This is a genomic window from Methyloparacoccus murrellii (genome assembly GCF_054657115.1).
On the sequence record NZ_BAAHXD010000028.1, the window covers coordinates 1 to 43,949 of the forward strand.

37 protein-coding genes and 1 pseudogene are annotated in these 43,949 nt (G+C 66.9%); 10 read left to right on the forward strand and 28 right to left on the reverse strand.

Annotation, left to right across the window (positions count from 1 at the left end):
* Window positions 1-263: 263 nt before the first annotated feature.
* The 18 genes and pseudogenes from rbp to asd all read right to left on the reverse strand — a co-directional run bounded on the left by rbp (window position 264) and on the right by asd (window position 22,353).
* Window positions 264-587, reverse strand: coding sequence for an RNA-binding regulator (gene rbp, locus ACYQ1H_RS09380; RefSeq protein WP_460027785.1), 324 nt, complete (start codon window positions 585-587; stop codon window positions 264-266).
* Window positions 588-745: 158 nt separating this feature from the next.
* A complete protein-coding gene (locus ACYQ1H_RS09385) occupies window positions 746-1,012 on the reverse strand; it encodes an RNA recognition motif domain-containing protein (protein ID WP_460027786.1) in 267 nt (88 codons plus the stop codon).
* A gap of 83 nt (window positions 1,013-1,095) precedes the next feature.
* The gene (locus ACYQ1H_RS09390; protein WP_460027787.1) at window positions 1,096-2,370 is read right to left on the reverse strand and encodes a DEAD/DEAH box helicase; all 1,275 of its coding nucleotides are present in this window, start codon (window positions 2,368-2,370) and stop codon (window positions 1,096-1,098) included.
* Between the two features lie 310 nt (window positions 2,371-2,680).
* Window positions 2,681-3,166: a hypothetical protein gene (locus ACYQ1H_RS09395; RefSeq protein WP_460027788.1), complete on the reverse strand. Its 486-nt coding sequence runs from the start codon at window positions 3,164-3,166 to the stop codon at window positions 2,681-2,683.
* A 56-nt stretch (window positions 3,167-3,222) separates the two neighbouring features.
* A complete protein-coding gene (locus ACYQ1H_RS09400) occupies window positions 3,223-3,732 on the reverse strand; it encodes a DUF302 domain-containing protein (RefSeq protein WP_460027789.1) in 510 nt (169 codons plus the stop codon).
* 137 nt (window positions 3,733-3,869) lie between these two features.
* Window positions 3,870-5,192: a TolC family protein gene (locus ACYQ1H_RS09405; protein ID WP_460027790.1), complete on the reverse strand. Its 1,323-nt coding sequence runs from the start codon at window positions 5,190-5,192 to the stop codon at window positions 3,870-3,872.
* Complete coding sequence (locus tag ACYQ1H_RS09410) at window positions 5,189-8,296, reverse strand: efflux RND transporter permease subunit (protein WP_460027791.1); 3,108 nt, start codon at window positions 8,294-8,296, stop codon at window positions 5,189-5,191. The genes ACYQ1H_RS09405 and ACYQ1H_RS09410 overlap by 4 nt, the downstream gene beginning before the upstream one ends.
* 8 nt (window positions 8,297-8,304) lie before the next feature.
* On the reverse strand, window positions 8,305-9,378 hold the full coding sequence (locus ACYQ1H_RS09415) for an efflux RND transporter periplasmic adaptor subunit (protein ID WP_460027792.1): 1,074 nt from the start codon (window positions 9,376-9,378) through the stop codon (window positions 8,305-8,307).
* A gap of 141 nt (window positions 9,379-9,519) precedes the next feature.
* Entirely contained in the window at window positions 9,520-10,683 is a 1,164-nt protein-coding gene (locus tag ACYQ1H_RS09420; RefSeq protein WP_460027793.1) for a transporter, read from the reverse strand.
* A 14-nt stretch (window positions 10,684-10,697) separates the two neighbouring features.
* Complete coding sequence (locus ACYQ1H_RS09425) at window positions 10,698-11,060, reverse strand: hypothetical protein (protein ID WP_460027794.1); 363 nt, start codon at window positions 11,058-11,060, stop codon at window positions 10,698-10,700.
* 772 nt (window positions 11,061-11,832) lie between these two features.
* Window positions 11,833-14,553: pseudogene (gene ppdK / locus ACYQ1H_RS09430) on the reverse strand (pyruvate, phosphate dikinase); the annotation flags it as partial.
* Window positions 14,554-14,625: 72 nt separating this feature from the next.
* Entirely contained in the window at window positions 14,626-15,072 is a 447-nt protein-coding gene (gene atpC / locus ACYQ1H_RS09435) for an ATP synthase F1 subunit epsilon (protein WP_460027795.1), read from the reverse strand.
* 10 nt (window positions 15,073-15,082) lie between these two features.
* Window positions 15,083-15,808, reverse strand: a complete 726-nt coding sequence (locus tag ACYQ1H_RS09440; RefSeq protein ID WP_460027796.1) for a cytidylate kinase-like family protein — start codon at window positions 15,806-15,808, stop codon at window positions 15,083-15,085.
* 97 nt (window positions 15,809-15,905) lie between these two features.
* Window positions 15,906-18,743: an RNA polymerase-associated protein RapA gene (rapA, locus tag ACYQ1H_RS09445; RefSeq protein WP_460027797.1), complete on the reverse strand. Its 2,838-nt coding sequence runs from the start codon at window positions 18,741-18,743 to the stop codon at window positions 15,906-15,908.
* A 136-nt stretch (window positions 18,744-18,879) separates the two neighbouring features.
* Window positions 18,880-19,677, reverse strand: coding sequence for an ABC transporter permease (locus ACYQ1H_RS09450; RefSeq protein ID WP_460027798.1), 798 nt, complete (start codon window positions 19,675-19,677; stop codon window positions 18,880-18,882).
* Window positions 19,674-20,417 (reverse strand): ABC transporter ATP-binding protein, encoded by a 744-nt coding sequence (locus tag ACYQ1H_RS09455; protein ID WP_460027799.1) that lies wholly within the window; start codon window positions 20,415-20,417, stop codon window positions 19,674-19,676. Before ACYQ1H_RS09455 ends, ACYQ1H_RS09450 begins: the two co-directional genes overlap by 4 nt.
* Window positions 20,414-21,379 (reverse strand): PQQ-dependent catabolism-associated beta-propeller protein, encoded by a 966-nt coding sequence (locus ACYQ1H_RS09460; RefSeq protein WP_460027800.1) that lies wholly within the window; start codon window positions 21,377-21,379, stop codon window positions 20,414-20,416. The genes ACYQ1H_RS09455 and ACYQ1H_RS09460 overlap by 4 nt, the downstream gene beginning before the upstream one ends.
* A gap of 104 nt (window positions 21,380-21,483) precedes the next feature.
* Entirely contained in the window at window positions 21,484-22,353 is an 870-nt protein-coding gene (asd, locus tag ACYQ1H_RS09465) for an archaetidylserine decarboxylase (protein WP_460027821.1), read from the reverse strand.
* A 169-nt stretch (window positions 22,354-22,522) separates the two neighbouring features.
* On the opposite strand from asd, the gene galE reads away from it, so the two are divergent.
* Complete coding sequence (gene galE / locus ACYQ1H_RS09470; protein WP_460027801.1) at window positions 22,523-23,548, forward strand: UDP-glucose 4-epimerase GalE; 1,026 nt, start codon at window positions 22,523-22,525, stop codon at window positions 23,546-23,548.
* 24 nt (window positions 23,549-23,572) lie between these two features.
* Here the strand turns inward: galE and ACYQ1H_RS09475 are convergent, their stop codons facing one another.
* The 3 genes from ACYQ1H_RS09475 to ACYQ1H_RS09485 all read right to left on the reverse strand — a co-directional run bounded on the left by ACYQ1H_RS09475 (window position 23,573) and on the right by ACYQ1H_RS09485 (window position 26,715).
* Window positions 23,573-24,199 (reverse strand): DUF2062 domain-containing protein, encoded by a 627-nt coding sequence (locus ACYQ1H_RS09475; RefSeq protein ID WP_460027802.1) that lies wholly within the window; start codon window positions 24,197-24,199, stop codon window positions 23,573-23,575.
* Window positions 24,200-24,310: 111 nt separating this feature from the next.
* The gene (locus ACYQ1H_RS09480) at window positions 24,311-25,399 is read right to left on the reverse strand and encodes a mandelate racemase/muconate lactonizing enzyme family protein (protein ID WP_460027803.1); all 1,089 of its coding nucleotides are present in this window, start codon (window positions 25,397-25,399) and stop codon (window positions 24,311-24,313) included.
* Between the two features lie 11 nt (window positions 25,400-25,410).
* Window positions 25,411-26,715, reverse strand: a complete 1,305-nt coding sequence (locus ACYQ1H_RS09485) for an MFS transporter (protein WP_460027804.1) — start codon at window positions 26,713-26,715, stop codon at window positions 25,411-25,413.
* Window positions 26,716-26,837: 122 nt separating this feature from the next.
* Here ACYQ1H_RS09485 and ACYQ1H_RS09490 point away from each other — a divergent pair, with 122 nt between their 5' ends.
* Both ACYQ1H_RS09490 and ACYQ1H_RS09495 read left to right on the forward strand, forming a co-directional pair.
* Complete coding sequence (locus ACYQ1H_RS09490) at window positions 26,838-28,253, forward strand: aldehyde dehydrogenase family protein (RefSeq protein WP_460027805.1); 1,416 nt, start codon at window positions 26,838-26,840, stop codon at window positions 28,251-28,253.
* Window positions 28,246-28,569 (forward strand): STAS domain-containing protein, encoded by a 324-nt coding sequence (locus tag ACYQ1H_RS09495; protein WP_460027806.1) that lies wholly within the window; start codon window positions 28,246-28,248, stop codon window positions 28,567-28,569. The genes ACYQ1H_RS09490 and ACYQ1H_RS09495 overlap by 8 nt, the downstream gene beginning before the upstream one ends.
* Window positions 28,570-28,598: 29 nt before the next feature.
* Here the strand turns inward: ACYQ1H_RS09495 and ACYQ1H_RS09500 are convergent, their stop codons facing one another.
* The 4 genes from ACYQ1H_RS09500 to ACYQ1H_RS09515 form a co-directional block, all read right to left on the reverse strand.
* Window positions 28,599-29,603, reverse strand: coding sequence for an NAD(P)H-dependent glycerol-3-phosphate dehydrogenase (locus ACYQ1H_RS09500; protein ID WP_460027807.1), 1,005 nt, complete (start codon window positions 29,601-29,603; stop codon window positions 28,599-28,601).
* A gap of 64 nt (window positions 29,604-29,667) precedes the next feature.
* The gene (secB, locus tag ACYQ1H_RS09505) at window positions 29,668-30,144 is read right to left on the reverse strand and encodes a protein-export chaperone SecB (RefSeq protein ID WP_460027808.1); all 477 of its coding nucleotides are present in this window, start codon (window positions 30,142-30,144) and stop codon (window positions 29,668-29,670) included.
* A 102-nt stretch (window positions 30,145-30,246) separates the two neighbouring features.
* A complete protein-coding gene (locus ACYQ1H_RS09510; RefSeq protein WP_460027809.1) occupies window positions 30,247-30,690 on the reverse strand; it encodes a rhodanese-like domain-containing protein in 444 nt (147 codons plus the stop codon).
* A 3-nt stretch (window positions 30,691-30,693) separates the two neighbouring features.
* Entirely contained in the window at window positions 30,694-31,026 is a 333-nt protein-coding gene (locus ACYQ1H_RS09515) for an ArsR/SmtB family transcription factor (protein ID WP_460027810.1), read from the reverse strand.
* 203 nt (window positions 31,027-31,229) lie between these two features.
* Between ACYQ1H_RS09515 and gpmI the strand changes: the two genes are divergently transcribed.
* From gpmI to ACYQ1H_RS09530, 3 genes are all read left to right on the forward strand, one after another.
* On the forward strand, window positions 31,230-32,747 hold the full coding sequence (gene gpmI, locus ACYQ1H_RS09520) for a 2,3-bisphosphoglycerate-independent phosphoglycerate mutase (RefSeq protein WP_460027811.1): 1,518 nt from the start codon (window positions 31,230-31,232) through the stop codon (window positions 32,745-32,747).
* Between the two features lie 68 nt (window positions 32,748-32,815).
* Window positions 32,816-33,970, forward strand: a complete 1,155-nt coding sequence (locus ACYQ1H_RS09525; protein WP_460027812.1) for a murein hydrolase activator EnvC family protein — start codon at window positions 32,816-32,818, stop codon at window positions 33,968-33,970.
* A gap of 40 nt (window positions 33,971-34,010) precedes the next feature.
* Window positions 34,011-35,417: a S41 family peptidase gene (locus ACYQ1H_RS09530; RefSeq protein WP_460027813.1), complete on the forward strand. Its 1,407-nt coding sequence runs from the start codon at window positions 34,011-34,013 to the stop codon at window positions 35,415-35,417.
* A gap of 288 nt (window positions 35,418-35,705) precedes the next feature.
* Here the strand turns inward: ACYQ1H_RS09530 and ACYQ1H_RS09535 are convergent, their stop codons facing one another.
* Both ACYQ1H_RS09535 and ACYQ1H_RS09540 read right to left on the reverse strand, forming a co-directional pair.
* The gene (locus ACYQ1H_RS09535) at window positions 35,706-37,247 is read right to left on the reverse strand and encodes a PAS domain-containing sensor histidine kinase (protein WP_460027814.1); all 1,542 of its coding nucleotides are present in this window, start codon (window positions 37,245-37,247) and stop codon (window positions 35,706-35,708) included.
* Window positions 37,184-38,815: an ABC transporter substrate-binding protein gene (locus ACYQ1H_RS09540; RefSeq protein WP_460027815.1), complete on the reverse strand. Its 1,632-nt coding sequence runs from the start codon at window positions 38,813-38,815 to the stop codon at window positions 37,184-37,186. The genes ACYQ1H_RS09535 and ACYQ1H_RS09540 overlap by 64 nt, the downstream gene beginning before the upstream one ends.
* 210 nt (window positions 38,816-39,025) lie before the next feature.
* Here ACYQ1H_RS09540 and ACYQ1H_RS09545 point away from each other — a divergent pair, with 210 nt between their 5' ends.
* Both ACYQ1H_RS09545 and ACYQ1H_RS09550 read left to right on the forward strand, forming a co-directional pair.
* Entirely contained in the window at window positions 39,026-40,144 is a 1,119-nt protein-coding gene (locus tag ACYQ1H_RS09545; RefSeq protein ID WP_460027816.1) for a GGDEF domain-containing protein, read from the forward strand.
* Between the two features lie 77 nt (window positions 40,145-40,221).
* Window positions 40,222-41,406, forward strand: coding sequence for an EAL domain-containing protein (locus ACYQ1H_RS09550; RefSeq protein WP_460027817.1), 1,185 nt, complete (start codon window positions 40,222-40,224; stop codon window positions 41,404-41,406).
* On the opposite strand, the gene ACYQ1H_RS09555 is transcribed toward ACYQ1H_RS09550, so the two are convergent.
* Window positions 41,403-41,915, reverse strand: coding sequence for a hypothetical protein (locus ACYQ1H_RS09555; RefSeq protein WP_460027818.1), 513 nt, complete (start codon window positions 41,913-41,915; stop codon window positions 41,403-41,405). The genes ACYQ1H_RS09550 and ACYQ1H_RS09555 overlap by 4 nt on opposite strands.
* A 131-nt stretch (window positions 41,916-42,046) precedes the next feature.
* Between ACYQ1H_RS09555 and ACYQ1H_RS09560 the strand changes: the two genes are divergently transcribed.
* Both ACYQ1H_RS09560 and ACYQ1H_RS09565 read left to right on the forward strand, forming a co-directional pair.
* Entirely contained in the window at window positions 42,047-42,757 is a 711-nt protein-coding gene (locus ACYQ1H_RS09560) for a M15 family metallopeptidase (protein WP_460027819.1), read from the forward strand.
* 74 nt (window positions 42,758-42,831) lie between these two features.
* Window positions 42,832-43,949: HAMP domain-containing protein (locus ACYQ1H_RS09565; protein ID WP_460027820.1), on the forward strand; the 1,118-nt coding region annotated here is incomplete at its 3' end.

The following is a 43,949-nucleotide window of genomic DNA, read 5'->3' on the forward strand; positions in this document are numbered from 1 at the left end:
CTCTGCGGAAGATGAGTCCATATGTTTTCTTTTAACCAATCGGATCAAGATGCTTCGAATGGTGCCATAAAATACATTATTTGGGTGTGTAGGCCGGATTGGCCACGGTGACGGATGCATCAGTTGCCCCGGCCTTTGGTTCTGACTGCCGGGCGGGCAGGTGTTCCGCCCCGGGAACGGGATCCCGTTTGCCACCAGCGCCTCTGAATGGCGGGCAAAAAAAGCCCGGCGCAAGGCCGGGCCCTTTGTGCCGGGTTGACGGCTTAGAAACGGCGTCCGCCGCCGAAGCCGCCCTCGCGGCGACCACCGCCACCACCACCGAAGCTGCCGCCACGGTCTTCGCGCGGCCGTGCCTCGTTGACGGTCAGATTGCGACCATTGACGTCCTTGCCGTGCAGGGCGTCGATGGCGGCCTGGGCCTGCTGGTCAGTGCCCATTTCGACAAAACCGAAACCCTTCGAACGACCGGTTTCGCGGTCAGTGATGATGCTGGCGGAGCTGACGCTGCCGTGCGGCGCGAACATTTCTTCCAGATCGCTGTTGCTGACGTTGTAGCTCAGGTTGCCGACGTATAACTTCTTGCCCATGAAAACAAAACCTCGAATGAAAAATGAGAGACGCGATGCCGGCCCATTCCCTTGGACGCGGATCGATGACTGACGACGAATGATTCGGTGGCCTGGCGTCCGGGCCCACTGCCGGAATCATGAGAGCCGGCTCTTGAGCCGGCACATTCTGCGAATGCCTAGCGGCGACCGCCACGCCCCCGCGCCTTCGGCCGCTCCTCGTTGACGCGCAGGCTGCTGCCGCGCAGGCTGCGGCCGTTGAGGCCGGTGATGGCGGCGCGAGCCTCGTGGCCTTCCATCTCGATGAAGCCGAAGCCGCGGCAGCGCCCGGAGAAGATGTCACGGGCCAGTTCGTAATTGAAGACGCGGCCGAATTCCGCGAACAGTTCGGTGAATTCCTTTTCGGTGATGTCGGCGGGCAGGTTGCCGGCGTAGAGTCTGATCATGGTTGTCCTCCATAGACGCGAGAGAGAAAGTGACAGCCGGCAGGGGCAAAGCGGGGCGTTGTCCCTGCCGGGACAAGCGGGGCTCAGAGGGCGCCGCGGCGTGGACCCTGGCTGGGGCGTCGGCTGCGCTGCTGGCCGCCACGGCCGGCCGGCGGCTGGCCCCGGCGCGGCGGTGGCCGATGGGCGGGCGCCGGTTCCGCACTGCGCGGTAACGGCTGGATGCCCGCGGGGGTTTCCCGCACCGGCAGCTTGCGCTTCAGCAGGCGTTCGATGTCGCGCAGCTGGGTGGCTTCCTCGCCGGATACCAAGGAGATGGCCTCGCCACCGGCGCCGGCACGGCCGGTGCGACCGATGCGGTGGACATAGTCCGCCGGGACGTCGGGTAGCTCGTAGTTGACGACGTGCGGCAGCTCGCGGATATCCAGGCCGCGCGCGGCGATGTCGGTCGCCACCAGCACCTGGATCCGGTATTCCTTGAAGTCGGCCAGCGCCCGGGTGCGGGCGCTCTGGCTCTTGTTGCCATGGATCACGCCGACCGTGAAGCCGCCGCGCTCCAGCTGCTGCGCCAGCTTGTTGGCACCGTGCTTGGTGCGGGTGAACACCAGCGTCTGGCCCCAGCCGCCGGTTTCGATGAGATGGGCCAGCAGCGGCTGCTTGCAGTCCTTGGCCACCTGGTAGATGCACTGCTGCACCCGGTCGGCGGTGGTGTTCGGTGGCGCCACCTCGACGCTCAGGGGGTTGCGCAGGATACCTGCTGCCAGTTCGCGGATTTCCCTGGAGAAGGTGGCCGAGAACAGCAGGTTCTGGCGGACCTTGGGCAGCAGCGGCAGTATCCGCTTGATGTCGCGAATGAAGCCCATGTCCAGCATGCGATCGGCCTCGTCGAGCACCAGCACGTCGACTTCCTTGAGCCTGGCGTGACCTTGGCCGACCAGGTCGAGCAGGCGGCCGGGGGTCGCGATCAGGAGGTCGATACCGCGCCGCAGCGCGTCGATCTGCGGTTGCAGACCAACCCCGCCGAAGACGACGGCGGCGCGCAGATCCGTGAACTGGCCATAGGCGCGGACGCTGTCGTTGACCTGTGCGGCCAGTTCGCGGGTGGGCACCAGCACCAGCACCCGCGGGGCCCGGCCGGGCCGGGTGCGTTCGCCGGTGCGGCTGAATTCAAGCAGGCGTTGCAGCAGGGGCAGGGTGAAGGCGGCGGTCTTGCCGGTGCCGGTCTGGGCGGCAGCCAGAAGATCGCGACCGGCGAGTACCGCCGGGATGGCCTGCGACTGGATCGGCGTCGGTGCCGAATAGCCCTGCTCCGCGATGGCACGCAGGAGGGGCTTGTCGAGGCCCAGGTGAGAAAAAGGCATGAGTAGAGTTCCTGTGCGCCGGTCCGTTGAGTCGTCCTTGGACGACCTGGGCGCGTTGATGGGGTGATCAAGGCCGGAGCGAACGCAGGAAACGGACTTCCATGGCGTCGCTGGGTTTGCAGGAGGAATCGAAGCGGGGAATCGCCAGGGGCGATAGCTCAGACGAGGGATGGCCGGACGTATCCTCGGGGCCGGTCAGGGACCGTGCCGCGACAAACTGGCGACTAGCATAACCCCATTGTCAGACAATAGCGAATTTATTTTTTTGCCGCCGGGCCAGCGGTCGGGACGACGGGACCGGCGGCGGGCATCAGGGCTGGACCGGGGCTGCGGGTGTGGCGGGTGTGGCGGGTGTGGCGGGTGTGGCCGCCAGCTTCGGGAAGCAGGATTCGGCCTGCTGCCGGGCATCCTTCAGCCGGTCGCGGAAAATCTTGGATTTGGGCGGATCGCGGAACTCGCCGCCCTTCTCGCCGGGTGTATCGAACATGTAGGTGAAGGTGAGGGCCTCGGAATAGTCCTGGAAGCTCATCAGGCTGGCGATTTTGTCGACCGCACAGACACAGTGGTACATGTTGTCGAGATTGGCGCCGCCCCGTTCCGCCATGCATTGCATGACGTATTCGACGCGGGCCTGGGTGGGAAAGTCGTTCGCCAAGGGCCTGGCGGGCGCGGCCTGTTTCGCCCGGGGATTGCTGGCGGCCGGCGGGTGCCCTTTGGCAGCCTCCGCGGTACCGCTGACGGTGGTTCCCAGCAGCGAGGACAGTACGGCGACGGAGCAAGCAAGTTTCGGATTCATCGGCATGACGGGGCGGTTGGCAATGGCGGGCATGATAGTGGAGTGACGGCGCCGGCTCAATCTTCGACCGCGAAGCGGACGATGTCCTTGAGCCGGTCGTTCATCCGGCGGGCGAAGGCGTTCAGGCGCGGATCGGCGGCGTCGGTCGGCAGCAGGTGCGTGGTGACGATCACCTTGCCGTTTTCCGCGCGGACCGCCACATTGCACGGCATCCAGGCCACCGTCGCCGGGGACAATTCCAGCATGACACGGGCCTCGCTGAGGTTGCAGAACTGGATCGTGTCGTAGTCGGGAAAGGCGATCCGTTCACGCTCGCGGATGACGCTGCCGATGTGGTTGTGACCGGTGATGCGGAAGTTGCGTTCGGTGATCGCGACTTCGAGTTCCTGCAGCACGTCCGCATAGGGCTTGGTTGCGGTTTCGGCGGAGAAATAGGCGGGTTCCGGCGGCGCGGCGGGCTGGCAGGCCAGCAACGACAGGCTCAGCAACGAAACCAGGCCGCTGCGGCGCTGGCCCGGCGGGGACTGACGGGCGGCGGGCGGGAATGGCTGGTGGAAGCGTGGCATGGGCGGATGGACCTTGTGGTCTGCGGCGGGAATGCGGTTCGCGAGTATCGGTCAGTCGGCGGCCAGCGGTCACGCCCGCTGCGGCGGTTGCCCTGGCGGAAGGGCGTCCCGCGCTCAAGCCGGCCGGGGTTTTCGACTCAGGGCGGTGGCCGTGACGCGATGGTCCTGATCAGCAATCCCGAGGCCTTGAGCGCATCCAGTTCGGCCTCGGTCTCGGCCCGGCACAGGTCGACGTAGGTCAGTCGCACCTCGGTGCGGGAGCGGGTCGCGTCGAGCAGTTCCAGCAGCGTACCCTTGCCGTACTGGTAGGCGGCTTCCCCCATGGCCTTCAGGTCGGGCAGCCTGGCGAGCACATCGCGTTCGAATTTGCCCCGGGTATCCTGCCGGCGGGCCAGCAGGGCGGTCGCGCGGTCGATGGCGACGCGGGTCTGGGAGGCAATCGCCTGCCGTTCCACGGCCGCCTTTTCCTTTTCCGAGGCCGCCCTGGCCATGCCGCCCTGGCCGTAGTCGAAAACCGGCAACTCCATGGAAAAGCCGCCGAACAGCGCATGGCCATAGGGGCTCTCGGTAAAGGCCGAGCCGAACATGATGGTCGGTACCGGCCAGCGCTCGCTGCGGGCCTTTTCGAGTCCGGCGTCGGCCGCCACCTCGCCGCGCCGGGCTGTTTCGAGCTCGGGGTTGGAATGCTCGGCTTCTTCCCACAGCTTCTCGGCGTTGGCGGGGACGCCCAGGGGCTTCAGGTTTCCCAGCGCTTCCGGGTTCCAGTCCGGCAGGCCCAGCACGACACCCAGTTCGCCGGCCGTACCCAGCTGTTCGTTACGTTCGTTTTCCAGTTGCGCCTCGATGTCGCGGGTCTCCAGGCTGATGCGGAGCACATCGAAATGGCTGGCGGTGCCGGCTTGCTCGCGGCCGGTCACCAGGTCGGTCAGGTGCTGCATCTCGCGGTGGGTTTCCTCGAGAATGGCGATGCGCTCCCGGTCCGCCAGCAGTTTCACGAATAGGCGCCAGATATCGTAGGCAAGCCCGGAAAAATCCGCCTCGACGCCGGCTTCCGTGGCTTCCACCTGCTTTTCGGCGGCTTCGATGCGGGCGCCGCGCTGGCCCGAGATCAGCACCGGAACCTCAAGCACCACCTCGCGTTGCACCTTGCCGTCATACATCGTGTTGGTCTGGCTGATCAGGCCATAGTTGCCGAAGTTGATGCGCGGGTTGGGCATGACGCCGGCCGCCACCACATCGGCCCGCACCAGTTCCACCCGCTGCCGCAGCGCCGCGTAGCGCGGGCTTTTCTCCCGCGCGATGTCGAGCAGTTGCTGGATGGTGACCGCCCTGGGCAACGGGCTGGTCTCCGGCCGGGCAGCCGCCACGGCATGGCCGCTGGTGGCCAGCAGCAGGATCGCGCCGGCGAGGATCGCCCGCCGGCCAGGCCGGCCAGCCGGCCGGAGGAGCGACCGGTTCATGGGATGATCTCCCTCGGCAGGGATTCTTCCGCCGCCGTCCTGATCGAGCGCGGTGCCAGATAGGAATAGATCACCGGCAGGACCAGCATCGCCACCAGGAACGTGGTGAACATGCCGCCGACGATGACCAGCGCGAAGGGCTGCTGGGTTTCGCTGCCGATGCCCGTCGACACCGCCATCGGCAACAGACCCAGCAGTGCCAGCATCGAGGCCATGAGCACCGGGCGCAGGCGTTCGCTGGCGCCGGCCCGGATGGCCTCGCGCAACGGCATGCCGGCCCGCCGGCGCTGGTTGGCGGCGCTGAGCACCAGCAGGCCCATCAGCGAGACCTGGCCGAGGAGGGCGATGAAGCCGATGGCGGCGCTCACCGACAGCGGAATGTGCCGGAGCAGCAGCACGAAGATGCCGCCCGTCATGGCGAAAGGCGCGCACAGGAGGATGGCAATGGCGCTCGCACCCGATTGCAGGGCGGTGTACAGCAGGCCGAAGACGATGAGGACGGCGATCGGCACCACGACGCCCAGCCGGCCCATGGCGCGTTGCTGGTTCTCGAACTCTCCGCCCCAGACGAAGAAATGGCCCTCGGGCGCCTTCACCTCGCGTTCGACGATGGCCATCGCATCGTGCACCACCGAGCCCAGGTCGCGGTTCTCGACATTGAACTTGAGCGCCAGGTAGCGGCTGTTGGCCTCGCGCTCGATCGAGGTGCGGCCGCTCTCGATGCCGATATTGGCGATTTCCCGCAGCGGGATGCGCCCACCGACCGGCGTCGGGACCATGAGCTTGCCGATCCGGTCGATTTCGCCGTGCTCGTGCCGTGGCACGATGGTCCGCACCGGTACCGGCCGCTCGCCCTGCCAGACGTCGGTCAGGATCCGCCCGGCGAGGGCGGTCTCGATGGTGTCCTGGGCGGCATCGACCGTGATTCCCTCGCGCGCCAGGGCATCGCGATCCAGGCGTATCTGAAGCTGCGGGACGCGCGATTCCCGGTAGAGATCGAGGTCGATGACGCCGGGAACCGCCTTGAGGGCGCTCTTGGCCCGTTCGAGCGTGGCCCGCATGCTTTCCAGGTCGGGGCCGTAGATTTTCAGCACCACCTTGCCGCGGACGCCGCTGACCGATTCCTCGACGTTGTCCTTGATCGGCTGGGAAAAGTTGAAGCGTACCCCGGGAATGGCGAGCAGCGATTGCCGCATGCCTTCCACCAGATGTTCCTTGTCGACGCCGGGGCGCCATTGCTCGCGGGGCTTCAGGTGCACGAAGGTTTCGCTCATGTTGACGCCCTCGTTGTCGGTGCCGTCCTCGGAACGGCCCTGCTGGCTGAGAATGCCTGCCACTTCGGGAAAGGCGCCCAGGCGCCGGCGCATGTCGAGGAGGATGTCCTGCCCCTTGCCCAGGGAAATGCTGGACGGCATCTCGACGAAGACGTGGATGTCCCCTTCGTCCAGTTCGGGCAGAAACTCGGTGCCCACGTGGGGCAGGGCGAGCGCGGCGGTGACCAGCAGCAACAGGGTCGCCGCCAGGGTCATCAGACGCCCCCGCAGGGCGATGCCGAGGAGCCTGTCGTAAAGGCCGCGCAGCAGGCGCAGGAAGCGCGGTTCCTGGTCCTGGAAATCACGTTGGCGCATGATGGTGGCGCAGAGCGCCGGCACTAGTGTCAGCGCGAAGCAAAGCCCCCCGACCAGGGCAAAGCTGTAGGTCAGTGCCAGCGGCCGGAAAATGCGGCCCTCGACGCGCTCCAGCGTGAACACCGGCAGCAGGGCCGCGATGATGATCAGCATGGCGAAGAAGGTCGGCTGCGCGACTTCCAGCGCCGCCTGGGCGATCAGCTGGTTGAGGGCGCGGTGGGATGCCGGTCGCTCATGACTGGCGCGGTGTATGACATTCTCGACCACCACCACCGCGCCATCCAGGATGATGCCGAAATCGATGGCGCCCATGGAGATCAGGTTCGCGGGCAGGCCCAGCTGGTAGAGTCCGAGGAACGCCACCAGCAGCGAGAGCGGTATCACCGCGGCGACGATCAGCGAGGCGCGCAGGCTGCGCAGGAACAGCCAGACCACCCCCACGACCAGCAGGAAGCCGTGCAGCAGGTTGTCGTAGACCGTGTGCAGGGTCCGGTGCACCAGTTCGGTTCGATCGAGAAACGCCACCACCCGCATGCCGCTCGGCAGCATGCCGCGATTCAGGGCGGTGACGCGCTCGTGCAGGGCTTCCAGTACCCGGGAAGGGTTCTGTCCCCGCCGCAGCAGCACCATTCCTTCGACCACCTCCCGCTGATCGTCCAGACCCACCGCACCCTGCCGCGGCGTTGCCGCCTGCACCGGCCGCGACACATCGCCCACGGTCACCGGCGTTCCCCCGATGCTTTTCAGGACGATCTTGCGGACATCCTCGGGCGAGCTGAGATAGCCGACGCCGCGGATGACCATCTGCTGATCGCCGTGGACGAAAAAGCCGGCGCCGACGTTGCGGTTCGACTGGGTGATGGCCTGGTTGATGTCCTCCAGCGTCAGCCCGAAGGACTCCATGCGCACCGGATCGATCTCGACGTGGATCTCCTTGAAGAAGCCGCCGAAGGTCAGCACGTCGGCAACGCCCTGCACCTGCTTCAGCACGCGCGACACGTTCCACTCCATTTCCGAACGCAGCTCGTACAGCGAGTGCCTGTCGCTGGTGAGGATGAACTTGTAGATTTCGCCCAGGGGGGTGTAATCGGGTGCCAGCGCGGGACGCACCTCGGCCGGGAGGTCGGCGCTGGACAGACGTTCCGTGACCAGGGTGCGGGAGTGGAAACTGTCGACTCCATCGTTGAATGTCAGGGTGACCAGCGACAGCCCGAACAGGCTCTGGCTGCGCATCTGCAGCATGCCCGGCGTGCCGTTGAGCGCGCGCTCCAGCGGCACGGTGACCTGACGCTCCACCTCCTCCGGCGCGTATCCCGGCATCAGCGAAATCACCGTCACCTGGGTGTTGGTGACATCGGGGTAGGCTTCGATGGGCGTCTCGAGGTAGGCGTAGCAACCGAAGAGCGCGACGACGACGGTCATGACGAGGGTGGCCAGCCGCCGGCTGACGCAGGCTTCGACGAGGGACTTGAGCATGTCGGCGCCTAGAGCAGCAGGGCGGCCTCGCCATCCACCAGCAGGGCGCCGCGGACCACGACCGCTTCGCCGGGCGAGAGGCCCTGCAGGATCGGCGTTTTGCCTTCGCGGGCCTGACCGATGGTGACCGGGCGGGCTTCGAAGGTTCCCGCATCCGTCTCGACATAGACCAGGGTTTCGCGACCGTTGCGGATCAGAATGGCTTCGCTGGGCAGCACGATCTGGCTGGGCGCGGAAACCTTGATGGTGACGCGGGCGTACATGCCCGGTCGCAGGGGCAATCTGGCGTTGTTGGGTTCGATGAACACCGAGGCGCGCCGCAGGTCGGTCTGGATGGCGGCGCTTTCGCCGACGACATGGCCGGCGATCGGATTGGGCAGGGAGGCCAGTTCGATGCTGGCGCTGGCTCCCAGCTCGACCAGCAGCAAGTCCCGCTCGAAGACATCGGCCACGATCCAGGCCGCGGAGGGCTTGCCCAGGTCGAACAGCGGCGAATCCGAGCTCACGGTGGCGCCCACCGCCACATGGGATTTCAGGATGACGCTGTCCATCGGCGCCCGCACCGTGACTTCATTGGCGATGCCGCCACCCAGCAGGTTGAGCATTTCCCGGCTTCGTTGCAGCTCGGTCCTGGCCTGCTTGAGCTGGGTTTCGGCGGCGACGCGCTCGATTTCGAGTCCCACCCCGGCCTGCATCATTTCGACCTGGCGGCGGTACTGGTCCTCGGCGCGGGCCAGTTCGGTCTGGTCGCGGGCATACTCCGCCCGCAGCTGGGAGGCCTCGGCGCTGGCCAGGGTCGCCAGCGGATCGCCGGCCCGGACATGATCACCGATCTGTACGTGGATGCGGGTCACCCGGCCACTGACCAGCGTGCCCGCGGTCGAAATGCCCTGGGAGCGGAACTCGACCCGCGCCGGCGCCGAAATCGTGCTGGCCAGGGTTTCCGGCTGAATGCGCTGTACCGTGATGTAGGGCAGGGATTCCGGCCTGACAGTGACCTTCCGCGGGGACAGGGCCTGCTCTTCCGCCCGGGGCTGAATCACGGGCGGCAGGGCTTGCCGGGCGTCAGTCGCGTCCGCCATGCCGAGCGGGACACCTGCGGGCAGGAGGGCGGCAAGGAGAAGCAGGCAACGATGCGGGGAGTTCATGGGACAGGGTTTTGGAGACGGAATGCTCCATCCCGCCGCATTATAGGTTCGCCAGCTTTCACCAACCTTTCAGTTTCAGAAGGCGACGGCAAAACCGACAAAGCTGATGAGCGCGGGTGTGTACTTGTTGAGGCCGGCGCTGGTCTGGCCATACATGGCCACGCGCGTGTCGATGGTCCAGACGAAGCCGCCACCGATGGCATCCTGCTTGAGGCTGGATACATCCTCGAAGGCACGGTCAGCGGGCGGAATCTCGACGTTGGGAAGGCGGGGCAAGGTCATGGCATTCAGGAATCCATGCACGAACAGGGCAATGTCGCCGTCGAAGAAATCGCGTTGCAAGGCCCACTGGAAACTGAGGCTCCATTCGTTCTCGCGCAGGTAGTTCTGTGATCGTATCGCACCGATATTGTATTCGAGGTCGATATCCAGCGGTAACGACTGGTCGAAGTTGAAGGTGAAGCCGGGTTGGGTGCCACTGTTGGTTGCCGAGTTGCCAAGCCATTGGGTCTGGATGTAGGCCTCGAATCCCGCCGCCGGCACGTAGATGTCGGGCTTTTCCGTCCAGAGCTGGATCTTGGTGTCGAACGCGAGAGGGGAGAAGGACCAGTCCGAGTAGGGCCTGCCGGTCCAGGCAGGCCCGTTGCCGAATACGCGCAGTTCGATGTTGTCGGTCGCGCCGTAGCGCAGCAGGAATTCCATGTTGTACTGCTCCGGACTGCCTTGGGCCAGGCCGTAATAGGTGAATGGCGAGAATTCCAGGTATACCCGGCCCTGCGGCAGGGTGAAGGCGCTGTTGGGGAAATTCGCCAAGTCCGGGCCGGGGTTGGCGATATCGGGATTCAGGCGCCAGGCTTCGATGTTTTCCGGCAGTCGGGCGCGCGAGCGGTTGTAACGGCCCTTGAGAAAATAATCGCTGTCGATGTTGGCGGATGGATTGGTGTAATGCTTGAACCGGCCGTATTCGTCGAAACGCGGTACGGATTCGGGCGGCGTCCCGTCGCGGGCCAGGCCCCTGTGCCAGGTGTTCCGGGCGTACTGCCGCCCGTATTGCCGGAAGGCATCGAACTGGGTGTCGCGGTAGGGTTCGATGATCAGCGGCTGGGCGGGGGCGTCGGGGAGCTCCGGCGACGAGAGGGGCTCCGGTTCGAAGGGGGCGGCGAGGGTCGCGCGGGCGGGCCAGAACAGGGCGAGGCCGAACATCAGCCCGGTGAAAACCGACGACAGGCCGCGCGTCATGGAGCCAGTGCGGGTCAGTGGATCAGAGGAATCTCTTCCTCGATGCCGGCATCGATGAACGCCTTGATTTTCTCCTCGATCTGGACGAAGCGCGCCAGTTCCAGCGGCGGCAATAGTTTCTCCAGTTCCGCCACCATGCGCTGGAGCAGCCGCAGGCGGTCCTCCTCCATGGCCAGCTTCCGGGCGACATAGTCGCGGGCGTCCTCGTCGGACATGTTGTCGTAGTTCTCGCCGAGATCGCCGAGGATCTCGTGGTGGCGGTCGCGGATGCTGTTCAGCGCGGCCAGGTAGCGCTCGTAGCGTGGCCAGAACTGCCCGGCGACCTCCGGTTTCAGCCGCAGCGACTGGCGCATCAGCTGTTTCCGGAGTTCGACCATGCGTGCATCGCCGGCCGCCATCTCCTGATCGATGGCGGGCGCAGCATGGGCAAGGGGACGGGTCGCGGCCGCGACCGTCGCCAGGATCGCGGCCGCGGCCAGCCGGGTGGAGCGGCGGATCAGGGGCTTACTCCTTCGGTGGCTTGTCCACGTAGTCGATGAAGCGGCGCATGTTCCGGCGCAGCTTCCTCCAGCCCGACAGCGGCGGCTCTTCCGCCGTGGGCCGGGGGGTGGTGGCTGCCGGCGCCGGCACCGGCACCTCCGGCGCGGATACGCTGGCGGCTGCTGGTGCTGGTGCTGGTGCTGGTGCTGGTGCTGGTGCTGGTGCTGGTGCTGGTGCTGGTGCTGGTGCTGGTGCTGGTGCTGGTGCTGGTTCGGGCCGGAGCGGCTCGGGTTCGACGATCGGTACGACGGGCGCCGGCGGCATTTCTGGTTCTGCCGCGATGGCGGCCGGCGGTACCGGCGCCGGCGCGACAGTCGCAGCGGCCGCCAGGGAGTCGATATAGGACTGGACGCTGGTCCTGGGGGCCGGCTGGGGAGCCGGGGCGGCGGTCGTGGTCGGCGGTACGGCTGACGCCGCGACGGGTTCGGGGGTCTGCGCCGGAGCTACAGCCGGAGCCGGCATTGACACGGCTGGCCTGACGGGCGGGGGTGCGGCGGCCGGCGTCGTGGCTGGCTCGGCGGCCGGCGCGGCAGCGGGCGCCTGGCCGGCATTCATGACCACCAGCCCGGCCCGCAGGGTTGGCGCTGCCGCCGGAATGCCGCGCGCCTGCAGCATGGCCTGTGCCGCCGCCAGCCGTGCCACCGGTACCCGATGCGGGGAACAGGACACGTAGTTGATGCCGATTTCGTGGCAGAAACGGATGGAGTCGGGATCGCCGCCCTGCTCGCCGCAGATGCCAACCTTGAGGTCCGGGTTGGTGGCCCGGCCGGAGGTCACGCTCATCTGCATCAGCACGCCCACGCCCTTGACGTCCAGGGTCTCGAACGGATTGTCATGCAGGATGCCGGTGTCGGTATACAGGGGCAGGAACTTGTTTTCGGCATCCTCGCGCGAGAAGGAATAGGCCGCCTGAGTGAGGTCGTTGGTGCCGAAGGAGAAGAACTCCGCCAGCTGTGCCAGGTCGGCCGCGCGGGTACAGGCCCGTACCGTCTCGATCATGCTGCCGAACCTGAAGCTCAGCGGGATGCCGTAGCGCGCCTCGACCTCGGCGCGCACCTTGTCGGCGCTGGCACGGACGCGCTTGAGTTCCTGCACCGTGATGACCTGCGGCACCATGATTTCCGGACATACGGCAATCCCGGCCCGGAGGCAGCCGGCCTCGGCCTCCAGGATGGCGCGGATCTGCATCTCGTAGATTTCCGGGTAGGTGATGCCGAGACGGACACCACGATGCCCGAGCATCGGGTTGACCTCGTGCAGGTCGCGGACCTTCTTCAGCATCAGTTCCTTGCGGGCGATGATGCTGTTGACGAGGTCCTCGTTGATGCCGGCATCGGCTTCCTGGGCCAGGTTCAGCGCGTTGACGGCGGCCAGGGCGGTGGTGCGGCCCTTGACCACCAGCCGGTATTCCCTGAGGGCCTCGATCTCGTCCAGCAGCTGCGCTTCGCTGGGCAGGAACTCGTGCATGGGCGGGTCAAGCAGCCGTACCGTGACCGGGTTCGGCGCGACGATGCGGAACATTTCCTCGAAATCCTGGCGCTGCATCGGCAGCAGCTTGTCCAGGGCGGCCTGGCGCTCCTCCAGGGTGCGGGCCATGATCATCTCGACCACCACCGGCAGCCGCTCGCTGGCGTTGAACATGCGCTCCGTGCGGCACAGGCCGACGCCCCTGGCGCCGTACTTGACGGCCACCCTGGCCATCTCGGGGGTGTCGCCGTTGGCCATGACCTTGAGCCGGGCCTTTTCGTCGGCCCAGCCGAGCAGGGTGTTCAGTTCGTCCGAGAACTCCGGCGGCAGGGTCGGAATCTCGCCCAGATAGACGTAGCCGTTGGAGCCGTCGATGGTGATGACGTCGCCCTCGCGCAGGACGATGTCGCCGATCCTGGCCAGCCGCGCCCGGCTGTCGACGGCGATGCCCTCGGCGCCGGCGACGCAGGCCTTGCCCATGCCGCGGGCGACCACGGCGGCGTGCGAGGTCTTGCCGCCGCGGCTGGTCAGGATGCCCTGGGCGGCGAAGAAGCCGTGGATGTCCTCCGGCTTGGTCTCCTCGCGTACCAGGATCACCTTCTCGCCGGCACGGCCGAGCATCTCGGCCTGGTCGGCGTCGAACACGCAGCGGCCGCTGGCGGCGCCGGGCGAGGCCGGCAGGCCCTGGGCCAGCGGCGTCTGGCTGTGGTGCGGGTCGAGGCGCGGATGCAGGAGCTGCTCCAGCAGGGCGGGATTGACCCGCAGCAGCGCCTGGTCCTTGCTGATCAGCCCCTCGGCGTACATTTCGACCGAGGTGCGCACCATGGCGGTGGCGTTCATCTTGCCGTTGCGGGTCTGCAGGCAGTAGAGCACGCCTTTCTCGATGGTGTACTCGTAGTCCTGCACCTCGCGGTAATGCGCTTCCAGCTTGTTGCGCAGTTCGACCAGCTGGTGGTACATCTCCGGCATTTCGTGCGCCATCTCGGCAACCGGCTTGGGCGTGCGGATACCGGCGACGACGTCCTCGCCCTGGGCATTGACCAGGTACTCGCCGTACATCTCGTTCTCGCCGGTGCCGGGATTGCGGGTGAAGCCGACGCCGGTGGCGCAGTCGTTGCCCATGTTGCCGAACACCATGGTGACGACGTTGACCGCCGTGCCGTTGGCCATCTCCGGGGTGATGTTGAACTCGCGCCGATAGTCCACCGCGCGCTTGCCCGTCCAGGAATTGAAGACCGCCTGGATGGCCAGCTCGAGCTGCTGGTAGGGGTCCTGCGGGAACGGGCGCCCGGTCTGTTCCTGCACCACCTGCAGGAACAGCTGGCCGATCTCGCGCAGGTCGGCGGCGCTCAGGCCCACGTCGACCTTGACCCCGGCGCGGCGCTTGACGGCCTCGAAATGCTCGTCGAAACAGTGCTCGTCGATGCCCAGCGCGATCTTGCCGAACAGCTGGATGAAGCGGCGGTAGGCGTCGTAGCCGAAGCGCTCGTTGCCGGTCAGGCGGATCAGTCCCTGCAGGGTGGTCTCGTTGAGGCCCAGGTTGAGGATGGTATCCATCATGCCGGGCATGGACAGGGCCGAGCCCGAGCGCACCGAGACCAGCAGCGGATTGCTGTCCCCGCCGAACTGCTTGCCGGTCTGCTGCTCCAGCAGCTGGATGTTGCGCAGCACCTGCTCCATCAGCTCCTGCGGCAGGACTTTCCGCTCCAGATATTCGAGGCAGGCCTCCGTGGTGATGACGAAACCCGGCGGTACGTTCAGGCCAATCTGGGTCATCTCGCAGAGATTGGCGCCCTTGCCGCCGAGGAGCCGCTTGTTCTTGCCGTCTCCCTCGCTGAATGCGTAAACGTATCGCTTGTGCATGATGGTTCCTTGGTGCGGAGAAGTGGATGGAGGCTGGTTCGGTGATGGGGAAGCCGGGTGTCCTGCGCTATTTTAGCGTCGGTCTCTTTTCAGTCGATGAATTTCGGCGTGTTGCAGGACCTGAAGCTGGGCGAGGGCGCGGGCCAGGTTGAGCCTGGCGAGGTCGCGGTCCTCGAGGGCATGACTCTGGCGCAGCGCCTGCTCGGCCTCGTCCCGGGCCGCCTGCGCCTGCGTCCGGTCGATCTCGCTGCTGCGCAGCGCCGCGTCGGCAAGGATGCTGACGGCACTGTGCCGGACTTCCATGAATCCGCCCGAGACGAAGTAGAAGTGGTCGTCGCCGGACGCGGTATGCACGCGCACGGTGCCCGGGCGCAGGTGGGTCAGCAGCGCCGCATGGCGCGGCAGGATGCAGACCTCGCCGCCGGCCGCGGGTGCGGTCACGTGCTGGCAGCGGCCGGAGAAGATCAGCCGGCCGACGTCGACGATGTCGACTTGCAGCAGTGGGGGGTGGTTGTCCATCGGGTCGGGTTCAGTGGGACGGCGCCCTGGCCGCCGGCTTGCTGAGGTCGAAGCCGGTCTGCTGGAGCGCCAGAAGAATGATGGGTACGGCCTTCTCCGCCGCGATGCGGTCGGTGTTCAGGATCAGATCAAAATTCTTGGCGTAATTCAGCGAGCAGTGCTCGTAGCTGTCCTTGAACAGATTCTCGATCGATTTGTGGCGTTTGTTGTTGATCTCGTAGACCTTGCGCTCGGCCGCCTCCAGCGGCAGGCCATTCTCCTGGGCGACCCGCTTGGCGCAGATAAGGCGCGAACCGACGATGCGCAGACGGAAGGTCCGCTTGCCGGACAGGATCAGGTGGGCGCCGCGCCCGACCAGCACACAATCCCGCTGGGCCAGTTCGAGCACCGACTCGAACAGCGCCCGCCGGTAGATTTCGAGGTTGCCGGCGCTGCCGGTCAGCAGGCTGAAGATGAAGTTGGAGACGCTGGAGGAGCGGCAGTCGCCGATCTCGGCAAAGTGCAGCGGATCCACCTTGGCCTTGCGCGCCGCCAGCTCGAGGATTTCCCGGTCGTAGAGCGGTACCGAGAGCTTCTCCGCCAGCTGGTGGGCGATCTCGTCGCCACCGGCGCCATAGTCGCGCGAGACGGTGACGATCAGGGGCGGTCGGGACGGCTTGCCGGGGCGCGCCTGGGCGTGGGCCTCTTCCGTCGCGATCAGGGTCTTGAGGAAGGTGTAGGGATCGTTGCCGGACATGAGGCCTCCTCCTGGATCGGTGATGTGCGCGGCCATTATGGCAGCTCCCGCGTCGATCCCGCAGGCAGGGATCGCCGCCTTCCGCCGGGGTCGGATCTCAGGCGGTGACGATCACCCGGACCGCATCGAGCCGCTGCCGGCCGGCCTGGATGCTGGCATGCATGTCCAGCGCATGGGCCTTCAGCTGGTCCAGTTCTTCCTGGCGGACGTTCGGGTTGACCTTGCGCAGGGCGGCCAGCCGCTTCAGTTCCCCGGTCATGGCGCCCAGCATGCGGCTGATGGCCGCTTCGAGGATGCCGGGTACCTGTTTCCTGGCCCGCGCCTCGGCGCGCTTGATGGCGGCTTCGATGGGCTTGCGCTGGGCCCGCAGCAGTTCCAGGGCATGCTCGCGGTCGAACTGTCGCGGGACCCGTTCTAGGCTTTCGAAGGGCAGGTGGCTGAGATCGTTGCCCTCATGGTCCAGCAGGGTGCGGATCAGCACCGGCGGGAAGAAACGGGCGATGTGCAGGTGTTTCGGCGCACTGCAATCGACCACATGGAAGCATTCCACCAGCAGCTGCCCCGGGTCGAGATCGGGATGCCGCAGGATGCTCAGGGCGGCGTTGCCGTGCTCGCTGTTGAGGATGATGTCCATGGCGCCGCGCACCATCGGGTGCTCGAAGCTGAGGAACAGGATGTCCTCCCGCGACAATCCGGTGTCGCGGTCCAGCGTCACCGTCACGCCCTCGTCGGGCAGTTCCGGGAACTGCATGCGCATGTGCTCGCCGGGTCTCAGGATCAGGCAACGCTCGGAGTGTTCCTCGACGCTGATGCCGTAGGCGTCGAAGACCCGCTCCAGCCATGGCCACAGGGTCGGGTCGGCGTCCTGCGCGTGCAGGGCCTCGACCAGCCGCCGGGCCTCCGCCTCGCGGCAGGAATTGAGTTCCAGCAGGCGGTCGCGGCCCTGCTGCAGGGCGGCCTGGGTTGCCCGCGACAGGACGCCGGCCTCCGCCAGAAGCGCCGCCTCGCCGGCCGGATCGGGGTTGGCCAGCAGGTCCAGCAACCGCGCCTGCAGTCGGGCATGGACGGTCGGCGCAGCCGGGTTGAGCTGCTCGAAGGCGCCCAGGCCATCCTGGTACCAGTGGTAGAGCGTCTCCTGGGCGCTGTTCTCCAGGTAGCCGAGATGGATCTGGATGGTCTCGCTCTGGCCGATGCGGTCCAGCCGCCCGATGCGCTGTTCCAGCAGGTCGGGGTTGAGCGGCAGGTCGAACAGGACCAGATGGTGGGCAAACTGGAAATTGCGGCCCTCGCTGCCGATTTCCGAGCAGACCAGCACCTGCGCGCCGTCCTCCCGGTCGGCGAACCAGGCCGCGGCCCGGTCGCGGGCGACGATGCTGAGCCCTTCGTGGAACGCGGCGGCGCGGATGCCGGCGATGCGCAGGGTTTCCTCCAGGTCCATGGCCGTCTCGCGCTGCGCACAGATGACCAGCGTCTTGGCCTGGCGCAGGGATTTGAGGGTCGCCGTCAGCCAGGCCACGCGCGGGTCCTGCCGCCACCATTGGCCATCGGCTGTCACCCAGCGCTCCGGCCACAGCCGCTGTTCGGGCGACAGGCCGGGGCTGGCCAGCGCCACCCCGTAATGGGCGGGCAGCGGCAGCGCCGTGGGCAACAGCCGGCGTCCCGGAAAACCCTTGACCGTGGCGCGGGTGTTGCGGAACAGGATGCGGCCGGTGCCGTGGCGGTCCAGCAGCAGCTGGGTCAGCGCCTGCCGCGCGGCCTGGCTGGATGCGGGATCGTCCAGGCGCTCCAGCAGGTCATCGGCCAGATCCTCGGCCAGCAGCTCGCGCAGACGGCCGAGCTGAGTCCGGTCCAGCACCGCATCGTCGAGCAGATGCTGGATGACATCGGCCAGGCCCGCGTAGTCGCGCTCCTCGGCAAGAAACGGCTCGTAGCTGTGGAAGCGGTCCGGATCCAGTAGCCGCAGACGGGCGAAATGGCTTTCCTTGCCCAGCTGTTCCGGCGTGGCGGTCAGCAGCAGCAGCCCAGGGACCTGCTTGCCGAGGCTCTCGACGAAGCGATATTCGGGGCTGGGCGCTGCCTGCGACCAGCCGAGGTGATGGGCCTCGTCGATCACGCAGAGATCCCAGCCGGCGGCGATGGCGTCGCTCTGGTGCTGGGGCGAGGCCATCAGGAAGTCCAGGCTGCACAGCACCAGCTGCTCGCTCTGGAAGGGATTCGGCTCGCCGGCCTCGCGGTAGCGCTCGGCGTCGAAGAGGCTGAAGCGCAGGTTGAAGCGGCGCCGCATTTCTACCAGCCACTGGTGCAGCAGCGGTTCGGGCACGACGATGAGCACGCGCTCGGCCCGGCCGGTGATCAGCTGGTGGTGGAGGATCAGGCCGGCCTCGATGGTCTTGCCCAGGCCGACTTCGTCGGCCAGCAGCACGCGCGGCGATGGGCGGTTGGAGACCTCGTGGGCGATGAACAGCTGATGCGGAATCGGACTGGCGCGCCCGCCGCAGAGTCCGCGCACCGGCGACTGCTCCAGCCGGCCGATCAGCCGCACCGTGTCGTGGCGCAGGTTGAACAGCTCGGCGCTGTCCAGCTGGCCGGTGAACAGCCGTTCCTGCGGCTTGTTGAATTGCAGATGGGGGTTGAGGTCCACTTCCTCCAGTGCGAGCGGTTCGCCATCCTCGTCGCGGCCCCGGTAGGTGAGAAGCCCGTCCTGCTCATCCACGGCGGTCACCGTCATGCTCCAGCCGTCCTGGCTCTGCACCTGGTCGCCCGGGGCGAAGCGGACGCGTGCCAGCGGGGCATTCCGCGTCGCGTAGATCCTGCGGTCGCCGGCGGCCATGAACAGCAGGGTCACACGGTTGCCCTCCTCCGACAGCACGATGCCGAGGCCGAGTTCGGGTTCTGTCTCGCTGATCCAGCGTTGTCCGGGGACGAAGTCAGGCAAGGGATGAATCTCCGTGGGTCAGGTTGGGACGGGACATGTCAGGCCGGCGATTATAGCCAAGGCCAGCCTCGGGCCGGCCGGGCGGGTGGCCGCGATGCCGGCAGCGGCGGCCGGTCGCGGCGTTGGCAAGCGGTGCTCAGCCCTTGCGGCGCATGGCGCCACGGGCCGGGTTGTAGCCGAGGATGGCGATGGCCATGAAGACCAGCAGGGCGCCCGCCGTGACCCAGCAGGCCTCCGCGTTGAACTGCCCGTAGAGGGCGAACCGGATCAGTTCCACGGCATGGGTGAAGGGGTTGAGCTGCGCCAGCCGGTAGAGCAGCAGGCTGGATTCCTGGATCTTCCACAGGGGGTACAGGGCGGAGGAGAGGAAGAACATCGGGAAGATGACGAAATTCATCACGCCGGCGAAATTCTCCAGCTGCCGGATGAAGGACGACAGCAGCAGTCCCAGCGCGCCCAGCATCAGCCCCGACAGCAGCAATGCCGGCAGTACCGTGAGATAGCCCAGCGGCGGTGCCTCGATGCCGTACAGCCAGGCGACCAGCAGGAACACATAGGCCTGCAGCACCGACACCAGCACGCCGGCCAGCAGCTTGCAGGTGAGCAGGTAGCCGCGCGGCAGCGGGCTGACCAGCAGTGTCTTCATGCTGCCCATCTCGCGGTCGTAGACCATCGACAGCGAGCTCTGCATGCCGTTGAACAGCTGCACCATGCCGAGCAGCCCCGGCGTGATGTAGACCTCGTAGAGGATGTAGGTCTCGTAGGGCGGAATGATGGCCACGCCCAGGGTGGAGCGGAAGCCGGCGGCGAAGATGAACAGCCACATCAGGGGGCGCACCAGCGCCGAGACGAAGCGCTCGCGCTGATGCACGAAGCGCAGCAGCTCCCGTCCCGTGATGCCGCGCAGGGCGCGCAGGTAATGCCAGGGACTCATGCGGCCTCCGGACGGTGGGTCAGCCGTTCGAAGGCGGCGCCGATGCTGTCGGCGCCGGTTTGCGCCAGGACCTCGGCGACGTCCCCGATGGCGCGGATGCGGCCGGCGTGCAGGACGATCAGGCGGTCGCTGTCGCGGATTTCGTCGATCAGGTGCGTGGCCCACAGCACCGACAGGCGTCCGCTCCGGGTCAGCTCATGCACATGATCGACGATGGCCTTGCGGCTGGGGACATCCAGGCCCACCGTCGGCTCGTCGAGCAGCAGCAGCCGCGGCCGGTGCAGCAGGGCGCGGGCGATCTCGACGCGGCGCCGGTGGCCGCCGTTGAGCTGGCGGACCTTCTCGCCGGCACGCTCGTACATGCCCTGCCGCCGCAGTTCCTCCTCGATGCGCTGCATGGCCTCCCGGCGGCCGATGCCGTGCAGGGCGGCGTGGTACAGCAGGTTCTGGGTGACGGTGAGATCGAGGTCCAGTGTCGGTTGCTGGAACACCACGCCCAGCTTGGCCAGCGCCCGGCCGGTATCGCGGTGCAGGTCGAAACCGGCGATGCGGACATGGCCTTCGCGGCTGTCGTAGAGGCGGGTGATCAGCGAGAACAGGGTAGTCTTGCCGGCACCGTTCGGCCCGAGCAGGATCGCGCACTGGCCGGAATCGACGGTGAAGCTGACCTGGTCCAGCGCCTGCTTACGCCCGTAGGCATGGCCGAGGCGCTCGACGGCGAGGGCGGGCGTGGCGCTCACCGCTTCACCGCCACGCCCCAGGGATACTGCCCCACGGCAACCGAGCGGACCACCTTGCGCGACGCCAGATCGATGATGGAAATGTCGTTGCTGACGCCGTTGGTGGTGTAGAGCCGCTGCTGGTCCGGCGAGAACGCCAGGTTCCAGACCCGCTGGCCGACCAGCCAGTAGTCGACCACCTCGTAGGTCCGGGCATCGATCACCGCCACCCGGTTGGCCGGCCCCAGGGCGACGTAGGCATAGCGGCGGTCCTTGTCGATGCGGATGCCGACCGGCTGGATTTTCTCCTGGGTCACGCCGGGTATCCGGAAGCCGATCTTGTGGGTTTCCCTGCGGGTGCCGCTGTCGAGCACGGTCACGGTGCCGGCGATCTCGGAGCTGACCCATAGCTCTTGGCTGTCGTCGCTGAAGGCGCAGGCGCGGGGGCGCGGGTCGACCAGGGTGTTGTCGACGATTTCCAGGGTCTGGCGATCGATCCAGTGCGCCATGTTGGTCGTCTCGCTGGTGCTGACGATCCACCTGCCGTCGGGGCTGGCGGCGATGCCCTCGGGTTCGACGCCGACCGCTATCGTCTTGACGGTCTTGCGGGTGGCGAGGTCGATGACGGTCACCTGGTTGTCGTCCTCGTTGGAGGCGAACAGCAGCTTGCCGGCCGGATCGATGGCGAAGGTTTCCGGATCCTCGCCCGACGGCAGCTTGCCGGTGATCTTCAGGGTTTCGGTATCGATCACCTTGATGGTGTCCTCGTCGCTGACGGCCACGTACAGCGATCGTCCGTCCGGACTCAGGCCCAGCCCTCGCGGGCGCTTGCCGATCTTGAGGGTCTTCTCCCGCTTGCCGTCCGGCCCCGAGAGGACGGCGATGGCATTGTCCTTCTCCAGCGAGACATAGAGCGTTTCGGCCCGGGCCGTGGCGGCCATCGTGGCGGTCAGCAGGGCAATCGGCAGGGTGATCGATTTCATGGCGGATATCCGTCTTGCGATCCCGCTATTATCCGGCCGAAGCCGTGTCGAGGAAACTCCAGGACGCTGCCGGTCCGGGGCGCCGCCCTCGCGAGCGCCCGCGGCTAGCGGGCGGCGCGAACGACCCGGCCCATGGCCTCGCCCATGCGCATCGGGGCGCCGGGCTGGAGACGCGCGTTCCATTCGACCGCCTCCGGCCCGAACAGGACGATGATGGTGGAGCCCATGTTGAAGCGGCCCATTTCCACGCCGCGCGCCAGGGTGATCGGGGTGTCGGCGTAGGACCAGGTCCGGATGCCGGGGGCCGCGGGCGGGGTGACGACGCCGTGCCAGACGGTCTCGATGCTGGCCACGAAGATGGCGCCGACCAGTATCAGCGCCATGGGGCCGGCCTCGGTATCGAACAGCGCAGCCACCCGTTCGTTGCGGGCGAACAGGTTCGGCACGCCGCGCGCCGTGGCATCGTTGACGCTGAACAGCCGGCCGGGCACATGCACCATCTCGCGCAGGGTGCCGGCGAGCGGCATGTGCAGGCGGTGGTAATCGCGTGGCGACAGGTAGATGGTGGCGAACGCGCCGCCGAGGAACGGCGCCGCCCGCGCCGGATCGCCGCCGAGCAGGGTTTCGGCGCTGTAGTCCATGCCCTTGGCCTGGAGCAGGCGGCCGGCCTCGATGCGGCCGGCCTGGCTCAGGAAGCCGTCGGCCGGGCTGGCGATCACGCTCGGCTGGTCCGCGATCGGCCGGGCGCCGGGTTTCAGCGCCCGGGTGAAGAAGTCGTTGAAGCAGGAATAGGCGTTGAGGTCGGGTTCCTGCGCCTCGTCCAGGTCGATCCGGTAGGCACGGCTGATGCTGCGGATGAGGGTACGCCTGACGGCCGGGTTCCGGCAGTGGGTCAGGCGTCCCATGAGCCGTGACAGCCAGTGGTGCGGCAGCGGATACTGACCGAGGACGAAGAGCTTTTCCTTGAGCGGCATGAGCGTGAGGGGTACCGGGGTATCGATCGGGAGGCCGGCATTCTTGATGAGACCCCGCAGTGCGTCAACCGGGATCGCGGCGGCCGGATGGGGCGGCGGCATGCCTTGGACATGGCTCAGCCGGCATAATGGCGGGCCAGGCAACAACCCGACATTCGGCCATATCCCCATGACAGCTGCTCCTCCCTCCATCCTGGTTACCGGCGGCGCCGGTTACATCGGCTCCCACACCTGCGTGACGCTGCTCGAGGCGGGTTACCGGGTGGTGGTCTACGACAATTTCTGCAACAGCCAGCCGGCCGCCATCGCGCGCGTGCGGCGGATCGCCTCCGGCGAGATCGTGGTGGTGAACGGCGATGTCCGCGACCAGGCGCTGCTGGAGCGGACCCTGCGCGAGCAGGACTGCCAGTCGGTGATCCATTTCGCCGGCCTCAAGGCGGTGGGCGAATCGGTGGCCAGGCCGCTGGATTACTACGACACCAACGTGATCGGCAGCCACCGGTTGCTGCGGGCGATGCAGGCGACCGGTGTCCGCACCCTGGTCTTCAGTTCCTCGGCGACGGTTTACGGCGATCCGGTCTGCCTGCCCTACACCGAGACGCACCCCCTGGCGCCGACCAATCCCTACGGCCGGACCAAGCTGATGGTGGAGGACATGCTGCGCGACCTGCACCGCTCCGACGACAGCTGGCGGGTCGCTATCCTGCGCTATTTCAACCCGGTCGGCGCGCACCCCAGCGGGCTGATCGGCGAGGATCCGCAGGGCATTCCCAACAACCTCATGCCGTTCATCGCCCAGGTGGCGGTAGGCCGGCGGGCCGAGCTCAACGTCTGGGGCAACGACTACCCGACGCCGGACGGTACCGGCGTGCGCGACTACATCCATGTGATGGATCTGGCCGAGGGGCATCTCTGCGCCCTGCGCCGGTTGGCCGAGCCCGGCTGTCTGACCGTGAATCTCGGCACCGGCCGGGGCTACAGCGTGCTGGACATGGTGCGCGCCTTCGAACGTGCCTCCGGCCGCACGATACCGCTGCATTTCGCCGCCCGGCGGCCGGGTGATCTGGCCGAATACTATGCCGATCCGGCCCAGGCGGAAGCCCTGCTGGGCTGGCGGGCGAGCCGCGACATCGATGCCATCTGCGGGGACCACTGGGGCTGGCAGCACGCCAACCCCGACGGCTACCGGGGCTGAGTTGTCCGCCCGCCGCCGGCGGGATCAGGTGCCGCCGGATCGGTCGTCGCCAGATTGCGGATGAGGATGGGTGTGGTGGGCGATGAATTTCTGGTAGGTGGCGTAGCTTTCGCGGGCCATGACCGCCGAGTTGAACGGCGAGCTGCGGAACTTGCGCAGTTCCACCGCATGCCGGATCGAGCGCCGCCAGAGCCACTGCACCCCGAAGTAACCGAGCACGCCGCCGATGTTCATGAGGATGAAGCAGCCCAGCAGCAGGGGCGTGCCCAGCGCCATGGCCTTCTCGATGCTGAACAGCTCGGAGAACTGCTCGAAGCTGAAGGTGGTCGATCCCATCGCCAGCGCGCCGACTTCGTAGGCGAAGTAGTACATCGGCAGCCAGGTCAAGGGGTTGGTGATCCACACCAGCGCAACGGCGATCGGCAGGTTGGCGTTGAACCAGATGGCGCCGATGGCGGCGAGCACCTGCTGCCAGGGCAGCGGCGGGGTGTACATGCACCAGAGCCCGATGGCGAAGGCGCGGGATACGGAACGGCGGTTGAGGTGCCAGAGGTTGGGCGAGTGCAGGCGGTCGCCGAGAAACCCGAGGGCCTTGATCTGCTTGATCTTGTCGGGGTTGGGCAGGTACCGCTGCAATAGCTTCTTGGGCATGGGATCTGATCCTTTTTGGCGATGAGGTATTTCCTGGCTGGTGGCTATTGTACGAAGCGAGCCCATAAACGGGTATGAATTTTTCGAGTCCACACCGTGGTGGATGCGGGCTCAGGGTTCGACTCGCGGCGTCATGCCCAACCCCGGCGCTTCGCAGACCGACAGGTCCGGTCCGCAATAGCCATAACCGCCCGTCAGCGGGTCGGTCGCCAGCAGCAAGGGCGTGTCGAGATCGAGATGCTCGATGCCGCCGATGCCCATGACCAGCGCCAGTGAGCAGCCCATCGCCAGACGCGATTCCACCATGCCGCCGATCATGAGTCCCAGGCCCGCGGCGCGGGCGATCTCGGCGATGCGCAGGGTTTCCAGCACGCCGGATTTCATGATCTTGAGGTTGATGATGTCGGCCGCCCCGGCCTCGATGACCCGCAGGGCGTCCCTGGCGCTGAAGACGGCCTCGTCGGCGGCAATCGGCACCGGGGTCCTGGCGCGCAGCCAGGCCATCCCGGCCAGATCCTCGCGCGCCACCGGTTGCTCGAACAGGCGGATGCGGCAGCCGGTGGCGCTGGCCGCGGCGATGAAATCCAGCGCCTGCTCGCGGTTGTAGCCCTGGTTGGCATCGAAGATGAATGCGACGTCGGGATGCCGGCTGGCCAGTTCCTGGACCAGGGCGATCTCTGCCGCAGGATCGCGGCCGACCTTCAGCTTGAGCGTGTCGAAGCCGCGCGACCGCCATTGCGCCGCCAGTTCGAGGATGCGCCCCGCGTCGAGGATCGGCAGGGTGACATCGGTGCGTGCCGGCTGTGCCCGCGCTCCGCCCCAGAAGGCCCACAGCGGCAGGCCCAGGGCGCGACAGAAGGCATCCAGCATGGCCGTTTCCAGGCCGCAGCGGGCGGCAGGTTGCTCCGGCGTGGCACAGGCGAGCGAGGCGCTCAGCGCGCGGTAGTGCGTCACCGGCTGGCCCAGCAGCGTCTCGCGCAGATGTTGCGCGGCTCCGAGACTGCCGGTGCGGGTTTCGCCGGTCAGGGCGGTGAAGGGGGCCATTTCCCCGTAGCCGCGGACGCCGTTGGCGAGCGTCACGCGGACATAGGCGCTTTCGGCGATCGTCAGGGTGCCCCTGGCAATGGCGAAGGGGTCGGTCAGCGGAATGTCGACCGGCCAGGCGTCGATGCGGGTGATGGCGAGGGCGCCGGGCTGCATGACGGAACGGGTCAGCTGGGGCTTTCTGAGGCCGGCATCCGCCCCCAGCCGGCGAAGGCCCGGTGGTCCAGCCGGCGGATGGCCAGCGCCGCCAGGATGAACAGGGCGATCAGGTATAGCCCGAACACCTCGAAGCCGGCAGCGATGCCGAGTTCCCGGGTCAGCCAGGCCGCCAGCAGGGGGGCGGTGCTGCCGAAGACTGGCGAGGCGATGTTCACGGCCACGCTGACGCCACTGTAGCGGACCTCGGTCCCGAACAGCCCGGCCACCGCCGCGAAGGCGGCGCTGGTGTAGAGCCCGAGCAGGGCGGCGAAGGCGAAATAGGCCGGCAGCACCGGCGCCAGCCCGTGGCTGCCCGACAGCCAGCCCGTCAGCGGGTAGACGGTGGCCAGCAGCAGGCTGGCACCCACCGCCAGCACCGGCCGGTAGCCCCGGCGATCGGCCAGCCAGCCGCCGGCCAGTGTCATGGCGAGCGACAGCAGCAGTCCCCCGGACGTGATCATCAGTGCCTGCCGGGCCGTCAGGTGCAGCTCGGCCATCATGAAGCTGTTGAAGTACACGAAGGCGAAGAAGAAACCGCAGGTCATGGGCGTCACCACGGCGACGCCGAGCAGGATCGCACGCCGATGGTGGGCCAGTACCGCGCGGATGGGATTGCGCAGCAGCCGGTCCTCGCTGCGCGCCAGTTCGTAAAGCGCGCTCTCCGGCATGTGGCGGCGGATGGCCAGGCCGATGCCGGCTGCCAGCAGGCCCAGCAGGAAGGGCACGCGCCAGCCCCAGTCGTTGAACTGTGTTTCCGTCAGCAAGGCCGAGATGGCGCTGGAAATGGCGGTACCGAGCAGCAGCCCGGTGCAGGTGCTGGCCTGGATCAGTCCGGAAGCCAGGCCGATGCGGCGTTCGGGCGTATGCTCCATCACATAGGTGATTGCTCCGCCCATCTCGCCGCCCAGCGACAGTCCCTGGAACAGTCGTAGCAGCACCAGCACCAGGGTGGCGGTGTAGCCGATCTGGTCATAGCCGGGCAGCAGACCGATGCCGGCGGTGGGAATGGCCATGCCCAGCATCGACAGCGACAGGGCCCTGCGGCGTCCATGGCGGTCGCCGATGGCGCTGAACAGCATGGCGCCGAGGGGCCGCATGAAGAAGCTCACGCTGAAAACGGCAAAGGCCGCCAGCATGGCGAGTCCCGCTTCCTCCCTGGGAAAGAAGGTCTGGCCGATGAATAGGGAGAAATGGCCGTAGAGGGCGAAGTCGTACCACTCCAGCATGTTGCCGAGAATCCCGGCGATGATGGCCTTGCGGGTGAGGGAAGTCATGGCTTGGACGGCGTTCCGGGAGGTCGGCGGAGGGGCGGGGTTTGCTGGAGGCGAGATTGTGCCCGAAAAACCGGCATGGGATGATGCCCGTCCGGGCCGCATCACGAGCAGATCAGAATCTTATGGTGGATATCGACGACATCATGCAGCGCGCGGTGACGGCCGCCGCCGTGTTCAGCCAGTACGACCAGGCCGAGACCGATCGTATCGTCGAGGCCGTCTACCGCGCCGCCTTCGCTGCCCGCGTGCGCCTGGCCCGCCAGGCGCACGAGGAGACGGGCATCGGCCGCTGGGAGGACAAGGTCATCAAGAATGTGGTGGCCACCCAGTTCGTCTACGAGGACATCCGCGATCTCCGGACCGTGGGCATCGTCCATGAGGATGCCCAGGCCGGCATCATCGAGATTGCCCAGCCGGTGGGGCCCATCTTGGCCGTCATCCCGGCCACCAATCCCACCTCGACCGTATTCTTCAAGGTGCTCAGCGCGCTCAAGACCCGCAACCCGGTCATCGTCAGCCCGTCCCGCCGGGCTCGCGGCTGTTCCGTCGAGGCGGCGCGCATCTGCTACGAGGCGGCGCTCGCGGCCGGCGCCCCGGAGGACTGCGTGCAGTGGCTGGAGGAAGTGTCGCGGGTCCAGACCCAGGCACTGATGGCGCATCCGCAGCTGGCCATGATTCTCGCCACCGGCGCCACCAGCCTGGTGCATACGGCCTACAGTTCCGGCACCCCGACCCTGGGCGTCGGGCCCGGCAACGTGCCGGTCTATGTCGATGCCAGTGCCGACGTGGCGTTTGCCGTGCGGGAAATTTGCGCCTCCAAGCTGTTCGACTACGGCACCATCTGCGCCAGCGAGCAGGCCATCGTCGCCGACCGCGCCATCGCCGACGAGCTGATGGAGGCCTTCCGCCAGCAGGGCGCCTATTTCCTCGACAACCGCGAGGCGAAGCGGCTGGAGCCGGTCGTCCTCGACGAAAGCGGCCACATGGCGGGCGATATCGTCGGTCGTCCGGCCGAGGAAATCGCCCGCAAGGCCGGCATCCCCGTGCCGTCGGGCACCACCCTGCTGATCGCCACCCTGGAGGGGGTCGGCGACGACTATCCGCTGTCGCGCGAGATCCTGGCGCCGGTGCTGGCCTTCTACATCGCCGAGGATTTCGCCGCCGGCGTGGAGACCTGCATCGATCTCAATTTCTACGGCGGCATCGGCCATACCGTCAGCCTGTTCTGCAACGACGAGGCGCGCATCCGCGAGTTTTCGGTACTGATGAATGCCGGCCGGATCGTCGTCAACATGCCTTCGGCGCTGGGAGCGGTCGGCCATCTCTACAACCGCATTCCGCCCTCGCTGACTCTGGGCTGCGGCACCGGCGGCAAGAACATCACCACCGACAACGTCACCGCCCGCCACCTGATCAATGTGCAGCGCATCACCCGGCGCCGCGAGAACACGGTTTTCCAGCGCTTCGACAAGGCCCTCTACCTGGACGAGAGCCTCGATGCCGACGCCATCCATGCCCGGTACCACCGCAATGTCTGACTACAAGAACGCCCCGCCCGATATCCTGGACCAGGACAATAGCCTGCTCGTCCGCTTTCATGGCCGCATGGATGGCCTGCATACCGGCGCATTCAGCGAGGCGGTGCTGAGCCGCATCCGGGCCGCTGCCGGGCCCGTGGTGTTCGATCTTGCCGAGGTCGGCTTCTTGTCCTCGGTATTCCTGAGTCTTTGCATCACGGCGGCCAAGACCCTCGGTCCCGAGCGCTTGCAGCTCGTCAACGTCAGCCCGGAACTGCGGAAGGTGCTGAAGATCGCCGGTCTTGATGCGGGGCTGGTGACCCTGACGCCGCATTGAGTGACGGGCGCCGCTCGCCCGGGCGGGGCTCAGCGGTTGCCGGTTTCCGGCTTGGGTTCGCGCAGGAGCAGGTTGGTCACCGCTTCCGCCGGCGGCAATCCCTCGTAGAGGATGCGGTAGACCTGTTCGGTGATGGGCATGTCGATGCCGTGCCGGCGGGCCAGGTCGTGGACGATGCGCGCCGTCGGGATGCCTTCGATTTCCTGGCCGATCGCCCGGGCCACGGTGTCCGGCGTCTCGCCGCGGCCGAGCCCGATGCCGAAGCGGCGGTTGCGCGACTGGTTGTCGGTGCAGGTGAGGATGAGATCGCCGACGCCGGACAGCCCCATCAGGGTGTCGGGCCGGCCACCCAGCGTGGTGCCGAGCCGCATCATCTCGGCCAGACCGCGGGTGATCAGCGCGGCGCGCGCGTTGGCGCCGTATCCGAGGCCGTCGGCGACCCCGGCGGCGATGGCCAGCACGTTCTTGATGGCGCCACCCAGCTCGACGCCGACCATGTCGGAGCTGCTGTAGGCGCGAAAGCGCGGATTGTGCAGCAGCCCCACCAGTTCGGCGGCGAAGTCCGGCACCGCCGAGGCAACGGTGATGGCGGTGGGCTGTCCCTCGGCCACCTCGCCGGCGAAGGTCGGACCTGACAGGACGGCCGCGGGCATGTCCTCGCCGAGGACCTCGGCCACCACGCGGTGCAGCGGCAGTCCGCTTTCCAGTTCCAGGCCCTTGGTGGCCCAGGCGATCCGGGCATGCCGGCGGCAATGAGGCCGCAGCGCCTCCAGCTGCTCGCGGAAGGCATGGCTGGGCACGGCGACCAGCAGCACGCTGGCGGCGTCGACCGCCTCGGCCAGGTCGGCCGTGGTCGTCAGATTGGCGGGGAAGGGCGCCTGCGGCAGATAGCGGATGTTGCGCCGCTCGCGCGCCAGCGCCGCCATGTGCCCGGCGCGATGGCCCCACAGCTGCACCGGATGGCCATTGCGCGCCAGCACCAGCGCCAGTGCCGTGCCCCAGGAGCCGGCACCCAGCACCGCGATTCGGGTCATGTCGCGTCGAATGTCGTCATGTCGGGGCGGCGGATGCCGGCAAGTCGGCGAAGCGCCGATCTGCTCAGTGGCTGGTGACGGACTGGCCGCCGCCCTGCTGCATCTGTTGCAGGTGCTGGGCGTAGAGGGCGTCGAAGTTGACCGGGGCAAGCAGCATGGGCGGGAAGCCGCCCTTGGCGACCAGATCGGAAACCACCTCGCGGGCATAGGGGAACAGCAGGTTGGGGCAATAGCTGCCGAGCAGATGGCCCATTTCCTCGTTCTGGAAGCCGCTGGCATTGAAGATGCCGGCCTGGGTGATCTCGACCAGGTAGGCGGTCTTCTGTTCCAGCTTGACGGTCAGGGTGATGGTCAGGCCCACCTCGTAGACGCCGTCCTGGATCTGCTGCGCGCTGCTGGCGAGGTTGAACTCGACCTGCGGCTCCCAGGTCTGGGTGAAGACCTGCGGCGAATTCGGCGTTTCGAAGGAGATGTCCTTGACGTAGATCTTCTGGATGCTGAACTGGCGTTCGGCTTGATTGCTGGTGTTTTCTTCGGCCATGGCTAGGGTGTCAGGGTTGAGTGCGAAAAGGGGAGCGGACCCCGTCGCGGGCGGGGTGGCTGACGGGATTGCGGACAGTCGTGCGTGCGGTGGCGGCCGCGATCAGCCGCGCTTCTTGGAAACGGGCAGGCTCTGGTCCTTCCAGGCGAACATACCGCCCTTCATTTCATAGACCTTGGTGAAGCCGAGCTTGGTCAGCTGCTTGCCGGCGGCCAGGGAACGGGTGCCCGACTGGCAGGTGACGATCAGCGGGTGTTCCCGGTGCGGCGCCAGTTCGGCGGCGCGCTCGCCGAGCTTGGCCAGAGGGATGTTGCGGGCGCCCTCGATATGGCCCTCGGCGAATTCGTTGGGTTCGCGCACGTCGATCACCACGGTCTCGTCCTGGTTCATCAGCAGCACGGCTTCGTTCGGCGTCACGCTCTGATGCTTGCGGAAGGCGGAATCGATGAGGTCCTGGACAAGCAGGAGGGTGACGATGAACAGACCGCTGGTCATGACCCAGTGGTTGCCGATGAATTCCAGTAGCTGCTCGGGAGTGATGTTCATGCTTTATTCGGAGTCGGTGTTGCTGTGGGGGTTGCCGTCGGCGCAGAAGACTTCGCGCATCATCTGGATGAGCTTGAGGGTGCGCTTGTCGTCGATGAAGTAGTACACGCGGTTGGCCTCCTTGCGGCAACCCAGGATGCCCTTCGACCGCATGATGGCCAGATGCTGCGAGATGTTGCTCTGCGTCGTGCCGCAGATGTCGACGATGTCCTGCACGTTGACGCTTTCATCGCCCAGGATGCAGAGAATCTTCAGCCGCAGCGGGTGGGCCATGGCCTTGATGGACAGCGCGGCGCGGGTGATGTCCTCGTCCCGGCTGATGAGTTCTTCCTTCATGTTACGGTCTGTTGACTCCGGCGTTGTGGCTCCAGTTCGCATCGGTCCGATGGGCCACCGGGCACGACGCGTGAAGGAAAAACGGCTAAAATCCCGGCCAGCGGCGCCGGGTGGCGCCGATTCCCATTCCAGATCGACCATCCTGGTTCGATCCGTGATCAGCCGGAGATTATACGTTGAACTCGCCTCGCCCTAAACCCGTCGTGCTCATTATCCTGGATGGATTCGGCTACAACGAGTCCGATCAATACAACGCCATCGCGGCCGCCAACACGCCGACCTGGACGCAGCTCTGGAACGACTGTCCCCATACGCTGCTGCACTGCGCCGGCGAGACTGTCGGCCTGCCGGACGACCAGATGGGCAATTCCGAGGTCGGGCATCTTCACCTGGGCGCCGGCCGTCTCATCAACCAGGACTTCACCGCCGTCAACAAGGCCATCCGCGACGGTTCCTTCTTCGACAATCCGGCACTGTCGGCGGCGGCCGAGAAGGCCAGGGAAACGGGCAAGGCCCTGCACATCTTCGGCCTGCTGTCGCCGGGTGGCGTGCACAGCCACGACTTCCAGATCCAGGCCATGGCCGAGCTGGCCGTCCGCAAGGGCGTGGAGAAGGTCTACATGCACGCCTTCCTCGACGGTCGCGATACGCCGCCGCAAAGCGCGGCCGGTTCCATCCGGGCCCTGGAGGCCAAGTTCGCCGAGTTGGGCCGGGGGCGCATCGCCTCGCTGGCCGGCCGTTTCTATGCGATGGACCGGGACAATCGCTGGGAACGCGTCGAGAAGGCCTACCAGCTGATCGCCGAGGGCCAGGGCGAGTTCACCGCTCCGACCGCGATGGCGGGTCTGGAAATGGCCTACGCCCGCGGCGAAACCGATGAATTTGTCCAGACCACCGCCATCGTCCCGGCCGGGGAACAGCCCGTTCACCTCGAGGACGGCGATGTGGTGGTGTTCATGAACTTCCGTGCCGATCGCGCCCGCGAGATCACCAAGGCGATCAACGACGCCGATTTCGGCGGCTTTCCGCGCCGGGTCGTGCGCAAACTGGGCGCCTATGTCACCCTGACCGAATACCATCAGGACTTCACCTATCCGGTCGCGTTTCCGCCGCTGTCCATCACCCATACGCTGGGCCAGGTGCTGGCCGAGCAGGGGCTTACCCAGCTCCGCCTGGCAGAAACCGAGAAGTATGCCCACGTGACCTTCTTCTTCAATGGCGGCAAGGATGAACCCTTCCCGGGCGAGTCCCGGATACTCATCCCGTCGCCGAAGGTCAAGACCTACGACCTGCAGCCGGAAATGAGCGCGCCGGAAGTCACGGACGAGCTGGTCAAGGCCATCGAGGGTGGTCAGTTCGACGTCATCATCTGCAACTATGCCAACGGCGACATGGTCGGGCATACCGGCATCATGTCGGCCGCCGTCAAGGCGGTCGAGGTTCTGGACGCTTCGCTCGCACGGGTTGTGGCGGCGCTCGACAAGGTGGGCGGCGAGCTCCTGATCACCGCCGACCATGGCAATGTCGAGCAGATGGTCGACCCGGAAACCGGTGTCGCCCTGACCCAGCACACTACCTTCCCGGTGCCCCTGGTCTACAAGGGGCGTCCTAGCCGCACCCTGGCCGAGGACGGCAACCTGGCGGATATCGCGCCGACGCTGCTGGATATGCTGGGGGTCGCCAAGCCGACCGAGATGACGGGGCGGTCGCTGCTGCACTGAGCCACTCGCACCATGGCCGCCAATCCTCCCGCTCGCAGGCGCGCGGGCCGCACCTGACACGGTTCAGCTTGTCTCCGATCGGGCGGGCGGTTTTCCTCCGGTCCCTGGCGATGCTGCTGGCCAGCCGGGCCGGCGTGCTGGAGGCGATGGTCGAACCTGTGACCGAGCCGTTGGCGAATATCCAGCAGCGCATCGAGAGCACGCGCCAGACGCGCGATGCGCTGCAATCGGTCCGGGACCGGCTCGATCAGCAGCTGGCCGATATCGAGCGCCGCCAGGGCGAGCTGAGCCGTGAAATCGCCGAGCTGGAAGCCCAGCTGCGTGCCAGGGAGCAGCGCATTGCCGGACTGAAGCGGCAGCGCAAGCAGCTGGATGCGGAGATCCGGCGCCAGCAGCGTCTCCTGGCCGGACAGATGCGCAGCGCCTACGCGATCGGCCACAAGGACTGGATGAAACTCCTCCTCAATCAGGAGGAGCCGTCGCGCCTGGCGCGTGTGCTAGCCTATTACGGCTATCTGAACCAGTCCCGATCGGCCCTGATTCAGACCTGGCGGGAAGACCACATCCGTCTGGGCGACCTTGAGTCGGAGCTGAACGGGGAGATGATGCTGGGGCGCGAGACCCGGCGGCACGTTCAGCACGAGCGGGCCGACCTGCAGGCGGCGACCCAGGCAAGACGGCAACTGCTGGCCAGCTGGGACCGCGAGCTGAGCAGCCAGGCGGCCCGTCTGGCGCAACTCCGCGAGGACGAGCGGCGTCTGGCGGAACTGGTGAAGTCCGTCGGCGCGGAGTCTCCGCCGGCCGAGGCTCCGGATGCCAGGTCGCCGTCCGTTCAGGACAAACCACGCAAGGCGCGTTGTCCGCCGGCCGGTGCGCTGCTGGCGGCGTTCGGCAGCCCGCGGCTGAGCGGGCGCTGGGATGGCTTGCTGATCGCCGGCAGGGAAGGTGCGCCAGTCCGTTCGGTTGCCGGTGGCCAGGTCGCCTTCGCCGACTGGTTTCGAGGCTACGGCCTGCTGCTGATCCTCGATCATGGCGATGGCGTCATGAGCCTTTATGCCTTCAACCAGACTCTCTACAAGCGCCAGGGCGACGCGGTGACGGCAGGCGAGGTGGTCGCGGCCGTCGGCTCCAGCGGCGGCCGCGACAAGCCCGGGCTCTACTTCGGTATCCGGCGGAACGGACAGCCCGTCGACCCCGTGTCCTGGTGTGCCGGACGTGCCTGAGCGCCGGTGAACCCGTTTAACCCTTTCACGAGATTTCTCTATGTTGCGACCGAACCCCCTCTTGACTCTGATCGGCGCGCCGGTACTGGGCCTGACCCTGGGCGTGACGGGCATGGCGCTGGCCGAGAAGCCCGAACCGCCGGCCAACGCCACCCTGGAGGGCAAGACCGACGATCAGGCCCAGATACCGTTCGAGGGACTCAAGACCTTCTCCGAGGTGTATGGCCGGATCAAGCAGGACTATGTCGAGCCGGTCAAGGACGACAAGCTGCTGGAGGACGCGATTCGCGGCATGCTCACCGGACTGGATCCGCATTCGGCCTACCTCGACAAGGAACAGTACGACGAACTGAAGGTGGGCACCACCGGCCAGTTCGGCGGGCTGGGCATCGAGGTCGGCATGGAGAACGGTTTCGTCAAGGTCATCGCCCCGATCGACGACACCCCCGCGCAGAAGGCCGGGGTCAAGGCGGGCGATCTCATCATCCGCCTCGACGAGAAGCCGGTGAAGGGCCTGAGCCTCAACGACGCGGTCAAGATCATGCGCGGTGAGCCCGGCAGTCCCATCGTGCTGACCATCGTCCGCGAGGGCGCGGAACAGCCGATCAAGATCAAGCTGGTGCGCGACATCATCAAGGTCAAGAGCGTCAAGAGCCGCCTGCTGGAAGAGGGCTACGGCTATGTGCGGCTGTCCAGCTTCCAGGCCAAGACCGGCGAGAGCATGATCGAAGCCATCGACGAGCTGAAGAAGAAGGGCAAGCTCAAGGGGCTGGTCATCGATCTGCGCAACAATCCGGGCGGTGTCCTCAATGCCGCCGTCACGGTCAGCGATGCCTTCCTCGACGACGGCCTGATCGTCTACACCGATGGTCGTGTCGAGGACGCCAAGATGAAGTTCAGCGCCTCCTCCGGCGACCTGCTCGAGGGCGCGCCCATCGTCGTGCTGATCAATGCCGGTTCAGCCTCGGCCTCGGAGATCGTCGCCGGCGCCCTGCAGGATCACAAGCGCGCCATCATCATGGGCGAGAAGACTTTCGGCAAGGGGTCGGTGCAGACCATCCTGCCGACCAGCAACGGCGGCGCGGTCAAGCTGACGACGGCGCGCTACTACACACCCTCCGGCCGGTCGATCCAGGCCGAGGGCATCACCCCGGACGTGCCGATTTCCCGCGTCAAGCTGGAAGCCGCGCAGCAATCCGAGTTCGGTCCGCTCAAGGAGTCCGACCTGGCTAACCACCTGGAGAACCCCAAGGTTGGCCAGAAGCCGGCAACGCCGCCGCCGGCCGCCACCGAACCGGCCAAGGAGCCGCTGCTGCAGAAGGCTCCGGAGAAGACGCCGGAAGAGCAGGAGGAGGCGCTGGCCCTGCAGGACTACCCGCTCAACGAGGCGCTCAACCTGCTCAAGGGCATCAACATCATGCGCAAGGGCGAGGTCAAGAAGAAATAGCCGCCGGGGCCGCCCGCGCGCGAGCCTGCCGGCGAGGCGCCATGCCGCGGTGGCGCACGGGAACCGGCTACACCCGGTCATCGTCTCCCCGACGGTTCCTCGCGGATGGCTGTCGCCACGCGGGTGGCGGCCGGACCTCGAGCCCGGCAGCAGGGTAAATCGCCGGCGCGCACGGTTGGCGGGCCGTACCCGCTACCCCCCCCCGCGTTCAGCCGGATCGCGGCTCGTCCACGCCCGGGGGCCGGGGATCCGTTGCCGGGGATGCGGCAGATGCCGCCTGGTGTCCGATCACACCCCTTGGGGGGTGTCGACGGGTACCGTGAACCAGAAGAGGCTGCCGTGCCCCTCCCGGCTTCTCGCGCCCAGCTTGCCACCCATCAGCTCCACCAGCTGTTTGCTGATGGCGAGACCCAGCCCGGTGCCGCCGAAACGGCGGGTGAGGCTGGCATCGCCCTGGCTGAAGGGCTGGAAGATCTTCGCCAGTACCCCGGGCTTCATGCCGATACCGGTATCGCGAACCTCGAAGCGCAGTCGCCCGCTTGCGGAATCCCGCGGCCGATACCGTACGGTCAGGAGGATCTGGCCCTGCTCGGTGAACTTGATGGCGTTGCCCAGCAGGTTGATGAGCACCTGTTCCAGCCGGTCGGGATAACCCAGCAGGGTTGGCGGCGCGGCGGCCGGTCCCTCGATCTGCAGGGACAGCCTCTTGGTCTCGGCCATGTGGCGGAGCAGGCGATCGACCCGGCGCACCAAGACCGGCAGCAGGAAGGCCTGCCGATCCAGGCGCAAGCGACCGGCCTCGATAGTGGACAGGTCGAGCACATCGTTGATGATGCCCAGGAGGTGATCGCCGGCCTCGCGGATCAGGCCGACCGTCTCGCGCTGCTCCGCCGGGATGCGGTCCTGCTCCAGCACCTGGGCGAAGCCCAGGATCGCGTTCAGGGGCGTCCGCAGCTCATGGCTCATGTGGGCCAGGAACTGGCTCTTGGCGGCACTGGCGGCGGCCAGCTGGGCGGTACGCTGCTTGACCATTCTCTCCAGATTCTCGCTCAACTCGCGATAGCGCCGCTCGCTTTCCTGCAAGGCGAGTTCCAACTCCTTGCGGCGGGTGATGTCGAGATGCGTGCCCGACATGCGTAGCGGCTTGCCGTCCTCGCGCCATTCGACCACCCGCCCGCGGTCTAGGACCCAGACCCAGTCGCCGCTGCGGTGCCGCATGCGGAATTCGCACTCGTAGAATTCCAGCTCACGGGCAAAGTGGCGCTTGAGCTGGGCCAGCGCCTGGTCTAGGTCGTCCGGATGCACCAGGTCGGTCCAGGCGCGGATGGTCAGGGGTTCCAGCTCCTTCAGCGTCAGTCCCAGGATTTCGGCCCAGCGCTCGTTGAACGCGACTTCGTCGGTGACGACATTCCAGTCCCAGGTGCCGACATGGGTGCCCCAGATGATATCGGCCAGGCGCTGCCGCTGGCATTGCGCGGCATACTCGCTGTCCTGCAGGGCCTGGGTCCGTTCCGCCACCAGGCGTTCCAGGTTGTGGCGGTGGTGTTCCAGCTCCAGCTCCGCCGTTTTCCGTGCGGTGATGTCCATGATGGTGCCGATGAGCCGCGCGGGAGTGCCATCCTGATATTCGATGCTGCCCCAGGCGTCCACCCAGCGGATCTGTCCACCGCCGGGACGAACGATCCGGTACTGATCCTTGAGGAATTTGCCGATCTGCACCACCAGCCGGAAATGCGCCATGGCCCGCGGCCTGTCCTCTGGATGGATCAGACTGCTCCACGCTTCGGCAGTCCTTGCGAACCGCGGGCCGATGCCGAGGATGCCGTCCACACCGACGAACTGGTCCAGCGGCCGAGGCGCAGATCGGCCTCGTAATAGCCGATGTGGGCATTGCGCTGGGCAACCTCCAGCAGGTGTGTGCGGTGCCTCAGTTCGGCCTCCTGGCGGCGCCGGCGGGACACATCGCGCGTGGCCCCGATCAGCTGCATGGCCCGGCCTGCGGCATCGCGGACGATCGTGCACTGGTCCTCGACCTCGGTGTAGCGCCCATCCTTGCGGCGCAGACGATAGGCGCAGGTCCATCGGCATTGCGCGGAATCGAGCGTGCGGCGGATGCTGGCCATGACACGCCTGCGGTCATCGGGATGAATCCGCTCCCGCCAGGCCGCCACGCCTCTGCCCAGTTCTTCCGCGGCATAGCCGAACAGTGACTCGAACGCGGCATACCAGCTCACCCGGTCGCGGGCAACGTCATATACCCAGGTGGTGTCGAACGTGTTGCCGATGACCAGCCGGAAACGCGCCTCGCTGTCCCGCAGGCGGCGGTGCAGGCGGTAGACGTGGAGAGCGGCGCCGCTGATCAGCGCCAGGCTGGCCAGCGCGGCGGCGAGGTAGGCATGCGGCCACTGGCGCCCTTGTGTCCAGCCGGTGTCCTCGAACAGGAACCGGTCCAGCGTGAAATCTGCCGGCAGCATGCCCAGCTCGGCATAGGCATCGGCGATGTGGCGCCAGCGCTCGCGGTTCATGTAGCCCAGCGGCACCAGCGGATGCTGGACCAGCGGCGCGATATGCCGGGCCTCGAATTCGAGCGCCTCGGGGCTGGCCTGCGGCGCATAGCGTTCGCGGATCAGCCGGATGGTGTCGTCGATGTGCTCCAGGGCGTACCGCCAGCCTTTCAGGCTGGCTTCGCGAAACGCCAGTGCCCGCTGCGGGTGCTGCCGGATTTCCCGCTCGGTGGTGAAGAGGTTGTCGCCGTAGAAGTCGATTCCGGCGGCGCGCGGACTGTATAGCTGATAGGCAAAGGACGCCCAGCCGAGCAGGAACGGAGCGATGGTGACATAGGCCGCCATCGCGTCCGTCTTGCCGGCGATCAGGTCCTGCAGCTGGAAACTATGCTCCAGACGCGTGAACTGCCTTTCCGTCAGCCCTTCGCGGCGCAGGTAGGCGAGCAGTTCCTCGGCGCCAGGCTCCATCATGATGCGTTTGCCCAGCAAATCGTGAACGCTCTGCGCGTAGCCACGGTCGGGCACTATCAGAACGTAGGGAGAGTGCTGGAAGATGGCGGCCAGGGCGACCACTGGTTGCCCCGCCTGCCGGGCCAGCAGCAGGCTGCTGGAGCTGGTTCCGTAGTCGGCCCGGCCCGCGACGACTTCCTGGATGGCATCGAGCCCGGGGCTGGCCTCGCGGATGGTCACGTCAAGCCCGGCCTCACGGTAATAGCCTTGTTCCCGGGCGGTGTAATAGCCGGCGAACTGGAACGCGTGCTTCCACTTGAGCTGCAGGGTTACCGGTTCGTTCGCGCTGGCCTGGCTCGAGCCGCCTGCCGCCATGACGGCAGCAGTCAGAATCCAGTTCCACAGGCATTTCCCGCGGCTCTGGCGGAGGTTTTTCATTGGCATGCAGGCGATCTTTTCACCACGAAGGATCGAGGGGTATCCCGGGCGGCTTCCCAAAATGGTTATATTTATAAGTTCGACTATAGACCGTTTGCCCGGACGCGCATCGCCATGGCTCATGAGACCTGCTAGGACTGCCGGATATCCGGATTGTTCGAGCCGCCGTGAATCGGCGGCTCCCGATAAACATCACCCGCGAGAGGCCTGAAGCCCATGGAATCGTTTCAGTGGACCCGTCAGTTCGAAACGGGTATCGGCGACATCGACGAGCAGCACCTGCGGCTGGTCGAGCTCATCAACGCTTTCGGCGATCACCTCACGGGGTCGGCGGATCTCGATCTGGCGGAGCTCGAAACGGTATTCGCCGAGTTGGCCGCCTATGCCGATTACCACTTCAAGGCCGAGGAGGCGATGATGGCCGAGAGCCGGCTGGACGAACGTTTCCAGACGCTGCACGTGCAGCAACACGCCGACTTTCTCGACGAAGTTCAGCGACTGCGGCAGAACATGCTGAAAGGTGATCCGGAGGGGGCGCAGCGCCTGCTGATGTACCTGATTCACTGGCTGGCCTATCACATTCTCGGGACCGACAGATCCATGGCCAGCCAGCTGATGGCAGTACACGGGGGCATGTCGCCCGAGCGGGCCTATCTGGACAACACCCGCCGTACGGCGGATGGGGCGATGGATTTGCTGCTGGGCGCCCTGAACGGCCTGTTTCACGAGGTTTCCGAACGCAACCGCGAGCTGGTGCAGCTCAACGCGTCGCTGGAACGCAAGGTCGCCGAGCGCACGCAGGCGCTGCAGGAAGCCAATCGCCAGCTGGAGCAGCTGGCCAATACCGACGCCCTGACCGGCCTACCCAACCGGCGTCAGGCGCTTTACCGGCTGGCCCGCGCCTGGCGGGCAGCCGAGCAGTCGGATGCGCCGCTGGCCTGCCTGATGCTGGATGCCGACGGTTTCAAGCAGGCCAACGACACCCATGGCCATGATGCCGGCGACGAGGTGATACGGCAGCTGGGCTGGCTGCTGCGTGACAGTCTGCGCACCGACGATTTCGTCGGCCGCATGGGGGGCGACGAGTTTCTGGTCATCCTGCCCGATACCCCGCTGGCAGGTGCCCTCCTCATCGCCGAACAGCTGCGCGAGGCGGGGACACGGTTGCGGGTGCCCCTCGGGACCGCCGAATGGCGCGGCAGCCTCAGCATCGGCGTCGCCGTGCGTGCGCCCGGCATGCCGGGTTACGAGGCGCTCATCAAGGCTGCCGACAACGGGCTCTACGCCGCCAAGCGCCAGGGCCGCAACCGTGTGGGGCAGGCACCCGGGCCTTAGGCTTGGGCATGCGTGCTACCATCCCGACCCACGCCTTATCCCCAATGCCTGCCATGCCTTCATCGCTGGAATCGGCTTTGAATGAGGCTCTCGAAGAGGGCCAGTTCGTGTACTACTACCAGCCGAAAGTGTGCCTGCAGGATGGCCGCCTGTCCGGCGTCGAGGCACTGCTGCGCTGGATGAAGCCTTGCGGGACCATGGTCCAGCCGGCCGATTTCCTGCCGGAAGCCGAATCCAGCGGTTTCATCCGGGAAATTTCCAAGGGCATGCTGGACCGGCTGCTGGTCGATTTCGTGCTCATTCACGAGTTGCATCCCACCTTGGTGCTCTCGTTCAACCTGACCGCCCAGGACTTCGATTCCAGCGAGATCGTGGATCGTCTGCGACGGTCCATCGGCAGTCTGTGCATCGATCCCCGCTACCTGCAGGTCGAACTGACGGAGACCTCGCTGATCCACAGCTCGCCGGTCGTGCGCGAGAACATCCACGCCCTGGTGGAAATGGGCATCGCGCTGGCGATGGACGACTTCGGCACCGGCTATTCCACCATCGACGTACTCAGCCAGTGGCCGTTCAGCGTGGTCAAGATCCACCAGGGCCTGGTCGAGCGGGTACTGGCGTGCAGCAAGAGCATGGCGATCGTCAAGTCCTGCATCTACATGGCGCACCAGCTTGGCGTGAAGGTGGTTGCCGAGGGCATCGAGAGTGCCGAAGTCTATGATTTCCTGCTGCATGCCGGCTGCACCGAGGGACAGGGCTACTGGATGGGGCGCCCGATGCCGCTCGATCAGCTGGTCGAATACCTCAAGCAGGACCATCACTGGGCCGGCAGCCCCATCGGCTTCATCCACATGGCGCAGATGGATCACCTGTGCTGGCGGCGCAACTTCATCGAGTGGGTGATCGCCCGGAATTTCGGCCGCGATCCACCGTCGATGGGCGAATGGCTGCATGTCTCGATCACGGAGGGCGAGTGCGATCTCGATCGCTGGTATCGCGAGCAGGGCCGCGTCTTTCGCGGCATGGCCGCCTACGACGCGCTGGACAGGCCGCACCGCCTGTTTCATGCCGTCTGCCGGGAGATCGTCGAGGCGGTCGACAAGGGGGCCAATCTGGCCGAGATCGTCGACCGGCTGCGGCACATGATGCAGTGGTCCGGCGAGGTTCTGACCCGCCTGCAGGAACTGGAACTGGAAGCCTTGCTGGCGCGCAGCCAGTCGGCGATCGGCCAGGCACCATCCGACTTACCGCCGCCGGTCTAGGACCGGTCACCCGCGCTGTCGCTTTCCAGCGGCTGCAGGCGACGGCGCCAGGCCGACAGGCGCTGCAGCGCGATTTGCCGGATCAGCCGTGCCTGGCGATAAACCGCCGTGGCCCGGATGCGTTCGCGAGCCCAACCCAGCCAATAGGTCACGCTGCCATGCAGCCGGGCGAACCAGCGGAAGCTCAGCAACTTCTCCCGGGTCAGCGCAAACAGGTGCGAAAGCAGGAGCGTCCCGGCCAGTTTGGCCGCGACGAGCAGGGCGATACCCTGCACGACATGGCCGCGGGCCATGAGCCAGACGGCGACCAACTTGAACGGCGTCACCAGGAGGACCGGCAGCAGGAAGGTGGCCATTGCGACACGGGGACTGGCCGCCAGCAGCCAGCGGTCGAAGCTCAGCAGGTGCAGCCAGGCCGACAGACGGTAGCCCAGCGCCGTCAGCCATTCCCAGATCCATTCCTCGAGGATCAGCAGGAAGGCCAGCAGCGACAGGAGGAGTTTCTTCATCTTCAACGAGGAGTGGTTGTAGGCGGGATGAGGCATTCTCGGCCATCGCCGTCCCCGCGGCCCGCATGGCAACCGCGCCTGTCGCCGGAAGACCTCAGGCCGCCCCGACGTCCGCCACGTAGAGTCCATCCATGAAACCCTATCAAGGTCTGCCGATCGCCGAATGCGGCGAGCCGCTGGTGACGATTCCGCCGGCCCGGTTCCGGCTGGCCACGCCTCACCCCTACGTGGCGCTGGGCGCGCCGTATCATGGCAGCGCTCCCTGGCGGCTGCGGCTCGGCGTTCTCGAGGCGCTGACCCGGGCGCAGCGGCACTTGCAGCGGCTGCGCCCGGGATGGTGGCTCAGGCTGTTCGACGCCTATCGGCCGATTGCCGTGCAGGCCTTCATGGTCGAGCGGGAGTTCAGGCAGCTCGCCGGCGGGCGTATCCCCCGCGAGGTGCCGGCGGCGGAACGCGCCATCCTGCTGGAGCGCGCCTACCGCATCTGGGCGCCCCCCAGCCATGATCCCGCCACGCCGCCGCCGCACAGCACCGGTGCGGCGGTCGACCTCAGCCTGTGCGATGCCGAAGGACGCGAGATTCACATGGGATCGCCGATCGACGAGAACTCCGCGCGTTCCGAGCCGGACCACTTCATGGCGCTCGACCCCGTGGCGCATGCGCACCGCTGCCTGCTGTGCCGCGTGATGACGGACGCCGGCTTCCGCCGGCATCCGGGGGAATGGTGGCATTTCAGCCTCGGCGATCAGCTGTGGGCTTGGCAGATGCGCGAGGCGGGCGCGACCGGCCGCGTGGTGGCGCGCTACGGACGTGCCGACCTGCTGCACGATGCGGGGCCATGAGCGGGCATGCTTCGCGCCGGGCCGATGGCTGGTCTGCCTCGGGGTAGAATCAAGTTTTTGGTTCCGCATCGCCCATGAGCCTGAGAGCCCGACTGCTGTGGATGGTCCTGCCGTTTCTGGCCCTCGCCGTGCTGGTTCTGGCCGTCGGCATGAGCTGGTTCTCGCGCCAGACCGTGCTGCGCCAGGCAATGCAGGACGGTCAGCTGCTGAGCAGTGTGCTGGCCCGCAGCATCGAGGTCAGCCAGAGCACCCGGCAGGGCATGGAATTCATGATCGCCCGCGATCTCATGAGCTCGGCCGGCATCCTGGCGCACTTCGTCGCCGTTGCCGAGGCCTGCCAGCTGCCGGCCGCTGCCATCACCGAGCGGTTGCGGAGCATGGTGAGCCCCGACAACCTGTCGGAAATCTGGATCACCGACGCCCGTGGACATGCCTACCTGCATACCGTGCCGGACATCGACTTCCAGTTTTCCCCCGATCCCGCCCTCCAGCCGCAGGCATCGGCATTCTGGCCGCTGCTGTCGCCCGCGCCGCCACCTGCCGTCGTCCAGCAGCTCAAGCCGCGCGAGGTGGATGGCCAGCCCTTCAAGTATGTCGGCGTTCCGGGTGTCGATCAGCCGCGGATCGTGCAGGTGGGGCTGGACGGCCGCATGCTGGCCGGGATGCTGGATTCGCTGGGCGTGCAGGAACTGCTGGACCATATCGTGGAAGAGGGCGACATCCAGCGCGTATGGGTGGTGAACCGGCAGGCCGAGGTCGAGAACATGGCCATGCGCGGTGGCGCGGGACCGAAGCCGGCTCCAGCCAAGCCGGACCTGCGCCTGCTGAGGGACGTCATGGCCCAGGGCCGGGCCGGGAGCCGGCTGGACGAGGATTACATCGCCATCGCCGCGCCGCTGGCGCTGTTGCCGAATCTTGCCGACGGCGGGGGGGGACAGCGGCCGGACGCGAAAGCCCTACCGACCGGTGCCCTGCTGCTGCATGTTTCCATGGGCATGCTGGATCGCCTGCTGGTGCGCGAAGTCTGGGTCGCCATCGCAACGGCCGCCCTGGCCTTGCTGCTGGGCACCTGGCTGGCGGCGGCCTTCGCCCGGCGCATCGTCCGGCCGGTCGAGCTTGCCGCGGCTGCCGCCGAGAAGGTGTCGGCGGGCGACCTGACGGTGGAACTGGTGGCGCCGGGCCGGGACGAAAT

Excerpts from the sequence above, each read along its gene's own strand:
- rbp (WP_460027785.1), bottom strand. The coding sequence starts at position 587 with ATGGGCAAGAAGTTATACGTCGGCAACCTGAGCTACAACGTCAGCAAC.
- ACYQ1H_RS09385 (WP_460027786.1), bottom strand. The coding sequence starts at position 1,012 with ATGATCAGACTCTACGCCGGCAACCTGCCCGCCGACATCACCGAAAAG.
- ACYQ1H_RS09390 (WP_460027787.1), bottom strand. The coding sequence starts at position 2,370 with ATGCCTTTTTCTCACCTGGGCCTCGACAAGCCCCTCCTGCGTGCCATC.
- ACYQ1H_RS09395 (WP_460027788.1), bottom strand. The coding sequence starts at position 3,166 with ATGAATCCGAAACTTGCTTGCTCCGTCGCCGTACTGTCCTCGCTGCTG.
- ACYQ1H_RS09400 (WP_460027789.1), bottom strand. The coding sequence starts at position 3,732 with ATGCCACGCTTCCACCAGCCATTCCCGCCCGCCGCCCGTCAGTCCCCG.
- ACYQ1H_RS09405 (WP_460027790.1), bottom strand. The coding sequence starts at position 5,192 with ATGAACCGGTCGCTCCTCCGGCCGGCTGGCCGGCCTGGCCGGCGGGCG.
- ACYQ1H_RS09410 (WP_460027791.1), bottom strand. The coding sequence starts at position 8,296 with ATGCTCAAGTCCCTCGTCGAAGCCTGCGTCAGCCGGCGGCTGGCCACC.
- ACYQ1H_RS09415 (WP_460027792.1), bottom strand. The coding sequence starts at position 9,378 with ATGGCGGACGCGACTGACGCCCGGCAAGCCCTGCCGCCCGTGATTCAG.
- ACYQ1H_RS09420 (WP_460027793.1), bottom strand. The coding sequence starts at position 10,683 with ATGACGCGCGGCCTGTCGTCGGTTTTCACCGGGCTGATGTTCGGCCTC.
- ACYQ1H_RS09425 (WP_460027794.1), bottom strand. The coding sequence starts at position 11,060 with ATGGTCGAACTCCGGAAACAGCTGATGCGCCAGTCGCTGCGGCTGAAA.
- atpC (WP_460027795.1), bottom strand. The coding sequence starts at position 15,072 with ATGGACAACCACCCCCCACTGCTGCAAGTCGACATCGTCGACGTCGGC.
- ACYQ1H_RS09440 (WP_460027796.1), bottom strand. The coding sequence starts at position 15,808 with ATGTCCGGCAACGATCCCTACACCTTCCTCAAGACCCTGATCGCGACG.
- ACYQ1H_RS09450 (WP_460027798.1), bottom strand. The coding sequence starts at position 19,677 with ATGAGTCCCTGGCATTACCTGCGCGCCCTGCGCGGCATCACGGGACGG.
- ACYQ1H_RS09460 (WP_460027800.1), bottom strand. The coding sequence starts at position 21,379 with ATGAAATCGATCACCCTGCCGATTGCCCTGCTGACCGCCACGATGGCC.
- asd (WP_460027821.1), bottom strand. The coding sequence starts at position 22,353 with ATGCCGCTCAAGGAAAAGCTCTTCGTCCTCGGTCAGTATCCGCTGCCG.
- galE (WP_460027801.1), top strand. The coding sequence starts at position 22,523 with ATGACAGCTGCTCCTCCCTCCATCCTGGTTACCGGCGGCGCCGGTTAC.
- ACYQ1H_RS09475 (WP_460027802.1), bottom strand. The coding sequence starts at position 24,199 with ATGCCCAAGAAGCTATTGCAGCGGTACCTGCCCAACCCCGACAAGATC.
- ACYQ1H_RS09480 (WP_460027803.1), bottom strand. The coding sequence starts at position 25,399 with ATGCAGCCCGGCGCCCTCGCCATCACCCGCATCGACGCCTGGCCGGTC.
- ACYQ1H_RS09485 (WP_460027804.1), bottom strand. The coding sequence starts at position 26,715 with ATGACTTCCCTCACCCGCAAGGCCATCATCGCCGGGATTCTCGGCAAC.
- ACYQ1H_RS09490 (WP_460027805.1), top strand. The coding sequence starts at position 26,838 with ATGGTGGATATCGACGACATCATGCAGCGCGCGGTGACGGCCGCCGCC.
- ACYQ1H_RS09495 (WP_460027806.1), top strand. The coding sequence starts at position 28,246 with ATGTCTGACTACAAGAACGCCCCGCCCGATATCCTGGACCAGGACAAT.
- ACYQ1H_RS09500 (WP_460027807.1), bottom strand. The coding sequence starts at position 29,603 with ATGACCCGAATCGCGGTGCTGGGTGCCGGCTCCTGGGGCACGGCACTG.
- secB (WP_460027808.1), bottom strand. The coding sequence starts at position 30,144 with ATGGCCGAAGAAAACACCAGCAATCAAGCCGAACGCCAGTTCAGCATC.
- ACYQ1H_RS09510 (WP_460027809.1), bottom strand. The coding sequence starts at position 30,690 with ATGAACATCACTCCCGAGCAGCTACTGGAATTCATCGGCAACCACTGG.
- ACYQ1H_RS09515 (WP_460027810.1), bottom strand. The coding sequence starts at position 31,026 with ATGAAGGAAGAACTCATCAGCCGGGACGAGGACATCACCCGCGCCGCG.
- ACYQ1H_RS09530 (WP_460027813.1), top strand. The coding sequence starts at position 34,011 with ATGTTGCGACCGAACCCCCTCTTGACTCTGATCGGCGCGCCGGTACTG.
- ACYQ1H_RS09540 (WP_460027815.1), bottom strand. The coding sequence starts at position 38,815 with ATGCCAATGAAAAACCTCCGCCAGAGCCGCGGGAAATGCCTGTGGAAC.
- ACYQ1H_RS09545 (WP_460027816.1), top strand. The coding sequence starts at position 39,026 with ATGGAATCGTTTCAGTGGACCCGTCAGTTCGAAACGGGTATCGGCGAC.
- ACYQ1H_RS09555 (WP_460027818.1), bottom strand. The coding sequence starts at position 41,915 with ATGAAGAAACTCCTCCTGTCGCTGCTGGCCTTCCTGCTGATCCTCGAG.
- ACYQ1H_RS09560 (WP_460027819.1), top strand. The coding sequence starts at position 42,047 with ATGAAACCCTATCAAGGTCTGCCGATCGCCGAATGCGGCGAGCCGCTG.